This window comes from Xenorhabdus sp. XBWT, assembly GCF_059072735.1.
Window position 1 is genome coordinate 3,863,993 of record NZ_CM180990.1, and the last position, 57,671, is coordinate 3,921,663.

The 57,671-nt window shown below is 42.9% G+C and carries 51 protein-coding genes, 1 tRNA gene and 2 pseudogenes (2 of these 54 running past the window's edge); 30 read left to right on the top strand and 24 right to left on the bottom strand.

Features of this window, described 5'->3' with window-relative positions:
- The 9 genes from fecI to AC5JQI_RS16910 form a co-directional block, all read left to right on the top strand.
- A protein-coding gene (gene fecI, locus AC5JQI_RS16870; RefSeq protein ID WP_493913003.1) for a ferric citrate uptake sigma factor FecI crosses the window boundary here: on the top strand, positions 1 to 486 show its 3' portion. The gene continues 36 nt to the left of window position 1, outside the view; 486 of the gene's 522 nt are visible here — the last part of the coding sequence; the start codon falls outside the window, past its left edge; it ends in the stop codon at positions 484 to 486.
- Positions 483 to 1,436, top strand: a complete 954-nt coding sequence (gene fecR, locus AC5JQI_RS16875; protein ID WP_493913004.1) for a ferric citrate uptake sigma factor regulator FecR — start codon at positions 483 to 485, stop codon at positions 1,434 to 1,436. The genes fecI and fecR overlap by 4 nt, the downstream gene beginning before the upstream one ends.
- 97 nt (positions 1,437 to 1,533) lie before the next feature.
- Complete coding sequence (gene fecA, locus AC5JQI_RS16880; protein WP_493913005.1) at positions 1,534 to 3,861, top strand: TonB-dependent Fe(3+) dicitrate receptor FecA; 2,328 nt, start codon at positions 1,534 to 1,536, stop codon at positions 3,859 to 3,861.
- A 125-nt stretch (positions 3,862 to 3,986) separates the two neighbouring features.
- Positions 3,987 to 4,889, top strand: coding sequence for a Fe(3+) dicitrate ABC transporter substrate-binding protein FecB (locus tag AC5JQI_RS16885; RefSeq protein WP_493914721.1), 903 nt, complete (start codon positions 3,987 to 3,989; stop codon positions 4,887 to 4,889).
- Positions 4,886 to 5,884: an iron-dicitrate ABC transporter permease FecC gene (gene fecC, locus AC5JQI_RS16890; RefSeq protein ID WP_493913006.1), complete on the top strand. Its 999-nt coding sequence runs from the start codon at positions 4,886 to 4,888 to the stop codon at positions 5,882 to 5,884. Before AC5JQI_RS16885 ends, fecC begins: the two co-directional genes overlap by 4 nt.
- Positions 5,881 to 6,837: a Fe(3+) dicitrate ABC transporter permease subunit FecD gene (gene fecD / locus AC5JQI_RS16895; RefSeq protein ID WP_493913007.1), complete on the top strand. Its 957-nt coding sequence runs from the start codon at positions 5,881 to 5,883 to the stop codon at positions 6,835 to 6,837. The genes fecC and fecD overlap by 4 nt, the downstream gene beginning before the upstream one ends.
- Entirely contained in the window at positions 6,838 to 7,608 is a 771-nt protein-coding gene (gene fecE / locus AC5JQI_RS16900; RefSeq protein ID WP_493913008.1) for a Fe(3+) dicitrate ABC transporter ATP-binding protein FecE, read from the top strand.
- Between the two features lie 143 nt (positions 7,609 to 7,751).
- Positions 7,752 to 8,006 carry a type II toxin-antitoxin system Phd/YefM family antitoxin gene (locus AC5JQI_RS16905; RefSeq protein ID WP_237387405.1) on the top strand — a complete coding sequence of 85 codons (255 nt, stop codon included), beginning with the start codon at positions 7,752 to 7,754 and terminating at the stop codon, positions 8,004 to 8,006.
- Complete coding sequence (locus AC5JQI_RS16910; protein WP_013185277.1) at positions 8,003 to 8,257, top strand: Txe/YoeB family addiction module toxin; 255 nt, start codon at positions 8,003 to 8,005, stop codon at positions 8,255 to 8,257. The genes AC5JQI_RS16905 and AC5JQI_RS16910 overlap by 4 nt, the downstream gene beginning before the upstream one ends.
- A 117-nt stretch (positions 8,258 to 8,374) precedes the next feature.
- On the opposite strand, the gene AC5JQI_RS16915 is transcribed toward AC5JQI_RS16910, so the two are convergent.
- The 5 genes from AC5JQI_RS16915 to potD all read right to left on the bottom strand — a co-directional run bounded on the left by AC5JQI_RS16915 (position 8,375) and on the right by potD (position 14,593).
- Positions 8,375 to 9,652, bottom strand: a complete 1,278-nt coding sequence (locus AC5JQI_RS16915) for a F390 synthetase-related protein (protein WP_493913009.1) — start codon at positions 9,650 to 9,652, stop codon at positions 8,375 to 8,377.
- Positions 9,649 to 10,455: an MBL fold metallo-hydrolase gene (locus AC5JQI_RS16920; protein WP_237387403.1), complete on the bottom strand. Its 807-nt coding sequence runs from the start codon at positions 10,453 to 10,455 to the stop codon at positions 9,649 to 9,651. The genes AC5JQI_RS16915 and AC5JQI_RS16920 overlap by 4 nt, the downstream gene beginning before the upstream one ends.
- Positions 10,448 to 11,467: an NAD-dependent epimerase/dehydratase family protein gene (locus AC5JQI_RS16925; RefSeq protein WP_493913010.1), complete on the bottom strand. Its 1,020-nt coding sequence runs from the start codon at positions 11,465 to 11,467 to the stop codon at positions 10,448 to 10,450. The genes AC5JQI_RS16920 and AC5JQI_RS16925 overlap by 8 nt, the downstream gene beginning before the upstream one ends.
- Positions 11,464 to 12,462, bottom strand: coding sequence for a 3-oxoacyl-[acyl-carrier-protein] synthase III C-terminal domain-containing protein (locus AC5JQI_RS16930; RefSeq protein WP_493913011.1), 999 nt, complete (start codon positions 12,460 to 12,462; stop codon positions 11,464 to 11,466). The genes AC5JQI_RS16925 and AC5JQI_RS16930 overlap by 4 nt, the downstream gene beginning before the upstream one ends.
- Before the next feature lie 1,078 nt (positions 12,463 to 13,540).
- Positions 13,541 to 14,593 (bottom strand): spermidine/putrescine ABC transporter substrate-binding protein PotD, encoded by a 1,053-nt coding sequence (potD, locus tag AC5JQI_RS16935; protein WP_493914722.1) that lies wholly within the window; start codon positions 14,591 to 14,593, stop codon positions 13,541 to 13,543.
- 207 nt (positions 14,594 to 14,800) lie between these two features.
- Between potD and AC5JQI_RS16940 the strand changes: the two genes are divergently transcribed.
- Entirely contained in the window at positions 14,801 to 14,959 is a 159-nt protein-coding gene (locus AC5JQI_RS16940; RefSeq protein WP_493913012.1) for a hypothetical protein, read from the top strand.
- A gap of 108 nt (positions 14,960 to 15,067) precedes the next feature.
- On the opposite strand, the gene potC is transcribed toward AC5JQI_RS16940, so the two are convergent.
- The 3 genes from potC to potA are packed head-to-tail and all read right to left on the bottom strand — an operon-like array spanning position 15,068 to position 17,803.
- Positions 15,068 to 15,847: a spermidine/putrescine ABC transporter permease PotC gene (potC, locus tag AC5JQI_RS16945; RefSeq protein WP_092553962.1), complete on the bottom strand. Its 780-nt coding sequence runs from the start codon at positions 15,845 to 15,847 to the stop codon at positions 15,068 to 15,070.
- Complete coding sequence (potB, locus tag AC5JQI_RS16950) at positions 15,844 to 16,704, bottom strand: spermidine/putrescine ABC transporter permease PotB (protein WP_493913013.1); 861 nt, start codon at positions 16,702 to 16,704, stop codon at positions 15,844 to 15,846. Before potB ends, potC begins: the two co-directional genes overlap by 4 nt.
- Positions 16,688 to 17,803 (bottom strand): spermidine/putrescine ABC transporter ATP-binding protein PotA, encoded by a 1,116-nt coding sequence (gene potA, locus AC5JQI_RS16955; protein ID WP_323854323.1) that lies wholly within the window; start codon positions 17,801 to 17,803, stop codon positions 16,688 to 16,690. The genes potB and potA overlap by 17 nt, the downstream gene beginning before the upstream one ends.
- Positions 17,804 to 18,428: 625 nt before the next feature.
- Between potA and AC5JQI_RS16960 the strand changes: the two genes are divergently transcribed.
- The 4 genes from AC5JQI_RS16960 (at position 18,429) to AC5JQI_RS16975 (ending at position 20,358) form a co-directional block, all read left to right on the top strand.
- Positions 18,429 to 18,656, top strand: coding sequence for a type II toxin-antitoxin system Phd/YefM family antitoxin (locus AC5JQI_RS16960; protein ID WP_237388303.1), 228 nt, complete (start codon positions 18,429 to 18,431; stop codon positions 18,654 to 18,656).
- A gap of 23 nt (positions 18,657 to 18,679) precedes the next feature.
- On the top strand, positions 18,680 to 19,021 hold the full coding sequence (locus AC5JQI_RS16965; protein WP_493913014.1) for a type II toxin-antitoxin system RelE/ParE family toxin: 342 nt from the start codon (positions 18,680 to 18,682) through the stop codon (positions 19,019 to 19,021).
- A gap of 124 nt (positions 19,022 to 19,145) precedes the next feature.
- Positions 19,146 to 19,466 carry a heavy metal-binding domain-containing protein gene (locus AC5JQI_RS16970; protein ID WP_493913015.1) on the top strand — a complete coding sequence of 107 codons (321 nt, stop codon included), beginning with the start codon at positions 19,146 to 19,148 and terminating at the stop codon, positions 19,464 to 19,466.
- A gap of 184 nt (positions 19,467 to 19,650) precedes the next feature.
- Positions 19,651 to 20,358: a hypothetical protein gene (locus AC5JQI_RS16975; RefSeq protein ID WP_493913016.1), complete on the top strand. Its 708-nt coding sequence runs from the start codon at positions 19,651 to 19,653 to the stop codon at positions 20,356 to 20,358.
- On the opposite strand, the gene AC5JQI_RS16980 is transcribed toward AC5JQI_RS16975, so the two are convergent.
- The 6 genes from AC5JQI_RS16980 to AC5JQI_RS17005 all read right to left on the bottom strand — a co-directional run bounded on the left by AC5JQI_RS16980 (position 20,334) and on the right by AC5JQI_RS17005 (position 26,592).
- Positions 20,334 to 20,504: a hypothetical protein gene (locus AC5JQI_RS16980; protein WP_493913017.1), complete on the bottom strand. Its 171-nt coding sequence runs from the start codon at positions 20,502 to 20,504 to the stop codon at positions 20,334 to 20,336. The genes AC5JQI_RS16975 and AC5JQI_RS16980 overlap by 25 nt on opposite strands.
- Positions 20,505 to 20,527: 23 nt before the next feature.
- The gene (gene uxaC, locus AC5JQI_RS16985) at positions 20,528 to 21,952 is read right to left on the bottom strand and encodes a glucuronate isomerase (RefSeq protein ID WP_493913018.1); all 1,425 of its coding nucleotides are present in this window, start codon (positions 21,950 to 21,952) and stop codon (positions 20,528 to 20,530) included.
- On the bottom strand, positions 21,949 to 23,436 hold the full coding sequence (locus AC5JQI_RS16990) for a fructuronate reductase (RefSeq protein ID WP_493914723.1): 1,488 nt from the start codon (positions 23,434 to 23,436) through the stop codon (positions 21,949 to 21,951). The genes uxaC and AC5JQI_RS16990 overlap by 4 nt, the downstream gene beginning before the upstream one ends.
- 23 nt (positions 23,437 to 23,459) lie before the next feature.
- On the bottom strand, positions 23,460 to 24,650 hold the full coding sequence (gene uxuA / locus AC5JQI_RS16995) for a mannonate dehydratase (protein ID WP_493913019.1): 1,191 nt from the start codon (positions 24,648 to 24,650) through the stop codon (positions 23,460 to 23,462).
- Positions 24,651 to 24,750: 100 nt separating this feature from the next.
- On the bottom strand, positions 24,751 to 26,061 hold the full coding sequence (locus AC5JQI_RS17000; protein ID WP_493913020.1) for a TRAP transporter large permease: 1,311 nt from the start codon (positions 26,059 to 26,061) through the stop codon (positions 24,751 to 24,753).
- 27 nt (positions 26,062 to 26,088) lie between these two features.
- Complete coding sequence (locus tag AC5JQI_RS17005; RefSeq protein WP_237388227.1) at positions 26,089 to 26,592, bottom strand: TRAP transporter small permease; 504 nt, start codon at positions 26,590 to 26,592, stop codon at positions 26,089 to 26,091.
- Between the two features lie 247 nt (positions 26,593 to 26,839).
- Here AC5JQI_RS17005 and AC5JQI_RS17010 point away from each other — a divergent pair, with 247 nt between their 5' ends.
- The 8 genes and pseudogenes from AC5JQI_RS17010 (at position 26,840) to AC5JQI_RS17045 (ending at position 39,412) form a co-directional block, all read left to right on the top strand.
- Entirely contained in the window at positions 26,840 to 27,820 is a 981-nt protein-coding gene (locus AC5JQI_RS17010; protein ID WP_493913021.1) for a TRAP transporter substrate-binding protein, read from the top strand.
- Between the two features lie 106 nt (positions 27,821 to 27,926).
- The gene (locus AC5JQI_RS17015) at positions 27,927 to 28,685 is read left to right on the top strand and encodes an FCD domain-containing protein (protein WP_493913022.1); all 759 of its coding nucleotides are present in this window, start codon (positions 27,927 to 27,929) and stop codon (positions 28,683 to 28,685) included.
- Positions 28,686 to 28,853: 168 nt separating this feature from the next.
- Positions 28,854 to 29,204: pseudogene (locus tag AC5JQI_RS17020) on the top strand (restriction endonuclease); the annotation flags it as partial.
- Between the two features lie 84 nt (positions 29,205 to 29,288).
- Complete coding sequence (locus tag AC5JQI_RS17025; protein WP_493913023.1) at positions 29,289 to 30,908, top strand: type I restriction-modification system subunit M; 1,620 nt, start codon at positions 29,289 to 29,291, stop codon at positions 30,906 to 30,908.
- Positions 30,898 to 32,286, top strand: coding sequence for a restriction endonuclease subunit S (locus tag AC5JQI_RS17030; protein ID WP_493913024.1), 1,389 nt, complete (start codon positions 30,898 to 30,900; stop codon positions 32,284 to 32,286). Before AC5JQI_RS17025 ends, AC5JQI_RS17030 begins: the two co-directional genes overlap by 11 nt.
- Positions 32,287 to 32,410: 124 nt before the next feature.
- A complete protein-coding gene (locus tag AC5JQI_RS17035) occupies positions 32,411 to 35,677 on the top strand; it encodes a type I restriction endonuclease subunit R (RefSeq protein WP_493913025.1) in 3,267 nt (1,088 codons plus the stop codon).
- A gap of 225 nt (positions 35,678 to 35,902) precedes the next feature.
- A complete protein-coding gene (locus AC5JQI_RS17040) occupies positions 35,903 to 36,886 on the top strand; it encodes an AAA family ATPase (protein WP_493913026.1) in 984 nt (327 codons plus the stop codon).
- 15 nt (positions 36,887 to 36,901) lie between these two features.
- Positions 36,902 to 39,412, top strand: coding sequence for a S8 family peptidase (locus tag AC5JQI_RS17045; RefSeq protein WP_493913027.1), 2,511 nt, complete (start codon positions 36,902 to 36,904; stop codon positions 39,410 to 39,412).
- Positions 39,413 to 39,523: 111 nt separating this feature from the next.
- Here the strand turns inward: AC5JQI_RS17045 and cuyB are convergent, their stop codons facing one another.
- Positions 39,524 to 40,219, bottom strand: coding sequence for a cysteate racemase (gene cuyB / locus AC5JQI_RS17050; RefSeq protein WP_493913028.1), 696 nt, complete (start codon positions 40,217 to 40,219; stop codon positions 39,524 to 39,526).
- 128 nt (positions 40,220 to 40,347) lie between these two features.
- Here cuyB and AC5JQI_RS17055 point away from each other — a divergent pair, with 128 nt between their 5' ends.
- Complete coding sequence (locus tag AC5JQI_RS17055) at positions 40,348 to 41,241, top strand: LysR substrate-binding domain-containing protein (protein WP_493913029.1); 894 nt, start codon at positions 40,348 to 40,350, stop codon at positions 41,239 to 41,241.
- A gap of 60 nt (positions 41,242 to 41,301) precedes the next feature.
- On the opposite strand, the gene AC5JQI_RS17060 is transcribed toward AC5JQI_RS17055, so the two are convergent.
- The 4 genes and pseudogenes from AC5JQI_RS17060 to AC5JQI_RS17075 form a co-directional block, all read right to left on the bottom strand.
- Positions 41,302 to 42,579 carry a dicarboxylate/amino acid:cation symporter gene (locus AC5JQI_RS17060; RefSeq protein ID WP_493913030.1) on the bottom strand — a complete coding sequence of 426 codons (1,278 nt, stop codon included), beginning with the start codon at positions 42,577 to 42,579 and terminating at the stop codon, positions 41,302 to 41,304.
- A gap of 248 nt (positions 42,580 to 42,827) precedes the next feature.
- A complete protein-coding gene (locus tag AC5JQI_RS17065) occupies positions 42,828 to 43,127 on the bottom strand; it encodes a hypothetical protein (RefSeq protein WP_493913031.1) in 300 nt (99 codons plus the stop codon).
- Between the two features lie 220 nt (positions 43,128 to 43,347).
- Positions 43,348 to 43,523, bottom strand: a pseudogene (locus AC5JQI_RS17070) (IS630 family transposase); the annotation flags it as partial.
- 6 nt (positions 43,524 to 43,529) lie between these two features.
- On the bottom strand, positions 43,530 to 43,925 hold the full coding sequence (locus AC5JQI_RS17075) for a DUF6088 family protein (RefSeq protein WP_493913032.1): 396 nt from the start codon (positions 43,923 to 43,925) through the stop codon (positions 43,530 to 43,532).
- 323 nt (positions 43,926 to 44,248) lie between these two features.
- Between AC5JQI_RS17075 and AC5JQI_RS17080 the strand changes: the two genes are divergently transcribed.
- From AC5JQI_RS17080 to AC5JQI_RS17090, 3 genes are read left to right on the top strand one after another with little or no spacing between them, the layout of a single operon-like run.
- Positions 44,249 to 45,787, top strand: a complete 1,539-nt coding sequence (locus AC5JQI_RS17080; protein ID WP_493913033.1) for a recombinase family protein — start codon at positions 44,249 to 44,251, stop codon at positions 45,785 to 45,787.
- Positions 45,784 to 46,683: a ParB/RepB/Spo0J family partition protein gene (locus AC5JQI_RS17085; protein ID WP_493913034.1), complete on the top strand. Its 900-nt coding sequence runs from the start codon at positions 45,784 to 45,786 to the stop codon at positions 46,681 to 46,683. Before AC5JQI_RS17080 ends, AC5JQI_RS17085 begins: the two co-directional genes overlap by 4 nt.
- A 3-nt stretch (positions 46,684 to 46,686) precedes the next feature.
- Positions 46,687 to 47,565, top strand: coding sequence for a plasmid partitioning protein RepB C-terminal domain-containing protein (locus AC5JQI_RS17090; protein ID WP_493913035.1), 879 nt, complete (start codon positions 46,687 to 46,689; stop codon positions 47,563 to 47,565).
- 396 nt (positions 47,566 to 47,961) lie between these two features.
- Here the strand turns inward: AC5JQI_RS17090 and AC5JQI_RS17095 are convergent, their stop codons facing one another.
- Both AC5JQI_RS17095 and AC5JQI_RS17100 read right to left on the bottom strand, forming a co-directional pair.
- Positions 47,962 to 48,489 (bottom strand): GTPase, encoded by a 528-nt coding sequence (locus AC5JQI_RS17095; protein WP_493913036.1) that lies wholly within the window; start codon positions 48,487 to 48,489, stop codon positions 47,962 to 47,964.
- Between the two features lie 186 nt (positions 48,490 to 48,675).
- A tRNA-Leu gene (locus AC5JQI_RS17100) sits at positions 48,676 to 48,760 on the bottom strand.
- A 382-nt stretch (positions 48,761 to 49,142) separates the two neighbouring features.
- Between AC5JQI_RS17100 and ampH the strand changes: the two genes are divergently transcribed.
- Positions 49,143 to 50,360, top strand: a complete 1,218-nt coding sequence (gene ampH / locus AC5JQI_RS17105; RefSeq protein ID WP_493913037.1) for a D-alanyl-D-alanine-carboxypeptidase/endopeptidase AmpH — start codon at positions 49,143 to 49,145, stop codon at positions 50,358 to 50,360.
- A gap of 369 nt (positions 50,361 to 50,729) precedes the next feature.
- On the opposite strand, the gene AC5JQI_RS17110 is transcribed toward ampH, so the two are convergent.
- The 3 genes from AC5JQI_RS17110 to lptF form a co-directional block, all read right to left on the bottom strand.
- A complete protein-coding gene (locus AC5JQI_RS17110) occupies positions 50,730 to 50,900 on the bottom strand; it encodes a hypothetical protein (protein WP_493913038.1) in 171 nt (56 codons plus the stop codon).
- Between the two features lie 157 nt (positions 50,901 to 51,057).
- On the bottom strand, positions 51,058 to 52,137 hold the full coding sequence (gene lptG, locus AC5JQI_RS17115; RefSeq protein WP_493913039.1) for an LPS export ABC transporter permease LptG: 1,080 nt from the start codon (positions 52,135 to 52,137) through the stop codon (positions 51,058 to 51,060).
- Positions 52,137 to 53,237: an LPS export ABC transporter permease LptF gene (lptF, locus tag AC5JQI_RS17120; protein WP_493913040.1), complete on the bottom strand. Its 1,101-nt coding sequence runs from the start codon at positions 53,235 to 53,237 to the stop codon at positions 52,137 to 52,139. Before lptF ends, lptG begins: the two co-directional genes overlap by 1 nt.
- Before the next feature lie 280 nt (positions 53,238 to 53,517).
- On the opposite strand from lptF, the gene pepA reads away from it, so the two are divergent.
- From pepA to AC5JQI_RS17135, 3 genes are all read left to right on the top strand, one after another.
- Positions 53,518 to 55,026: a leucyl aminopeptidase gene (pepA, locus tag AC5JQI_RS17125; protein ID WP_237387685.1), complete on the top strand. Its 1,509-nt coding sequence runs from the start codon at positions 53,518 to 53,520 to the stop codon at positions 55,024 to 55,026.
- Between the two features lie 150 nt (positions 55,027 to 55,176).
- Positions 55,177 to 55,656 carry a DNA polymerase III subunit chi gene (locus AC5JQI_RS17130; RefSeq protein ID WP_493913041.1) on the top strand — a complete coding sequence of 160 codons (480 nt, stop codon included), beginning with the start codon at positions 55,177 to 55,179 and terminating at the stop codon, positions 55,654 to 55,656.
- A gap of 13 nt (positions 55,657 to 55,669) precedes the next feature.
- A protein-coding gene (locus AC5JQI_RS17135; RefSeq protein ID WP_493913042.1) for a valine--tRNA ligase crosses the window boundary here: on the top strand, positions 55,670 to 57,671 show its 5' portion. Its footprint extends 896 nt past the window's final position; only the first 2,002 of its 2,898 coding nucleotides appear in the window; its start codon is at positions 55,670 to 55,672; the stop codon falls past the right edge of the window.

Below are 57,671 nucleotides of genomic sequence, written 5' to 3' on the forward strand. Positions count from 1 at the left end.
CTTGAATCGCTTTATGGCGCGCACCATGGTTGGCTGAAAACATGGCTCACCCGCAAACTCCAGTCAGCTTTTGATGCTGATGATATTGTTCAGGATACTTTTCTGCGGGTAATGAGGAACGATTCGCTTGCGTCCATCCGCGATCCCCGCTCCTTTTTATGCACCATTGCCAAACGGGTAATAGTTGATCTCTTCCGCCGTAATGCACTCGAGAAAGCCTATCTTGAGATGCTGGCGCAACTGCCAGAAGCACACGCACCCTCCTCAGAAGTACGTGAAAGTCAGCTAGAAACCCTGCAACTGCTCGACAAAATGCTGGATGGCCTGAGCGGTAAAACCCGCGACGCGTTTCTGCTTTCCCAGCTGGAAGGGCTAACCTATAACGATATCGCATGTCGTCTGTCTGTTTCTGTCAGCTCGGTGAAAAAATACGTGGCCAGAGCAATGGAGCACTGTCTGTTATTTCGTCTGGAGCACGGGCTTTGAACAACATACTGACCGATTCCCGCCGTCAGGCGCTGCGTGCAGCCTCTCACTGGTATGCAGTTTTAAACTGCGGGCGGGTCAGCCCTCAGCAACAGGCGCGCTGGCAGCAATGGTATGAACAGGATCAGGATAACCAGTGGGCATGGCAACAGGTGGAAATTCTGAGCAACCAATTCAGCAGCGTGCCTGACGGTGTGGCCAGCCGCACGCTCCACGATATTCAATATACCCGCCGCCACATGATGAAAGGACTGTTGCTGATACTTGGCGTCGGTAGCGGCTGGCAGCTCTGGCGTTCAGAATCGGGTGAAGGGTTACGCGCCGATTATCGCACCGCAAAAGGGGCAATAAGCCAACAGTGGCTGGAGGATGGATCGCTTCTGTCGCTCAATACGCAAAGTGCGGTGGATGTGCGTTTCGATGCCCACCAGCGCGCCATTAAACTTTGGTACGGCGAAATTGCCATTACGACTGCCAGAGATCCACAACAGCGCCCGTTTCGCGTTTTCACCCGTCAGGGGCAGCTTACCGCACTGGGCACCGAATTCACCGTTCGTCAGCAGGATGACAACACTCTGCTCGCGGTACAGCAGAATGCGGTAAAAGTTGTGCTGACCAGCGATCCAACGCAAAAACGCATTGTCCGGCAGGGTGAAAAACTGCATTTCAATGCGGTAAAGTTTGGCGAGATTGCATCGCTGGATGATGAAGCCAACGCTTGGACTCAGGGCATACTCAGCTTTAGCAATAAACCGCTTGGTGAAGTAATTACCACGCTAGCACGCTATCGTAACGGCATACTGCGCTGTGATCCGGCTGTTGCCGGACTTCGCCTGAGCGGAACCTTTCCATTGAAAAATACCGATACGGTGCTGAATGTGATCGCCAGAACTCTACCCATTAAAATTCAGTCAGTTACCCGATACTGGGTCAACATCATTCCAGCGTAAGTAAAAAAATAAAAATAATCTTCATTTCGGTTGTCCCTTTTTCCCGCTCATTCGACTTCATACATGGATACAACAAAAAAATGATGATGGAGACGGTATGACCCCTTTATGCGTTTTTCATAAAACAACACCTTTGATTACGGCTATTCGCCTGAGCCTGCTACCGCTGGTTGGCCTGGCCTCTCTGTCTGCATTCGCCGCACAGTATGACATCGCAGCCGGCGATCTGGACAAAGCACTCAATCAGTACGCAGCACGCAGCGGGATCACGTTGTCGGTGGACGCCAGCCTGACGCGCGGTAAACAGAGCAACGGGCTGCACGGCGACTACGACGTGGAAACGGGCCTGAAGGCGCTGCTCGCTGGTAGCAAATTACAGCTCAAGTCGCTTGGGAATAATAGCTGGACGCTGGAAACTGCTCCGATCTCCCAAGAGGATAAGCTCGTCGTGGTGGGCGACTGGCTGGGTAACGCACGTGAAAACGATGTGTACGAACATGCCGGCGCACGTGATGTGATCAACCGTGAAGATTTCTCCAAAACGGGTGCCACCACCATGCGTGACGTGTTAAATCGTATTCCGGGTGTCAGCGCGCCGGAAAACAATGGTACCGGCAGTCACGATCTGGCGATGAGCTTCGGTATTCGTGGACTCAATCCACGCCTTGCCAGCCGCTCAACTGTATTAATGGATGGTATTCCGGTTCCGTTTGCGCCTTATGGTCAGCCGCAGCTCTCGCTTGCCCCCTTATCTCTGGGCAACATGAACGCAGTAGACGTAGTGCGTGGGGGTGGCGCGGTGCGTTACGGGCCGCAAAGTGTGGGAGGGGTGGTTAACTTTGTCACACGCGCTATCCCGCAGGGCTTTGGTATTGAAGCCGGCGTCGAAGGCCAGTTGAGTCAGGTTTCTTCACAAGACAATCCGAAAGAGACGCACAACCTGATGGTGGGCGGGACGATGGATAACGGTTTTGGCTCAGCGTTGCTTTACTCTGGCTCCCGTGGCAGCGACTGGCGCAAGCACAGCGCCACCCGCATTGATGATGTTATGCTGAAAAGCAAATATGCGCCCAACGACGTGCATACCTTTAATAGTCTGCTTCAATACTACGATGGCGAAGCCGATATGCCTGGCGGTCTGTCACGCGCGGATTACGATGCCGATCGCTGGCAATCCACCCGCCCGTATGACCACTTCTGGGGCCGTCGTCAACTTGCAAGCCTCGGCTATCAATATCAGCCGGACAATCAGCACAAATTCAATATTCAGGGCTTCTACACCCGCACGTTGCGCAGCGGCTATCTGGAGCAGGGAAAACGTATCACCCTTTCCCCACGCTACTACTGGGTGCGTGGTATTGAGCCTCGCTACAGCCAGAGCTTTATGATGGGTCCATCCGCGCATGAAGTGGGAATAGGTTATCGCTATGTTAATGAATCAACTCATGAAATGCGCTACTACACTGCAACAGCCAGCGGTCAGTTGCCCTCAACGTCCAGCCCGTACGACCGCGACACGCGTTCAGTTACCGAGGCTCACGCTTGGTATATTGATGATAAAATCGATATCGGCAACTGGACTATTACACCCGGTATGCGTTTCGAACATATCGAGTCATACCAGAACAACAACCTGAAGCATAAGCATGGGGAAGTGAGTTATAACGCGCCGCTCCCTGCGCTGAATGTGCTCTATCACGTGACTGGCAACTGGAATATTTATGCCAACACAGAAGGCTCCTTTGGCACCGTCCAGTACAGCCAAATTGGCAAGGCTGTGAAAAGCGGCAGTGTGGAACCAGAAAAAGCGCGAACCTGGGAAGTCGGCACCCGATACGACGACGGCGCTCTGACTGCGGAAATGGGGCTGTTCCTGATTAACTTCAATAATCAGTACAGCTCCAATCAGACCAACGACACAGTGACCGCACGCGGTAAAACCCGTCACACCGGGCTGGAAACGCAGATGCGGTACGATCTTGGCGATCTGACGCCAACGCTGGAAAACCTCTCCGCCTATGCAAGCTATGCGTATGTAAATGCGGAGATCCGCGAAAGTGGCGACACTTACGGAAATCAGGTGCCGTTCTCACCAAAACACAAAGGTACTTTTGGGGTGGACTACAAACCGGGCAACTGGACGTTCAACCTGAACAGTGATTTCCAGTCCAGCCAGTTTGCGGATAACACCAATACCATTACAGAGAGCGCCGATGGCAGCACTGGCCGTATTCCTGACTATATGCTGTGGGGTGCGCGCGTGTCGTATGACTTCGGGCCGGAGATGGCCAACCTGAATCTGGCGTTCGGTGTGAAGAACATCTTCGACCGTGAGTACTATACCCGCTCTTATGACGACAACAACAAAGGTATCTATGCCGGACAACCCCGCACGCTGTATATGCAGGGTTCCGTGAAGTTTTAATTGTTAATGCCCGGCGCTTTTGCAGCGCCGGGTAAGCGCAACGTCATCTGGTCTACAGGATCTGTGTGTATTGAAAACTTTATGTATTGAAAACTTTGTGTATTTGAAAACATTGTGGAGTGAATATTTTGCCTTTTATTCGCATTTTTTTCGCAAGTCTGTTTGTGTTCGCAAGCCAGTCCTTTGCCGCTACTGTTCAGGATGAGCATGGCACTTTTACACTCAATAAAACACCGCAACGCATCGTGGTGCTGGAACTGTCGTTCGCCGATGCGCTGGCGGCGGTGGACATCAGTCCGGTGGGGATCGCTGACGACAACGACCCGAATCGCATTCTGGCGGATGTGCGCACCCATTTGAAATCCTGGCAATCTGTCGGAACGCGCGCGCAGCCTAGCCTTGAAGCCATCAGCTCCCTGAAACCTGATCTGATTATCGCCGACAGCAGCCGTCACGCAGGTATCTATACCACATTGCAGGAAATTGCCCCGGTTCTGTTGCTCAAATCACGCAATGAAACATACAAAGAAAACCTGCAATCGGCAGCAATTATTGGCGAAGTAGTAGGAAAAATCGCAGAAATGCAGGCGAGACTCAAACTGCACAGCGAGCGGATGGCAAAGTGGGCGAGCCTGCTGCCTGAAGGTACAAGTGTGGCATTCGGCACGTCACGTGAACAACAGTTCAATCTGCACACCAGCAGAACATATACCGGCGAAGTGCTGACAACGCTCGGACTGAAGGTTCCCGCGCCCGCAGGCCAGACATCGATGCCGTCGATAAACCTTGAGCAACTGTTGTCGATCAACCCGTCATGGCTACTGGTGGCGCATTATCGTCAGGAGAGCATTGTGAAACGCTGGCAGCAGGACACGCTGTGGCAGATTCTTACGGCCGCGCAAAAACAACAGGTCGCGGCGGTCAACAGCAATGCCTGGGCGCGGATGCGTGGGATTTTCGCGGCGGAGCGCATTGCCATCGATACAGTAAAAATATTTCACCATCAGATGCATCCTGATACGAAATGAAGCGTATTCAACACCCGGCGCTGTTGTGGGGGATCCCTGCTGCGGCGCTTATCGCTATTTTCTGGCTGAGTCTGTTTTGCCACTCAGCCCTCCCTATTTCTGCATTTGATGCGCTGCACGCGCTGGTGCCGGGACACACGCCAACATTACCCGAAGCACTGGTGCAAAACCTGCGTCTGCCGAGAACCCTGATCGCCCTTTCCATTGGTGCAAGTCTGGCACTATCGGGGGCGTTGCTGCAAACCCTCACCCATAACCCGTTGTCCTCGCCTTCTTTGCTTGGCATCAATAGCGGTGCGGCGCTGGCTATGTCGCTGACCAGCGCACTCAGCCCATCACCGATCGAGGGTTTTTCCATCGCATTTATTGCCGCCTGTGGTGGTGGCGTAAGCTGGCTGCTGGTGATGGCGGCGGGTGGCGGTTTCCGGCAAGAACAGGATCGCAACAAGCTGATCCTCGCCGGTATCGCGCTTTCAGCGCTCTGCATGGCGCTGACCCGCATCACTCTGCTGCTGGCAGAAGATCATGCGTATGGCATTCTTTACTGGCTGGCGGGCGGTGTCTCACATGCACGCTGGCAGGAGTTCTGGCAACTTTTCCCGATAGTTGTGCTGACAACGCCCATCGTACTGCTGCTGGCCAACCAGCTTAATCTGCTTAACGTCAGCGACAGCACCGCCCACACACTTGGCGTAAACCTGCCGCGTCTGCGACTAGGGATTAATGCGCTGGTGCTTTTGCTGGTGGGTGCCTGCGTCAGCGTTGCTGGTCCCATAGCATTTATTGGTCTGTTGATACCGCATCTGGCACGGTTCTGGATTGGCTACAACCAGCGCAACGTACTGCCTATGAGTATGCTGTTGGGAGCGACGCTGATGCTACTGGCCGATATGCTCGCCCGTGCTCTGGCCTTCCCCGGTGAGCTGCCTGCGGGCGCAGTGCTGGCACTGCTCGGTGCACCCTGCTTTGTCTGGCTGGTGAGGAAACGCGGATGAAAATCGTGTTTCTAATCTGTATTACCCTGATGCTGGTGTTCTGCTCCCTATTGTCGCTCAGGATGGGGGCTATCCCACTGCCGTGGCACGCGCTCCTGACGGACTGGCGCAGCGGCAGTGAACACTATTACGTACTGATGCTGTATCGCCTGCCACGGCTTTTGCTGGCGCTGTTTGTCGGCTCAGCGCTCGCTGTTTCCGGCGTACTGGTGCAGGGCATCGTACGCAATCCACTGGCTTCGCCGGATATTCTCGGCGTAAACCACGCCGCCAGTCTGGCGACGGTCGGCGCGCTGCTTCTGCTGCCTTCGCTGTCGGTTATCTGGCTGCCGTTGCTGGCATTTGTCGGCGGTATGGCAGCGCTGGCGCTGCTACGTGCGTTGGTGAATACCACGTTTCCCATGCGTTTTGCGTTGACGGGTGTAGCACTTTCCGCCTGCTGGGCAAGTATAACCGATTACCTGATGCTTTCTCGTCCGCAGGATGTAAACAACGCTCTGTTGTGGCTGACGGGCAGTTTATGGGGGCGGGGGTGGACTTTTGTTGCGGTGGCAGTACCACTGCTGGCTGTCTTAATTCCGCTGAGCCTGGGTTTTTGTCGCGACCTCGATCTGCTGGCGCTAGGCGATGCGCGAGCCGGAACGCTCGGCGTTGCGGTTCCGCGCGTGCAGCTTTGGGGGCTGGTGCTGGCGGTAGCACTCGCGGCGACCGGCGTCGCCGTATGTGGCCCTATCAGTTTTATTAGTCTGGTGGTTCCTCATATGGTGCGAAAAATCACGGGCGGACGTCACCACTGGCTACTGCCCGTTTCCGCGCTGACAGGTGCGTTTCTGCTGGTCGCCGCGGATTTACTGGCACGAACAATTCATCCACCTCTGGAACTGCCGGCAGGTGTGCTGACCGCAATCATCGGCGCACCGTGGTTTGTATGGCTGCTTGTGAGAATGCGTTAAATGAAATTACATATAGATAATCTGACCATTGGGTATGGCAACCGCCCTGTTCTGGATGCACTGTCACTCGTCCTGCCGCCTGGAAAAATCACCGCACTTTTAGGCCCTAACGGTTGTGGTAAATCGACGCTATTGAAATGTATTTCTCGGCAGTTAGCGACGAAATCCGGCACCATCCTGCTAAAAAATCAACCTATTACAACGTTTTCATCCCGCCAACTTTCACGCTGCATTGCTTTATTGCCTCAGCATCATCTGACACCGGAAGGCATTACCGTTAGGGAGCTGGTCTCTTATGGCCGTAGCCCGTGGCTGTCACTATGGGGACGTCTCTCTGTAGAGGATAAGATGCGAGTGGAAGTTGCGATGGAAAAAACCCATATAGTACATATGGCACAACGGCAGTTAACCGATCTCTCTGGCGGCCAGCGCCAGCGGGCGTTTCTGGCGATGGTACTGGCGCAGGATACACCTGTGGTGTTATTGGATGAGCCTACCACTTATCTTGATATCAACCATCAGGTTGAGCTGATGAGACTTATGGGCGAACTAAAAACGCAGGGGAAAACGGTTGTGGCAGTTTTGCATGATCTTAATCAGGCCAGTCGCTGGTGTGATCATTTGGTGGTGCTGGCAGACGGCAAAGTGATGGCACAGGGAACACCGGAAGTGGTCATACAGCCAGAATTACTCAGAACCGTGTTTAGCGTAGAAGCTGAGATTCACCCAGAGCCGGTGTCGGGCAGGCCAATGTGCGTGGTGGTTGGTTGATCTTCTGGATAATTTTTTGTTTCCTCAGATCTTATAAAATCTGGGGAAACAATCTGATTATGGCTTTAGCCATAAAACAGACTTGAGTACTTAACATTGTACAAGTACAATGTTAAGTACTCAAGTCTTGTGAGGTAATGACCATGAATGTTATGAGCTATTCAGCATTTCGAACTCATTTAGCTAAAACTCTGGATAAAGTGAATGATGACCACCAACCCGTGATGATCACTCGTCAGAATGGTAAGCCAGCAGTTGTACTCAGTTTGGAGGATTTTCGGGCTTATGAAGAAACGGCTTATTTGATGGCAAGCCCTAAAAATGCAGCACGCTTAAACCTAGCTATTACTGAAGTAGAACGTAGTAAAATCCTTGAAAAAGGCTTACTGGAAGAATGATTCTATCTTGGGCAGAAACGGCGTGGGAAGATTATCTTTATTGGCAACAAACCGATAAAAAAACCCTAAAACGCATTAATACTCTTATTAAGGATATTGCCCGACAGTCTTTTGATGGGCTAGGTGATCCTGAACCCTTAAAACATAACTGGTCAGGATACTGGTCCAGGCGGATTGATCGTGAGCATCGCCTAGTTTATAAGGTTACAGACACCGCAATAATTATTGTTCAATGTCGCTATCACTACTAATTTTATTAGGTAAATTTTCCTGCTCGACTTTTCAAAATAAAAACGCGCAATCGGCACCTCTGGTATGATTGCGCTATTGCAAACAATATATTCCAAACTTATTTAAATACTCCCAAACTATGCCTTTTTCCTGATAATCCGACGGCGTTTATTAAACAGATCCGGCGATATCGTCTGTGATACACACTGCCATTCGATTTTATCGACATCGACACCTTGTTTAACAAAATAATCAGTCAATGCAAACTGGCATTGTTGCAGGATCGCAATATCACAATCGCCTTCCAGACGCAGCGATAAATCCGCCTGAGTCAGCCTATAATCGCTCGTCAGCGGCAAGGTATTGGCAATAATCCGTGAACAAGGATCAGCAAAAATACTGACGTTTTCTCCATTATGCGCAGGCAAAACCAACTGATCATCACTGCGTCCTTCAATGCGCTCTATCGCCAGTGCCGGATTACCACAAGTGCAGGGCGTTCTCTTTATCACCAAAATATCATCAAGCTGATAACGCACAATAGGCTGGGTTTCCCGCGTAAAATCCGTGATGATGGGATTAAAACGCGATTCATCGATCCATTTTGGCTCAATATGGAGAAATTCCTCATTAAGATGCAGCGTTCCATGCGGGCAAGTACACGCCAAAAAACCTTCCGTCGCCTGATAGATTTCACCGACTTCCTTAAATACACTCTGCAACAATTGGCGATCTTGCGGTTCCAGTACTTCTGCTACTGAAATCACTTTAGCCGGTGACAATGACACTTCACCTTGCTGGATCTTCAGTGCCAACCCGCGCAACACTTGGGCAGGGGCAACAACGATAGTCGGCTGGTATTCCACCAGCGCTTGTACCTGCTGATTAAAATCTGCGAACAAATCAAAAAATCGGAAAGATATCCAACGGTTCTGAACGCTATCGTAAAGATTGTTTCCCGCCCGCAAAAAAAGTGCGATTCGTTCACCGTGAAATAAGCCGTTCGGCAGCATTTTGGCAAGCATGGTTCCTGCCCAGATACTCCGCTCTTTAGGGCTGATAACGAAGATACCCCGCTGCCCTGATGTGCCTGACGACATACCAACGCTGAACTTGCCAACCGTTGGTTTGAAATCCCGTGATTGTTCACTCAATCGTGCGCATTCCAAGAGTTCGTCGCGCTTAAGCCCCGCTGTATTCATCTGATCGAAGTTTTCCATCATGATGGCTTTGTTCATCAATGGATATTCTGCCAACGGCAAATCACCGTAAGGGGCAAAATAAGGGCTTTTGGTCAGGGTATTGTGCCGAAATGCCGCCAGTTCTTTTGATTGATGCTGTTCGAGTTGCTGACGATGGGTGAATTTCCACTGTTTCTTGGCGCGCCAATAGCACCAGAGCGTTTTGAATATCATTCCAAATCTCCCTCATGACATAGCTGGATGGGAATTTGCTTTTGGTCAATCTGATGTAACTTATTCAATGTTTCGTAATAAGCGCGGCTGTCATCCATAATGATATTGGCTAATTTTGCCGGCCCACGCAGCTCACGATAGTTAGTTGGTGACCATGCAGCGTCACCTGCCAGCAATATCCAACCCTGCTCGGTCAATACGCACAGGCCAATATGCCCCGCTGCATGACCGGGTAACGGCACAATAACTATCTGTTTCTGGCTCTCTGGCACGGCATAACCGTCACCCAATACTGCCAACTCTTCCGGCAGAGAACAGATTTCAAACCCTTCATAGAAACTGACTCTGGATTCAAAATCTTCCGGAATTAATCCCCGCACAAACGCCCGCGTCAATGCAGAAATACCGCGTAAATGACGCGTTTGCTGCCAGCCTTCCCCAGAACATATAAATTTGGACTGAGGAAAATCCCGCAATCCGGCAATATGATCACCGTGAAAATGAGAAATGATGATGCCATCAATATCATGTGGTTGGATGCCATCTTCTTTTAGCTGCATCACCAATGAATCTTTGGTATCAAAGTAGACAGGCGTGACAGTTCGGTACAGCCGGATGATGCCTGTGCGAGTATGATCGTAAAAATGGCTGGCATACCCTGTATCAAGCAACCATCGTTTGTCATTGCATTCCAGCAACCATGCACGGGCAGGGAAATTGCAGACACGAAAACTGGCACCTTTCAGTGCCACGCAGCCGGGATGGGTGCAATATCCCACTTCAAATATACGCATCTTAACCATGTGAACCCGCCTGCTCATCTATCTGCTTTAACCAACTTGCAGTAAAATGAATCCCTTCTTCCATGGTATAAACGGGCGTATAACCCAGTTCATCCCTTGCCTTTGAGTTATCCAGTGTCATGGAGTAATAAGCGGCTCCAATGCCGTAGCGAGTCAATAACGGCTCTTTTCGGGTGATAGCAGCAACCGCTTCCAACACCGCCGCAACCCCATACAGGAGTGGGTAAGGTAATGATTTTATCCGATAACCGAACTGCATCTCGTCAAATAGCAATCCTAAAGTCTTCGCCAATGGCTGTGGCTGCTGATTAGTAATGTTATATATTGCCCCATTCTGTAAATCTTCACGATAAGTTGCCAATGACATAGCATGGACGACATTCATGACATAGGTGAGATCCAGTACATTTTTTCCACCCGCAGGTAAAGCCATTACCCCTTTGCTGGTTTTAACCTGTGCCAGCAAACGCGGTAATAATACCCTGTCATGTGGGCCAAACAGCCCACGGGGACGCAGAATAATATAAGTTGTTTCAGGGTAGCGCGGAATAATCTGGAGTATGCACTCTTCAGCCAAGAATTTCGTTCGGGCATAATCATTGGCAAAGCGTTGGCTACGCTGATCTTCGGTAATATTTTGTTGGTGTGAAAAATCAAAATAGACGGCGGGTGTAGATATATGCACAAACCGTTTGATACCACATTTTCCCGCCGCTTGTGCCAACATGTATGTCGCAGTCAGATTGATACGTTCAAATTCATCAGGATTACCCCACGGCGATGATTTGGCGGCACAATGCCAGACCGCATCACAATCTGACATCAGTTCAACGGCTTCATCCACTGTTAACGTCGCCAGTTCAGCACAGCGGAATTCTGCTCCCAGTTGGGACAAGACTTCTCCTGCCCGCTTATCACGCCCGGTTGCCACGACCGTTTCCCCGTGCGCTAACAAGTAATCCACGGCATTACGCCCTAAGCCACTTGTTGCTCCAGTTACAAGAATTTTCATGGTTTCAGAATCATCTCACTTAATGAAAGCCCCGCCGCCGTACCAAGCAACATCACATAATCTCGTCCGTAATAACGATCTGTAATAATTGCTTCATGAAGTGCACTTGGGATTGAGGCAGCAACCTGATTGCCGCGATAACGGTAGATATTCACAAACCTTTCATCCTTGATATTCAGCCGTTTGCGGATATGTTCTAACCCCAGATGGCTGGCTTGGTGAGGGATCACTGTATCAATCTCAGACATAGTCAGATCGGCGCTGGCAAGTACACGCTCAGTAAAACCTTCAATTAATGAAGCCGTCAATTTAAACAAAGCCTTACCCTGCATCTGGAACAAGAAGTCACTATCTTCCATTCCCGTACGGAGATTCCTGCGAGTTCCGCCGGCACGAATCTCACATAACTCCACTCCTTCCGGGTAAGTTTCATGTTTATAGGTAACAATCCCGCTTTGCCCATCCCCTCTTTCAACAATCATACAAGCCGCACCATCACCAAAAATCAGTGAGGATTCTTGATGTGACCAATCAATGCCACGGGAAGCCATTTCAGAAGAAACAATGGCGATGCGTCGATACTGCCTGAGCGCCAGCAACCCAGCAGCAACATTCAGGGCTGAGACAAAACTGACACAGCTTGAATTAATATCAAAACAGGCAGTTCCCGCGTTTAATTGGCTCTCTTTTAAAATATGTGCTGCTGAATAAGGCAGAGCCTGAATAGGAATAGCAGAAGCCGAAATCAGAAGATCAATAGAATCCGGCGAAATTTGATGATTTTTTAAAGTACCATGCAATGCTTCAGCGGCTAATTTAGCCGGAGAAGCCTCATAGTCAGAATGATAACGATATTCAATACCCGAACGTTTTTGTACAAACCCATTCGGTTTATTAAATTTCAGATCTAAATCGGATGAATATATTTTATATTCAGGCAAAGCAGTACCAGAGGCAATGATCTTTAATGGGATCAATTCATTTGAGTTTTTCATTTTTATCACTTCCGAATGTTAAATTTTTGTTCAAATGTATTTTCAGAATATGAAGTGAGTTCTGAGTGTAAGGTACGAACAAATTAGTATTTATCAGATAGTCCATTAAACAGGAAGTAAATATTTATGATACATCATATTACTAAAATGAAATACCTGACACAGTTATATGAAAAATAATAATTTTTACCAACTCACCATTTCAATGTTATAAAATTTTTTTAATGAAAAAAGAGCATCATGAGATTTAATCATCGAACTTGTTGAATTTGTGTGAAATAAAAATTAATATTAATTGACAACTTAACTAACTTTACTTAATCATAAAAAATAATTTATTTTAGTTTTAATTTCATCAATGAACAATTAGAACACCTTATAATAGTAAAATATAGATTAATAATTAATCTGGCATTCCCAATTTTTTCTCAAATAAAATTCAAATCTCCATTAATAAAATCATATATATTAAGGATAAAAAAACTGATATTATTTATCTAAATAATCTGAATTTACTTTTAATAATATTTATACACTTCGTCTTCCAAAATGCCTCTTTGTTGGCTGCGCTCGCTCACCCCGGTCACATAGTTATCTATGCTCCCGGGGATTTGCTCTCTTGCCGTCGCGATGCAACTTGAAATCCATTGTGTATATGCCGTCGTCTTTCAAGTTGTAGTTTGGAAACAGAACAGAAATTCAGAATCTAATTGAATAAGTTCTAAGCTCAGGCTTGCAGGATTATTGTAGACTACTATTTATCAGGCAATTGAGGGAATAGAAAGAGAATCTTGATTAAAGAGAAAAAATCAAATAATAACTACATTAATCTAAGAGTCTTTTTAAAAAAAATTCCATATCTCACTTTATTAATGATAAATATTCTTCTGATATTGGCATATAAGTAATATTTCAAAATTGTAGATCACTTCCCTGCTCCTCACACAACGGCAAGAGAGAGTTCCCAGAAGCATAGCTAACAGGAATTGTTCACCAATCAATTGAATTTATTTTTAAATGATGTCCGTAAATTAAAAAGGGGAGCCAAAGCTCCCCCATGATTCAGCTGAATTCAGGATCACTGACCTGCTTTCAATTTTTGGTAGTACTCTTCATACAGGATATTTGAATTGCCAACATCACTCTGCCATTCACCTTTCTCGATAATAACATTATCCGGATACAGCGATTTGTCTTCTGTCATTGCCTTAGGCAGAAGTTTTTTTGCTGCCAGATTCGGCGTCGGATAGCCGATTTTCTCTGCCACTTGTGCCGCGATTCCTGGGCGCAACAGGAAGTTAATCAGCTTCATCGCGCCATCAACATTCTTGGCATTAGCAGGAATAGCCAGGCTATCCATCCAGAAAATTCCGCCTTCTTTCGGCCAGATAATCTCAACAGGGGTTCCCGACTGGCGTGCGACATATGCGGAACCCGGCCACATCATGCCCACATCCACTTCACCCTCCATAAATGGATTGGCTGGATTATCAGAATTAAACGCCAGTACGTTTGGCATCAGTTTTCTCAGCTCCTGATAAGCCGCTTCAATCTCTTTCGGGTTGGTGGTATTGCCTGAATAACCCAGTTTCAACAACGCCATCTGGAAGACTTCACGGGCATCGTCAGTCAACACTAAACTGCCTTTATACTGCGGTTTCCAAAAATCAGCCCACGATGCAATGGATTTAGGATCAACATTATCACTGTTAACGCCAATCGCCGTTGCTCCCCAAATATAAGGGATAGAGTAATCATTATTCGGGTCAAAAGACTTATGAAGCAAGTTCGGATCAAGATTATGGAAATTGCTCAGTTTGCTCGTATCGATTTTTTGCAGCATCCCTTCTTTACTCATCTTTGAGATAAAGTAAGTGGATGGAACCACTAAATCATAAGCGCCGTCTTTATAGGTTTTCAGCTTGGTATACATGCTCTCGTTGGATTCGTAGGTGGAATAAATCACCTTAATCCCAGTTTCTTTAGTGAACTGGTTGAGCAAACCAGGCGGAACATATTCAGTCCAGTTGTAGAAATACAGCGTCTTGCCGTCATCTGCGGCAGCGGCATTCACTGAACCAATGCTTAATGCCATCATCCCAGCGGCTAACAGACAGAACCACTTTTTCATGTTGTTTTTCATGCAGTGTTTCCCCTCGCAGTTGGTGAGTTAGTATCATATAGGCTCGCGTGAACCTATCCCCGAAAAAGCGGCTATTATAAGAGCCGCATTTTGTAGGGTAAAGCCACTTGTTATGATATAAGTTGACGAGTTGTACAATTAATTTCTTTTGATTACAAAATTACATAAAACGCACAAACAGAGGAAAGTAATTTCATGAATGAACTCACTATCACACACAACCTTAAAAAACCAACTGTGGCTATTACCAGTGAAGAAAAATCTGAAACATTACAGAAAGAGAAGCTGAATACTGAATTTTCTGAGATTATCGCCCTATTCGATATATCAAACAGGGAGCTGGCAGATAAATAATGAAGCTCATTTCCCCCAATGGCGTGATTATTGAAATAGTTTATCTATGAAGAAAGTTGCTACAAATAAGAAAAGCGTAACCACAAACTGACCACGCTTAAATTAATATTAAGACTTACCCGTGCGATCCCGCATCACAAATTGGCTAATCAGTACCAAAACCAACGACATAAGCAGTAAAATTGCTGCTAACGCGTTCACTTCCGGCGAAACCCCGACTTTTACCATTGAATAGATTTTCAGTGGCAGGATTTCATAACTCGGCCCCGTCACAAATGAGGAAACAACCACATCATCCATCGACAGGGTAAAGCTCAGCAGCCAACTCGCCATCACCGCCGGCATTGCCAACGGCAGGATGATTTTGCGCAGGATAGTTAATTCACCTGCCCCCAAATCACGCGCCGCTTCCAGCATTTTGACGTCAAAATCTTTCAGGCGGGAGTAAACCGTCACGACCACAAACGGCAAGCAAAAAGTGATATGCGAGAACAGCAGAGACCAGAAGCCAAGTGAAATGCCGAGCAGCATAAACAGCACCAGCAATGAAATCGCCATTACGATATCCGGCGACATCATCACGACAAATAACATTCCGCCAACGAACTTTTTACCCCGGAACGAGTAACGATACAAAGCAACCGCAGTCAGAGAACCTATCAGCGTGGCAAACGTAGCGGACGTTACCGCCATCGTCAAAGAGTGCCCCGCAGCTTGCAGCAAGCTGTCATTGGAGAACAACAGGCTGTACCACTCAGTGGTAAATCCCTGCCAGTTAATGCCAAAACGAGACTGGTTAAACGAGCTTATTAGCAGAATAATAATCGGGATATACAGGTAAGCATAAACGATGGTCATGAAGCCACCGCGCAACAGGCGTCCGATCATTCCAGTTCCACCTTCTTATTCAGCAGCTTCGCCGCACGATAATAGACGAACAACATCAGTCCCATTACAAGTGTCAGGCAGATACTGGTCGCAGCGCCAAACGGCCAGTCACGGATGTTGAGGAATTGGCTCTTAATCACGTTACCAATCAGCAGATTCTTCGCTCCGCCCATCAGGTCAGCTACGTAGAACAGCCCCATCGCAGGCAGCAATACCAACAAACAACCCGCGATAATGCCCGGCATCGTCAGTGGAATGATAATGCGGATAAAGGTTTGTAACTTACCCGCACCTAAATCGCGGGCCGCTTCCAGACAAGGTTTATCCAGCTTCTCAATACTGGAATAGAGCGGCATGACCATAAATGGCAGCAGGATATAAACCAATCCCAACACGACAGCTTCGGGGGTATACATGATACGCAGAGGTTTATCAATAATCCCCGCCCACAGCAGAAAATCATTCATATAACCGCGGGTACTGAGGAACATCTTCAAGCCATAAATACGGATTAACGAGTTCGTCCAGAACGGTACGATTAATAGAAATAGCATCAGAGGACGCAGTTTTTTCGGCATACGAGCCAGAAAAAAAGCGAAAGGATAGCCAATCACCAGACAGCACAACGTCGCCACAATCGCCATATTCAGTGAGTGTAGTAATACTTCGGCATACAGCGGATCGAACAACCGTGTGTAGTTATCCAGCGAAAATACCATCTGCACCAGACTGGCATCATCACGGGTCAGGAAGCTGGTTCCGATAATCATCAGATTCGGCAGAAAGACAAACAGCATCAACCACGATACTATGCCCGTAATGACGATATTCTGGAACAGTTTACGCGTCTTCTTCATCGACCAGCACAACCTCCCAGCTTTCAACCCAAGTAACAGCGATCTTCTGGTTCAGGGAATGGTCAACATCAGGATCATCTTCATTGAAGAATTCGCTGACCATAACCATTTTGCCATTTTCCATTTCAACAACAGAATCCAGCGTCATACCCTTGTAGTTACGTTCACGCACATAACCAATCAGGCCTGTGACTTGCTCACCGTTATTGATCTCTTCCACCCGCAAGTCTTCCGGGCGCAGCAACACTTTCAGCATTTGCCCTACAGTGACTGGCAGCGTAGTGAAGATATCACATTCGTGACCTTCAACATTGGCGCGTATCCGCTGCTCATCAATGCGATGTAATACTCTGGCATCAAAGATATTGATTTCGCCGATAAAGCGGGCGACGAACAGATTTTTCGGCTCTTCATAAATCTCGCGCGGAGAACCATCCTGCTCGATACGCCCGTTACGCATAACCACGATGCGGTCTGACATTACCAGGGCCTCTTCCTGATCATGGGTAACAAAGATAAAAGTGATACCAAGCTTGCGCTGAAGCGCTTTCAGCTCATTTTGCATCTGCTTGCGCAATTTGTAATCGAGTGCGGACAGCGATTCATCCAGCAACAATACCTTAGGCTTATTCACAACCGCACGGGCAATCGCCACACGCTGCTGTTGACCACCGGAAAGCTGCGCGGGTTTACGCTGGGCAAACTCTCCAAGCTGCACCATGCGCAATGCGTCTTCAACACGCGGAGCAATCTCTTTTTCCGGTGTTTTCTGCATTCGAAGCCCAAAAGCGACATTTTCAAATACGGTCATGTGAGGGAATAGGGCATAACTTTGGAAGACCGTATTAACGTGACGGTGTTCAGCAGGAATATTTGTAATATCCAGCCCTTCCAGTAAAATTTTGCCGCTGTCCGCATCTTCTAGCCCGGCAATCAGACGGAGTACTGTGGTTTTGCCACAACCGGATGGTCCAAGAATGGTCAGGAACTCGCCATCATTGATTGTCAAATCGAGCTGTGAAATAACTTGTTTACCGTCGAAGCCTTTGCTCAAGGCTTTCAATTCCACAAGTGGAGTCAGAGAGGTGTTCTCAGTCATTTATGCTATCATCTATCCCTTGGAATAATGCAGATAGAACCGCCACGGGAAAAGACTGTGTTAGCTGGCAGGAGGAATCATTTCTCCGCTAAAGCTCAAAGCCAGTGGCGCCGGTTGAAATTACGAAGCGCGCATAATAAACGCAGTCCGTCCAAATTGAAAGCCGAATCAATGACAATGTGTCATTTTTTATTATCATTTCATGAATAGTAACATTGAAGCACCATTTTGAACCTCGTTTCCCCTGTTGGAAATAACTTCCTGATGATTATTTTTCAGTCAAAAAAATATTCTTTTTTTTCAATACATTCCATCAGGCACAAAAAAGCGCTCATAACCATTCTCTCTCGCTCTCCCAAGTTTCCAAGAAATACAAACATGACTATCACTTTGATGGCATTCAAGTCCCTTGTTTCCTTTCAACAATGACGATCCTGATAGCTGCGGGAGCAACTCCATAATCACCCATTAGGTATATACCCAAAGAATTCAAACTACTTCCCCCTCACCACACTGAGAACGAAAAACAGACATTGAAAGTGGGTTCTATATAGTCTAAATTAAGACCTATTAACGTCTATTGATAGCCCCTAAAAACAGAAAATATTTTCATCAGGAGTTTTAAATGAAAATTGAAACTATTTCTTATGTAAAAAAGCATGCTGCAATGCTTGAACTATCAGAACCCATCTTAGTTACCCAAAATGGTTTACCTGCTTATGTTATTGAATCATATGAAGAACGGCAAAAAAGAGATGGCGCAATTGCATTATTGAAACTGCTGGCTATTTCTCAAAAAGATAAAGATGCAGGAAAACTGTATTCACGTGAGCAATTATTGGAAGATTTGTAAATCAATAAGTGTTTGGGGAATAAATGTCTGATATCTTAATTAATTATACGGAAACGTTTAAATTTTCCTTAAGAGAAATAGCTTCATATTTGCGAACAAAAGAACTTGAACCATTACCTATCATTCAAAAGGCATTGGATGAATTTGAGAAAAAAATCAACTTTTCGCCAACCTGCTGCCAAATATCACCTGAATTGGCTAAATTAGGTGTGACAAATTATCGTGAATGCAATACTCAAAATGGCCACAGGGTGATTTATTCTATTGATTCTGATAGGAGCACGGATATCGTTATCGCTCATGTCATTATTCATCAAAAACAAGATATACAGGCATTACTTTTTAATCGAATTATTACTTATTAAGCTGAAGCCCTTACCCAAATCGCCAGTAATGACCTGCAATATCAACGTATAGCCATCTCAGGTGGCAAATAAATCCACCTGAGTACCAAGAACAAAGTAATGAAATATCAAATGGAGATCGATAATGAAGAATGCAACAACACCCACACTGGAAGGGCATACCATCACAGATTATCTGGGTGTCGTCACCGGGGAAACGATTCTTGGGGTAAATATTGTGAAGGATTTTTTTGCTGGGATCAGAGATATTGTTGGTGGGCGTTCTGGCTCTTATGAAAAAGAATTGAAAAATGCACGGGAAATTGCCTTTGCAGAAATGAATGCACAAGCTCAAGCTTTAGGTGCCAATGCGGTTGTCGGCATTGATATTGACTATGAAACCATCGGCAAAAATGGCGGTATGCTGATGGTTGCCGTATCAGGGACAGCGGTTAAGATTGTATAAAAAGCAATAGTTCTGGGTTTATAGGTTAGGCCATCGATTGGATGGCTTAATTTATATTAATGTGATTTAAGACACAGAATAACAAAATTTTCTTTTATATTCTACCATTCTATAATATCTACCATACTACTCCATACCAATTAGGTAATAAGTAAGATCTTCATTACTGATGGAGGACATATTTATGTTATTCAGATCAAAATCTTTCAGTATTAATAGTTCGGATAATTTAAATTCGTTAAATCGGTTTAGATCCAGTCCTAATCTAACTTCCCTTTCTTTTGATGCTAAAGCATCATTAACTTCCGAGAAAGTTTCTTTATCAAGAGCATGTGAAATCTCAAATTTCTTAAAACTTGAAATAGAAAATAACAAATGGAAACTTAAACTGGATAAAAAAGAAAGAAGGGATATGGAATTAAGAAATTGGAATAACAGATGCATATATTCTTGTGGCGTTTTTCAATCTATATTGGAAAGAATCAGTAGCGTATTAAATGAAGATATTAGCCAACAAGAGAAATATCATTGTTTTGCAGCAAATTTCAGGGGGTTTCCTGTAGGGGTGCTGGTACTGACCATTACAGAAAAGAAATTACTCAATGCACCAAAACTTTTACCTGACATTCCTCTGATCTCAGATATTTCCACACATCCCGGTATTAGGGGATGTGGAATTTCACTCATCGAGTGTGCAGTAAATGTATCTTATCAATTAGGAAAAAACGGTGTGGTTCAACTAACCCCAATTGATGAAAGCGAAGATTCTTATTCATATATAGGATTTACCAAAATAAAAACTCACAGGCTAGTTTTCATGGTATTAAAACCAGCCGAAAGCCCTAAATGGCGACTAATAAAAGGACGCTATCGTTTTTTGTGGAGTGAATAGATATCCAGCGTATCCTTCCCTGCTCTGGCAAGATATACCGCACTGTTCAGTACATCACCGCCGTAACTTTGCGTCATTGAACTAAATGGCTCGCCATTCAACTCGATCATACATTCACCGAGCAAAGCAATTTTTTTGGCCCGCATTGTTTAATCCTTATCTGACTGACTTATCCAATTGGCTTATTTAACAGGAAATAGCGTTCAGCATTATTGAAGCAAATATTCTGGATCATCTGCCCCAACATTTTTTCATCGTATGGGATTTCACCCTTTTTGGCCCAACTTCCCAGCATATTACAGAGGATACGACGAAAATATTCATGGCGGGTATACGATAAGAAACTGCGTGAATCGGTCAGCATACCGACAAACTGACTTAATAGCCCCAATTGGGAAAGCTGCTCCAACTGACGTTGCATTCCATCTTTTTGATCGTTAAACCACCAGCCCGAACCAAATTGAATTTTTCCAGCGATTCCCCCTCCCTGGAAGTTGCCAATCATCGTACCAATCACTTCGTTATCACGAGGATTTAAGCAATAAAGGATAGTTTTGGGTAATTCATCAGTCATATCCATTTCATCCAGCAGGCGGGACAATGGATAAGCAATAGGATTATCGCCAATGGAATCAAAACCGCTGTCCGCCCCTAACAGATTAAACATGCGCGTATTGTTATTGCGTAATGCCCCGATATGCAGTTGCATCACCCAACCTCGCTTCGCATATTGCTTGCCTAACCAAACCAGTACAGCCGTCGTGAATTGCGCAATCTCTAATTCGTTGAGCAGTTGCCCTTGCCGGCGTTTTTGCAAAATATTATCCAAAGATAATGTGCTGGGGATCGCCGCATAACGCAGGTTTTCAATACCATGATCCGATGCCACACAACCGTGATATCCAAAATGTTCCAGACGACACTCCAATGCCGCCAATAAATCGGCAAAACACACAATAGCCACATCAGCGGCCTCTTCCAGCCGTTTGAGGTAATGGCAAAAACCCGCTGATTCAATTTTAAAGACCTTATCCGGACGCCAGCTTGGCAATACTTTGATGGTGAAGTCTTTATCTGCTGCGATTTGTCGGTGATATTCCAGAGAATCGATGGGGTCATCAGTGGTTCCCACCATGCGCACCTGCATTTTCTGCATAATGCCACGGGCAGAAAATTCAGGCTGAGCAAGTTTTTCATTCACTTCATGCCAAATAGCTTCTGCGGTGTCAGGGCCGAATAATTTTCCGGTAATGCCAAATGGACGGCGCAATTCCAGATGCGTCCAATGATAAAGCGGATTGCCAATCGCCATAGGAACTGTCTTTGACCATGCGAGATATTTTTCATAATCGCTGGTTTCAGGGCCAGTGATCAATGCCTCCCCGACTCCTGCCGAGCGCATGGCACGCCACTTGTAATGGTCACCTTCCAGCCAAATTTGGCCGAGATTGTCAAAACGGCGGTTTTGCGCAATCTCTTTTGGATTTAAATGACAGTGATAATCATAAATCGGCATCATGGCGGCGTAATCGTGATAAAGACGGCAGGCAATATCATTACTCAACAAAAAATCTTCATGCATAAAGGCTTTCATTGTTTTTCACCTTGGGAGCACAGGATTGCGACAGTTTGACGAGCACCAACATCCAGTAATCGTTGGTATGCCTTGACCACATTGCCGACAAAGTCACGGTTTTTAATCAGCTTTTCACCAAAGATTGATTCAATTGCCAATAACTCTTCAACCACAGCAACAGCAAGCCCATGTTTAGCATAAATGGCGGCAAAGACCGCTTTTAATGGATCACGCACATCAATGGGCTGGCCTTGTTCATCTACACCACTGACATAACGCATCCATGCTGCAATGCCTAATGCCAAGTATCGATAATCACTTCCTTTTTCGATATGCCACTGAATAGAATCGAGCAAGCGTTGCGGTAATTTCTGACTCCCATCCATCGCAATCTGCCATGTTTGATGTTTTAAAGAGGGATTGGCAAACCGTTCGAGCAACTTTTCCGCATAAGTGACTAAATCGGTATTCTCCGGCATCAACAACGTTGGCACTTGTTCATTCAGCATCAGTGTGTGAACCGCGCGGCGATAGTCCACGTTTGCTATGGTATCGGAAATATGCGCATAACCGCCCAAATAGCCCAAGTAGGCAAGAAATGAATGAGAGCCGTTTAACATACGCAATTTCATTATTTCAAATGGTGTTACATCTTCCTCAAATTGCGCACCAACCCGATGCCAATCTGGGCGCCCGTTTGCAAAGTTGTCTTCAATCACCCACTGACGGAAAGATTCACAGGCAATGGCACAAGGATCTTCCCACCCTGACAACCGGGCAATTTCAGTTAAAGTTTCCGGTGTCACTGCCGGCACAATGCAGTCAACCATTGTAGAAGGAAATGTCACTCGTTGTTCTATCCACTGTGCCAGCTTCCCATCTTGCAAACGCGCCAAATCCAACACTGCCTGATGGGCAACATGACCATTTTCCCGAACGTTATCGCACGACAAAATGGTTACCGGCGATAACTGGCGTTCAAAACGCAATTTTAATGCAGCGGTAATATAACCAATGGCAGAACGAGGTGATGACGGATTAGCTAAATCCTCAATAATCAGTGGATTGTTCAAATCCAGATGCCCTGTCGCAGCATTAATGCAATAGCCTTTTTCCGTCACGGTCAAGGAGATAATGGCAACTTCAGGACTGGCCATTTTTTCGATGATGGCCTGAACACCATCAATTAATGGGTGCATGGCCTCTTTTATCGAACCGATGATTTTTAATGTCGTTACATCCTGACTTTTCTCTGCGACGGTATAGCACATTGATTGTTTTTTTAGATTTTCAATCAGCAAAGCACTTTGTTGCGACATCAGATTAACTTCACAAAATCCCCAATCACTGTCCGTTTGCTCCAGTAAATGGTGGGTATAAAGCGCCTGATGTGCGCGGTGAAACACACCACAACCTAAATGAACGATGCGTGTGGTAAGCCGCTCGGCTGTCCAATCGGGAAACGGAACGGATATCGCAGCGTTAGCAAGATTTTTTCCCATCATGTTCCACCTTATATTTAGGTTCAGACGTTATCCCGATAAAACGCACGGTGAATGCCCAGTTCCAGACCACGGATCTCAGCCAGTCCTTTAAGGCGGCCAATCGCTGAATAACCCGGATTTACTTTCTTGTTCAGGTCATCCAGTATTTGATGCCCGTGATCGGGACGCATTGGAATTAGATACTCTTCGCCCGCTTCCCGCCGACGATGCTCTTCTTCTGCTATCGCTTTAATGACTTCATACATATCCACATCACCCGCAAGATGAGCCGCCTCATGGAATGTTCGTGGATTTTCTTCACGCAGGGTCGAGCGCAAATGCAGGAAATAGATCCGTGAACCAAATAATTTGATCATCTTCACTAAATCATTATCTGCGCGCACCCCGTAAGAGCCGGTACACATCGTGTAACCATTGGCATGACTGTCTACGGTTTCAGCTATCCAGCGCATATCATCCAACGTCGAAACAATGCGTGGCAGACCGAATATCTCGCGGGGCGGATCATCAGGATGAACCGCCATTTTGATACCGGTTTCTTCTGCAACCGGAATAATTTTTCTCAGGAAATAGGCAAAGTGCTCATGCAATTTAGCCTTATCAATATCTGAATAACGTCCCAGGTGTTGGCGAAATTCTTCTAAGGTATAACCTTCTTCCGCGCCGGGAAGACCCGCTATGATCGTATTTATAAGTTTTTGTTTTTCTTCTTCTGTCATTGCAGCAAAACGTATCTTCGCCTGTGCAATCTCTTCATCTGTATAATCTTTTTCTGCTCCTTTACGTTGTAGAATATGAATGTCAAAAACAGCGAACTCTATTTGATCAAAACGCAGTGCTTTTGAACCATCAGGCAATGGATATTCCAAGTCCGTGCGTGTCCAATCCAGAACAGGCATGAAGTTATAACACACCGTTTTGATTCCACAGGCAGCGAGATTACGCAAAGTCTGCTGATAATTTGTTATCCATTGATCATATGCTCCCGTATGTGTTTTGATATCTTCATGGATGGGCACACTCTCCACCACCGACCATTCCAGTTGATTGGCTTCAATCAGCGCGTTACGCTCTTCAATCTCAGCGACAGGCCAGATTTCGCCGTTGGGAATATGATGCAACGCCGTCACTACCCCTGTTGCTCCCGCCTGACGGATATCAGCCAACGAAACGGGATCTATCGGGCCATACCAACGCCAAGTTTGTTTCATGATTGACCTCTTCTTTCCTTCATAAACATTCTTTCATAAACAGTTTTCGCTTTTACACCCTTCACCTTTCATTCGGTTAACCAATAAAAAGGGAGATACGTTAAGCAGGGGTATAGTTCAAAATCAATTCAGGTAGCCATAAACTCAACTGAGGCAAATAAGTGACCAGTGCCAGCGCCGCGATCAACGCAATATACATCGGGATCAGAGGCTTCAAGACCTTATCAATACTGACATCACCCACTGAACAACCGACAAACAATGCACTGCCGACGGGGGGTGTACAAATCCCAATCGCCAAATTAAATGTCATGATGATGCCGAAATGAACCGGATCGATTCCCATATCCAGCGCGACGGGTAAAAAAATCGGCGTGAAAATCAGGACAGCGGGTGTCATGTCCATAAATATCCCGACAATCAGGAGAATGATATTAATCACCAACAAGATCGTCAGTGGATTATCAGAAACGGCCATTAACATATCCGCTATCAGATACGGCAGATCCGCGTTTGCCATCGCCCAAGACATGCCCATTGAAGCACCAATTAATAGCAGAACAATCGAGGTAGTGACGGCTGAATCAAGGATGATTTTCGGTAATTGCCTGAAACTCACTTCGCGATAGATGATCACCGCCAGAACAAAACTATAGAGAACCGCAATGGCAGACGCTTCCGTCGCCGTAAAAATTCCGCCAATAATCCCCCCCATAATGACCGCAATCAGCATTAATGACGGTATAGCTTTCCACGCAACATTAAAAAATTCGTTCCACGTGGGTTGGGCAGCAACAGGATAAGATCTCCGCTTTGCAATAATGGCGGATACAATCATAAGTGAAATTCCCATGATAATACCGGGGATATATCCCGACAAAAACAGGGCAGCAATGGATGTGCCACCAGAAACCAACGAATAGACAATCAACGTATTGCTGGGAGGGATCAATAAACCAGAAGGGCAAGAAGCAATATTCACCGCAGCAGATAACGCAGGATCATAACCCTCTTTTTTCTCCATCGGCGCCATTGTGCCGCCTACCGCAGCCGCTGATGCCACTGCCGAGCCGGAAATAGCCCCGAACAGCATATTAGCCATAATATTGACGTGCATTAATGAGCCGGGTAAACGGCCGCCAATGACTTTTGCCAGATTAATCAAACGTGCAGCAATCCCGCCTTGGTTCATGATATTCCCTGCAAGAATAAAGAACGGGATCGCCAATAAAGAGAAGTTATCAACTCCCGCCACCATACGCTGCGAAACAACAGCAATAGCAGATTCCAACGGTAACGTGAGCATAATTGCAACTAACGAGGACAGACCTATCGCAAATGAAACGGGCACACTGAGCGCCAGCAGTACCGCAAATATGCCAAAGAGCGCGGAAATCACATACCAATCCATCCTATAACCTCACATCGCCACAATTTATTATTTACCGGCAACCCATTGTGGTTGACCTGAAACGTGTTGAATAATTGAGATAACATCAACCAGCGCATAGAAAATCATAAATGCACCACTGACGGGCAGACATAAATAGATGTAACCCATCTGCCAACCTAAAGAGGGCGTGATTTGACCACTTGCCAGCGTTGATGAGGCAAGAACACAACCACCGTAAATAAGCACAATGGCCGCAAATGCAATGATGGCCACCTGAATAATCAGGCCGACAACACTCTTCTTTATTCCGGTTAATTTCAGCATCAGCAGATCGATAGCAAGATGACGATGCTGACCCGTTGTATAAGCAGCACCAATCATGGCAACCCACATAAAGAGATAACGCGCCAGTTCATCTGTCACAGTGCTGGGTGCGCTTAAAACATAACGGGAAATCACTTGCCATAACACGCAGAAAACCAGAAAAACCGACAGGCAGATAGTAAAAAAGGCCAAACTTTTATTAACAATCACTACAAGATTCTTCATACGCCTTGCCCTTACATTTTTGGTTAACCAATAAAACCAATGTCCATATCGGCCTTTAAAGCATAGAAGAACTGATAAATGAAAAGAAGCGAATCAGATCACAGTTTAAATTGGTAAACCAATGATTCGCTAAATTTGCGATCATGGTCAACCAATTTGTTTTTATATTTTGCTTAACCCATTGGTGATGGCTACTGTTTACACGTAGAAAATAACAAAAACCTGATCCTTACCTCTGGGGAATAAAATGAAAAACAGCAAACACGTTTTGTATACAGTGATTGGCGCGCTGTTTGCGCTGAGTGCATCACAGGCTTTTGCCGCAACAACGCTTAAACTCAGCCATAATCAAAACCGCGACCATGCAGTTCATAAGGCCATGACCCAATTCGCTGATGAAGTGAAAGAAAAAACCGATGGCGAAATACGCATCCGTATCTATCCAGATGCTCAACTGGGCAATCAGCGTGAATCAATGGAATTGATGCAAAACGGAGCTTTGGATATCGTTAAATCCAATGCCGCAGAATTAGAAGCGTTTTCTCCGGCCTATTCCGTCTTTAACCTGCCCTATTTGTTCCGCGATAAAGCCCACTACCAAAAAATTCTCAGCAACGAGATCGGTAAAGAAATCCTCGGTTCAAGCCAGAATAGCGGCTTTATTGGCCTGACCTACTATGATGCGGGGTCACGCGGTTTCTATGCAAAAAAACCGATCTATACACCTGACGATCTAAAAGATCTGAAAATTCGTGTACAACCCAGTCCATCAGCAATTTCAATGGTAAAAGCACTGGGAGGCAACCCGACCCCCTTAGCTTATGGTGAACTCTATACCGCATTACAACAGGGTGTTATTGATGCAGCGGAAAATAATATTCCCTCTTTTACCTTAAGCCGTCATAGTGAAGTCACGAAATTCTTCTCACTTGATGAACACACGATGATCCCCGACGTGTTGCTAATCTCGACGAAATCATTAAATAAACTGACGGATGAACAGCAAGCAATCGTGAAAAAAGCCGCGCTAAATTCCTCAAAATACATGACTCAACTTTGGGAAACATCAGAGAATGAAGAACGCGCCAAAGCAGAAAAACAAAATGTTAAGTTTATTACCGTGGACAAAATGACTTTCCAAGAAGCAGTTAAACCGATGTATGACGACATTGCTAAAACCAACCCTGAACTCTCTGAAATGGTAGATCATATCCGTACAATTGAGTAAATACCTCCATTTATCTATGAGTGGTTATATTTCTAAGGGCAATACCTTAAAATGAGATCATTTTTAGTCGTTCACCTTACGCACACTAAACCTACAGCGACATTTAATGATGAACATTGAAGACCTCAAACGGCCTTATCAGGAAGTGGGCCACTCATTACGCCAAATCATTGCGACTGATCACTATAAGATCGGTGATCGCCTCCCTCCAGAGCGTGAAATCGCAGATATGCTTGGCGTCTCCCGCGCCCTGATTCGTGAAGCGATCATCATGCTGGAATTAGAGAACCTGATTGAAGTCCGCAAAGGTTATGGCCGGAATTCGGGGATTTACATCATCAACCTGCCAAAAGCCGCTGAGACTTACGTGGAGAATGCGGCAGGGCCTTTTGAGTTATTACAAGCACGCCAATTACTGGAAAGCAATATTGCTGAATTCGCGGCAACCCAAGTTACACCAATCGATATTGCCAATATGCGTCAGGTACTGGAAAAAGAAAAAAATGATCTGGAATCAGGTGAAGATGAATCCGGCGACAGAGAATTTCATCTGGCCATCGCACAAGCAACGCATAACAGCATGCTGGTTGAACTGCTAAAGCAGTCTTGGACATGGCGCGAAAATAACCCGATGTGGATGAAATTACACAGCCGGATCACGAATACCGACTACCGCCGGGAATGGCTGAATGATCATCAGGCGATTTTGGCTGCTATGGTCAAAAAAGACCCTGTGGCTGCGAAACAAGCCATGTGGCAGCATCTGGAAAACGTGAAACAGCGATTGCTGGAGTTATCAGATGTCGATGATCCTGACTTTGATGGGTATTTGTTTGAGTCTTATCCGGTTGGGATTGGAAGGTGAGATTTTCTGGGGTTATTTGGGTGACTGAGATTCGGTGATTTACTCAATCACTAAGATAATACAATTCTTCACGATGCAAGGAATAATACAGACTTCTGGTCAGAAATCTTACTGTCATAAGGCATTACTCATACAATTTCAGTCATAGTAATGGTATTAAATCCTTGTGATGATTTACAGCGTGTCGGCGGAACGGGCGATGGTGGTATTGATGGCATTATTTCATTGGATAAACTCGGCTTAGAAAAAGTCTATGTCCAAGCAAAACGCTGGCAGTCAACCGTAGGCCGACCTGAATTACAAGCTTTTTACGGTGCTCTTGCAGGCCATAAAGCCAAACGCGGGGTTTTCATCACTACATCAGGGTTTACCACACAAGCCGTCAAGTTCGCCCAATCTGTTGAAGGGCTTGTACTGGTTGATGGTAATCGCTTGGTACATCTGATGATGAATAATGAAGTTGGCGTCAGTTCGCGTATGCTTAAAGTTCCCAAATTAGATACTGACTACTTTGATTAGTCACATTCAGAAAGTACTAAGGACGACGTTGAAGATATTTTGTTAGTATACTTGCCATCACAGTAATACGAATTTGAGATCAACATGGCTAAAGAAGTATCTAAAAAAAACAAAGCAAAAAAAGGATTTGAAGACACCTTATGGGATACCGCTAACCAACTTAGAGGCAGTGTCGAATCCTCTGAATATAAACATGTCGTGCTGAGCCTTGTTTTTTTAAAGTTTATTAGCGACAAATTTGAGCAACGCCGTCAGAAAATGTTAAATGAAGGCCAACAAGCCTTTGTCGATATGGAAGTCTTTTACCAGCAAGATAATATTTTTTATCTGCCTGAAGAAGCGCGCTGGTCATTCATCCAAGAGCGCACCAAGCAAGATAATATCGCGGTACTTATCGATACGGCGCTCTCTACAATAGAGAAACGTAACCCGGCTTTAAAAGGCGCGTTACCCGATAATTACTTCAGCCGTCAAAATCTGGAGCCTAAAAAACTGGCATCGTTGATCGACTCCATTAATAACATCGAAACCATTGCTCATGAAACCGGTGTTAAAGAACTTTCCAAAGAAGATTTAATCGGCAGAGTTTATGAATATTTCCTCGGTAAATTTGCCGCGACTGAAGGTAAAGGCGGCGGTGAATTCTATACTCCAAAATGCATAGTAACCTTGCTAACTGAAATGCTAGAACCTTTCCAAGGTAAGGTCTATGACCCATGCTGTGGTTCTGGTGGGATGTTTGTACAATCAGTCAAATTTGTAGAAAGCCATCAGGGTAAAAGCCGTGATATTGCCATTTATGGGCAAGAACTTACTGCTACTACATACAAACTAGCGAAAATGAACCTCGCTATTCGTGGGTTATCAGGCAATCTGGGAGAAAGACCCGCAGATACTTTCTTTAACGATCAACACCCAGATTTAAAAGCCGACTATATTCTTTCTAATCCGCCCTTTAACTTAAAAGAGTGGCGTCAAGAAACAGAACTGACTGACGATCGACGTTTTGCTGGCTACCGTACTCCTCCAACCGGAAATGCTAACTACGGCTGGATATTACATATGCTCTCCAAGCTAAGTGCTACCGGTACTGCGGGTTTTGTGCTGGCTAATGGTTCCATGAGTTCCAATACCAGTGGTGAAGGAGAAATTCGCGCACAAATGATCGAAAACGATCTGCTTGAGTGCATGATTGCTCTTCCCAACCAACTTTTCTATACAACCCAGATCCCCGCTTGCCTATGGTTTTTCACCAAAAATAAAAACGTGGATGCTGCTAAAGGCTATCGTAATCGCCAAGGTGAAACGCTGTTTATTGATGCCCGTAATTTGGGTTCAATGATTAGCCGCACCAATAAAGAACTGACAGCAGAAGATATCTCTACGATTGCCGATACTTACCACGCTTGGCGTAGTACGCCAAAAGAGCTGGCAGAGCGTATTAAACGTGGTGACAGTAAGCTGGAAAAATATGAAGATATTGCTGGGTTCTGCAAGGTAGCAACCATTGAAGAAATCAAAGCTAACGATTATGTAATGACTCCGGGGCGCTATGTGGGTGCAGTGGAGCAGGAAGATGATGGTATTGCTTTTGAAGCCAAGATGCGTCAGTTATCACAGGCACTATTCAAGCAGATGACGCAGGCAGAAGAATTGGACAAGGCAATTCGCCAGAATCTGGAGGTATTAGGTTATGGTGAATAAATGGCCTACAATTCGCCTAGGAGACTTTTGCCTCAAAATTGGTAGTGGTGCTACTCCCAAAGGTGGGAGTAATGTCTACGATACTACTGGCACAACGTATTTGATAAGAAGTCAAAATATATATAATGATGGTTTCAACTCTAATGGCCTTGTCTATATCAACGATGAAGCTGCAATCAAACTTAAAAATGTTATGGTTCAAAAAAACGATATTTTACTGAATATCACCGGAGATTCAGTTGCGCGTGTTTGCCTAGCACCAGAACATTTTTTACCAGCCCGAGTAAACCAACACGTCGCAATTATTCGTCCAGACCCTAAACATTTTGATCCCCGTTTTATTCGGTATTTCCTGTCCAGTCCCTATGTACATCAGTTTTTATTAACTCTTTCAAGCGCCGGAGCAACGAGAAATGCTTTAACTAAAGGAATGATAGAAAATCTTGAAGTACCAAAGCCTCCATTAGATATACAAAATGCTATAGCAAATAATTTAGAATGTTTTGATAGTAAGATATTAATTAGCCAACAAATAAACCAAACCCTAGAACAAATATCACAAACTCTATTCAAATCTTGGTTTGTCGATTTCGATCCAGTGATTGACAACGCCTTGGAAGCAGGAAATTCAATTCCTGACAGCCTTCAGAAACGGGCTGAACTACGCCAGAAGGTACGTAACAGTTCAGAATTAAAACCGCTTTCGAATGAAATTCGTGCTCTATTTCCAGCAGAATTTGAAGAAACAGAATTAGGATGGGTACCGAAAGGATGGATTATTGACAATATACAAAATATTGCATTCTTGAATCCCAACTCATGGTCCAGTAAAAATTCTCCTAAAAACATTGAATATGTCGATCTTTCTAATGCAAAAGATGGTTCAATTTTATCAACTGGATTCTATCTCTTTGACGATGCACCAAGCAGAGCAAGAAGAATATTAAATAAACATGATATTATTTTTGGATTAGTGAGACCTGCAAATAGATCTTTTGCTTACGTACATAAAGAAGGTTTAACAGGTAGTACAGGATTTGCCGTCATCAGAGCGAAAAAAAACTACTATAAGAATTATATATACAGTTGCCTAACAGATAGAAAAAATATTGAAGAATTTACAAGAATCGCTGACGGTGGTGCATATCCGGCAATAAGACCTGATGATATTTCTAGCTTGAAAATTATTCTTCCCTCAGAGTTAATTCTTAAGCATTTCGATGAACTAGTTAGCAATTTCAGAGAAAAAATGATTGTTAACCTATCCAGCAATCATTATTTAACCCAACTCCGTGACACCCTACTCCCAAAACTAATCTCCGGCGAGCTATCACTAAAAGATCTTCCAGAACCCATAATGGAAGCAGATACAGTCTAACTTTTAGCCCCTTTCACAAGGGGGTTTTCTTTTATTTTTAAGAGATTGAGTAACAGGTCAAAGTAAAAATAAGAAAAACTATTGTATGATTAGCTGCTTCAATAGTTAGGAGCGGAAATAAGTAATGAGCCTGAAATTTAGCGAAGAAAAGTTAGAAAATGCCATTATCGAATTGTTAGGAGAACAAGGTTATCCCCATATACCAGGTGAAAGCCTTACCAGAACCGATCAAGAACAGGTGATCATTGTCGACGATCTCCGCAATTATCTGACCACCCGTTATCAAGCAGATAGCCTGACTGACAATGAAATCGAACGGATTATTCGCCAGCTCACCACTCTTTCCGCCAGCGATCTCTACGAAAGTAATAAAACATTTTGTTTCTGGTTATCTAACGGCTTTCTATTTAAACGAGATGACCGAGCAGAAAAAGATCTCTATATCGAGCTTATTGATACCCGTCACCTACCTGCAGCACTACAACAGTTATTTAGTCACGATGAAATACTACAACAACAAGCAGCGGAACCCACTGCTTTCTATTATTCTACCCACTCGGTTAATCGATTTAAGGTAGTAAACCAATTCGAAATAATCGGCAAAGATAGCCAATCCCGAATTCCAGATACTATTCTCTATATTAATGGGCTGCCATTAGTTGTATTTGAATTTAAAAGTGCCATTCGCGAGCAAAAAGCCAACTTAGACGATGCCTGGAGACAACTCTGTGTCCGCTATCGCCGTGATATTCCACAATTGTTCGTTTACAACGCAATGTGCATTATTAGTGATGGTGTTAATAACCGGATGGGTAACCTATTTGCTCCTTATGAATATTTTTATTCCTGGCGCAAAATTACCGGAGATGAAAGTCGTGAGCAGGATGGCATTCGTTCGTTGTATACCATGATTGGAGGACTATTTCACCCAATACGCTTGCTGGATGTCATCAAAAACTTTATCTGTTTCCCGGATAATGCAAATAGAGAAATTAAAATCTGCTGTCGCTATCCACAATATTACGCTGCCCGCAAACTCTATTACAGTATTAAACAAGCACGTAAGCCGCAAGGTAACGGAAAAGGCGGTACCTATTTTGGTGCCACCGGGTGTGGAAAAAGTTACACCATGCAGTTTTTAACTCGCCTATTAATGAAGAGCGTAGATTTTGCCAGTCCTACAATTGTATTAATCACTGATCGTACTGATCTAGATGAACAATTATCCCGACAATTTTGTAACGCAACAAAATATATCGGAGATGACACGATTATCTCCGTTAAAAATCGCGAAGACTTACGTGAAAAACTCGCTGGGTGTAACAGTGGCGGCGTATTTCTGACAACAATTCATAAATTCACCGAAGACACAGAATTACTTTCAGAACGTAACAATATTATCTGTATCTCTGACGAAGCACACAGAAGCCAAATCAACCTCGACCAGAAAGTACTCATTGATAACAAAACAGGGCGTGTTCGCAAAACCTATGGTTTTGCCAAATACCTTCGCGACTCATTACCATCAGCAACTTATGTGGGTTTTACCGGCACCCCTATTGATGCCACATTAGATGTATTTGGTGAAATTATCGATAGTTATACCATGGCCGAATCGGTGAAAGATGGTATTACAGTTCCCATCGTTTACGAAGGACGCGCAGCAAAAATCATTCTGGATAACAGCAAACTAGAAGAAATTGAAAAATACTACGAAGAGTGTGCTGCTGCTGGCACTAACGACTATCAAATAGATGAAAGTAAAAAAGCGTCAGCTCATATGAACGCTATTTTGGGAGATCCGGATCGTCTGCGGGCATTAGCCGATGATTTTGCAAAACATTACGACAAGCGTGTAGCAGAAGGTTCAACAATAAAAGGCAAAGCTATGTTTGTCTGTGCTAGCCGTAATATTGCCTGGGAATTTTACAAACAACTTAAAGCGATACGCCCCGTCTGGTTTGAAGTACAACAAACTTCAGATGATACCGAGCTAACCGAAGCTGAAAAAGAAAAACTACTGCCATCTGAAATGGTGAAGATGATCATGACGCGTGATAAAGATGATGAAGAAACGCTTTATGATTTACTTGGTAGTAAGGAACATCGTAAGGAACTGGATACACAGTTCAAAAATCCGAACTCAAACTTCAAAATTGCCATTGTTGTAGATATGTGGGTAACGGGATTTGATGTACCCGAATTGGATACTATTTATATCGACAAACCTCTGCAAAAACACAATCTCATTCAGACTATCTCACGAGTAAACCGTAGTCTTCAAGGAAAAGGCAAAGGCTTGGTAGTCGACTATATTGGTATCAAACGACAAATGAATCAAGCATTAGCCATGTATTCAAAGGTTGACTCGACCAACTTTGAAGATGTCGCTCTATCTATTACTACAGTGAAGGATCATATTGATTTACTGAAAAATATTTTCCATAAGTTTGATAGCCAAGATTATTTTAGTGGTGAAGCACGAGCACAGTTAACATGCCTAAATCGTGCTGCTGAATTTGTGCTGCAAACCAAAAAGCTAGAACATCGCTTTATGGGATTAGTTAAACGTCTAAAAGCCGCTTATGACATATGTTGTGGCAGCGAGTTATTAACTCAAGAAGAACGCGATCATATTCACTTCTTCTTAGCTGTCCGTTCCATCGTCTTTAAACTGACTAAAGGTGATGCTCCGGATGTGACTCAAATGAATACCAAAGTACGCAAAATGATTGCTGACGCACTAAAATCCAACGGCGTTGAAGAACTATACACACTAGGTGAAGACAAAGCTGAATCCATAGACATTTTTGATGATGACTACATGGACCGTGTTAACAAAATCAAGTTACCCAATACAAAAATACAGTTACTGCAAAAATTATTAGGAAAAGCCATTAGCGAATTTAAAAAGGTCAACCAACTACAGGGAGTCAATTTTTCCCGCCGTTTTCAAGCGATCCTTGATCGTTATAACGAACGCAGAGAAGATGACATCTTAAATGGTGAAGAATTTGAAACTTTCAGCCAAGAAATGGCAGATATCATCTACGATATTAAAACCGAAATGGGCACTTACGTCGAAATGGGAATTGATATTGAAGAAAAAGCTTTTTATGACATTTTGTTCCATATGCGTGAAAAATATCAATTCACCTATGACGATGACAAAATGCTCATTTTGGCTAAAGATATGAAACTAGTCATTGATAATACAGCTCAATATCCAGATTGGAGTAAACGCGACGACATTAAAGCAAAACTCAAGGTGGATTTGATTCTTCTGCTGCACAAGCATGGCTTTCCTCCAATAGCGAATGATGAAGTCTATTACGGTGTGCTGGCACAAGCAGAAAATTTTAAAATGAATCGAATGAATCAGACTATCTAAAGTGGCCTGCTTACCAGAAGAATAAAATGCTACATGCTATGCTGTAAGGTGAAGTGAAAAGTGCTATTAGTGCGGCTACGAATCCTTACACATAGCATATCCTTTGTTATGCCATAGATTCATATACAACCGAATCTCTCATGGATGTTTCATCAGCACTCTGTCAGAATGCAGGATAGTTTTTTTGTCGTTATTCTATTTTTTACACGATACGAGAAGAAGGTCATGGCAAGTTCGGAGCAGCTTAAAGCATTATTGCAATCTCATCTGGAAAAAGATGATGACAGATTTATGTCTGTCGCATTGCAAGTTGCTGCTCATGAAGCTCGCCGCGGGCATGGCAAACTTGCTCAAGAGTTAAGGGATATTGTTGAAGCTGCTAAGAAGAAATCTAGCCTCAATAAAAATGCTCCAATATCAATAGCTAAAGGCATACAAGACACCAGCGGTCTACTATTTACCTCCCATCCTAAAAATAAACTTGTCGATCTTATTGCCAAAGATGAACTAAAAAACAGACTTGAACGTTTGATTCGTGAACAAAAATTCATGGCAAAACTGAAAAGTCATGGTTTATCTCCACGAAGAAAAGTGCTTTTAGTTGGCCCTCCGGGAACAGGGAAAACATTTACAGCATCAATTCTAGCTGGAGAGCTTGATTATCCCTTATTTCAAGTCAGATTAGACGCTCTGATTACAAAATTTATGGGCGAGTCATCTGCAAAGTTAAGGCAAGTTTTTGACGCTATTAATAATGTCCGAGGCGTTTATTTTTTTGATGAATTTGATGCTCTTGGCTCGCAAAGAAACGCTGGAAATGACGTTGGTGAAGCGAGAAGGATCCTTAATAGTTTCCTTCAAATGATTGAACAAGATGAATCCAACAGCCTAATTGTTTGTGCTACAAACCATATTGAGATACTTGATCACGCTCTTTTCAGGCGATTTGATGATGTCATTCGATACGAGCTTCCCGAAGATGATGAAATAATTATTCTGTTTAAAAATAGATTAACTCCATTCGTCGCGAAGAATTTCTCCTGGAAGAAGTTACCTGATAAAGCAAAAGGACTGAGTAGCGCAGAAATTACAAGAGCTGCTGAAGAAGCAATAAAAGACATGCTTATTCATGGGCATAATAAAATTAGTATGCCTTTACTGGACTTAGCAATAACTGATAGAAAAAATATGCGTAATGAATTATTTTAATAGCAAAGGGATAATATGTCTCCTGTAATAAAAGAAAAAAAGCATATATTTATTGGTAAAAATGGAAAAGTAAAAAAGTATACTGCTTATCCAGCTCGTTTCTCACCTCCAGGTATACCAATACGTAATCAATATGAGCATGGCCACCAACTTTATCATCAAATTACTCAAATAAAATCAGGAGAAGGACTACTACTTAACGAAGCAGAAGAGTACGAACTCGATTCTGTTTTAGGAATACAAGTTACTTTTGAAAGTTACTCAGGAATAGAATTTGACTTCGAAAAACTTGCAGACGTCAGAAGCGGCATTGAGATTCTTAATGTAATCCCAATTGATAATAAATATATAGCAACAATATTAGTTCCTATTGGGAAATTTTCTGTTCTAGAAAAGAAAATAGAACAATACCTCGCCCCTCTAAAGGATGAGAATCACAAACCTAAAAATAGCAAATTAATAAATGCAATAGAAACTATACGAAAAGCAGTTATTGAATATTTATGGAGCGATAGCCCAGAATTATATCCTAAATCACCTGATAAAATACAATGGCTTGAAATTTGGTTACCCGTTGGTACTGACAGACAAGCAATAGTCAGTGATTTTAAAAAACTATGTTCAGCTCAAAATATTAGAGTATCCCAAAGCACATTAGAATTTCCTGAAAGAACTATTCTCTTAGTAGAAGCTTCATTAAGGCAATTAAGTCAGTCAGCTTTGTTATTAAGTAAAATAGCTGAAATAAAAAAATCAAAAACTACCGCTGATTTTTTTGAACAACTTTCCATGTCAGATCAATTTGAATGGTGTAATGACCTATTGAGTAGAACATCCTTTATATCTGGTGACGACTGTCCATATATATCTATTATGGATACAGGCATAAATTCCGGCCATCCATTACTCCAACAAGTATGTAACGAAGATGACCTATTTGTCATTGATCCAAACTGGGACGCTGATGATAATGATGGGCATGGAACTTCAATGGCTGGTATTGCCACATTTGGTGACCTGTCCTTAATATTAGACTCGCAATATTCTGTACAAACCAAACATAGAATCGAATCCATAAAACTATTAAGATACTCAGGAGATAATGAAGGAAAACACCTGGGACAAATTACTGCTGACGGTATATCTCTTTCCGAAATCACCAATTTTGATAGAAAGAGAATTTATACACTTGCTCTATCTGCAAAAGATTCCATGGATAGAGGAAAACCTTCAGCATGGTCTTCCGAACTGGATTCTTTATCGGTGGATTATCTTGGAGAAAATTTATACCGTAGGCTTTTTGTTGTATGTGCGGGCAATACTGGAAGCGATTTGACAGCTTTAAAGGAATATCCCCAATATAATGAATTACAGGATATTCATGATCCCGGCCAAGCTTGGAACGTGCTAACAATTGGAGCATACACAAATAAAGTTGACATTCGAGATGAAGGGGCAGAATCATATACCCCGTTAGCTCCAAATGGCGGATTAAGCCCTTATAGTACAACCTCCGTCACTTGGATATCTTCAATGCCAATAAAACCTGAAGTTGTATTTGAAGGTGGAAATATGGGTATTGATTCGTTTTCAGCTGCTTCAATGTCTAGTCTACAGTTATTAACAACTCATCATGATATTCCAACTCGATTGTTTTCTACATTTAATGCTACCAGTGCGGCAACAGCATTAGCCGCAAAATTTGCCGCTGAAATTTATTCTGAATATCCTAATTTCTGGCCTGAAACAGTACGTGCTTTAATTGTACACTCCGCTCAATGGACTGACTCAATGAAAGCACAATTCAATTATCCCAATAAAACAGAACGCCAAAAAGCACAGCATTTAGTTCGAGTTGCGGGGTATGGTGTCCCTGATATTAAGAAAGCGCTATGGAGTATGAATAATTCGTTGGCAATGATTATCGAAGATGAATTACAACCATTTCAACCAGTGAAAGGAAAGGAACCCGCAACCAAAGATATGCACGCTCATGAATTGCCGTGGCCAAAAGAAACCCTCCTTGAATTAGGTGATGTTCAGGTAAAAATGACCGTCACACTTTCTTATTTTATTGAACCTAATCCCTCAAGCCGGAATATTTCCAATAAATATCGTTATCCAAGCCATCAACTCAGATTTGATGTGAAACGACCAACTGAATCACCACCACAGTTTTTCCAACGACTCAATCGAGAAGCAGCTAACGAAGCAAAAAATGTTTCCAAGCCCCCTAAAGATTCAAATTGGCTATTAGGAGACTTTCGTAACAAAGGCTCTATCCACAAAGATATATGGACTGGCAGTGCAGCTGATTTAGCTGAGCGTGGAATATTAGCTGTCTATCCAACTACAGGATGGTGGAGGACACGTAAAAAATTAGAAAAATATAATAAAATGGCTCGTTATTCTTTAATAATTTCTATTGAAACCACCTCCACAGATATTGATTTATACACCCCAATACAAAATGAATTGATTAATAGAAATATTTTAACGACTGAAGCCAATATTACCAACGAATAAATAATGTAAATTTAATCAGGTAGTTATAGATATGTTTAACTACCTATTTTAAGTCTATTATATATAATCATATAACATTCATAAAATTAAAAACCACCAAACCATTTTATTTTAAAGTTTATTATCAAGATAAGACCAAGCCACTGCCATTTTGACCAGTTCGTCCGTAGCATCAATATACTCATCTTGATAACCATGGCCACTAAGAATCAGTGGTATCTCTGTACATCCCATAATAAACCGTTCAACCCCAACATTTTTAAGCTGAGTAATAACAGACTCTATTAACTGATAAGCCCTTTTTCCATCTCCACTTTTATAAGCCAGAATACTTTCCATAACTCGATGTTGTTGCACATCGTCAGGTATCAAAAATCTCACATTTTCTTTTTCCAGCCTATCCTGATAAAGCCTCGCCTTTATCGTTCCCGTGGTAGCGAGAATAGCAACGTTATTAATACCTTCCTTCACAATCTTATTACACACAACCTTAATCATATTCGGAAAATAGATTTTAGTTGAAGCTGTTAAATCATCATGCCAATAATGCGCAGTATTACATGGCATAATAATACATTGCGCTCCCGCTGCTTCTAATATTCGCAATACAGCCAGCATTTTATTTAATGGCGACTCCCCACCAGAAAGTATATTTGCTGTCCTGTCAGGAATATCTGGAAATGAAACAGAAATCACCGGAATATGTTCCTGATCGCAATTTGCCGGTGTGTTTTTAATTATTTTTTCCATTGCATCTATTGTTGCTGCTGGACCCATCCCACCCAATATTCCAATTATTTTTTTCATATGCCACCCCATAAAATAATGGTTATGATGGCACAGTGATTGCGATTCGTAATTGCAATATTTCTATGCGCCATGCTGTATTTGCATAAGCTTTTTTATGTAAACCAATCAATAATAAGGTAGGAGTTATGCTTAATAATATTGAGCTAAAATGGTTATATGATGCGGTAATGTTGGAGGAGTTACGAAGTTTTACACTTGCAGCAGAACGGAGAAATATATCCCAATCTTCTTTTAGTCGGCGAATTCAGGCCCTTGAGAATGCCGTTGGTTTTGAAATATTTAATCGTGACTCTAATCCATTACAACTTTCGTTACAAGGTCGAGGTTTCATTGTCTATGCCAGAAATCTTTTAGGTGATATAGAGTATCAAATTGGAAAAATAAAAGGCGGTGAAATATCTAAACATCGTATTAATATTACTGCGGCTCACTCTCTTTCTATTTCACTTTTGCCTGAATTAATTTCTGGATTTTCAGAGAAACCGGATAAAATTTTTAATATTGAATCAATCAATGTTGATGAGGCTGTCAAGAATCTCAAAAAAGGAAAAAGTGATTTTATTCTGTCTTTCTTTAATGAAGAACTGATGACCTCTCCTTTCCTTCATCATAATGTTCTGGATGCACAATTATATCTCGTCTCTGGCTGTAAGCCTGATGGAAAACCGTTATATCGTCTAGAAAATGCGCCATTGCCGTTGATGAAATACACTGACGAAAGCTATATGGGCCGCCAAGTAAATCAGTTACTGGAAAAAGATTTCAGGGATAGATTCAACTATTTTTGTCTTTCATCCATGAGTGAATTGCTGAAACGTATGGTTCTGAATGGTCACGGTGTCGGTTGGCTGCCGGATTATTCGATCCGTGAGGAACTCAGGGAAAAGAGACTGTGTTTGCTGGAGCCAAAACAGTCTTCTATAAAAATGAGCGTATTCATTTATCGGACTCACTCTCGCCTTAACCCTTCTTCTGAGCGCTTTTGGCAATATATGAAAAAACGGTGGGCAGTAATCTGATCACCAGCCTGACATCAAATTAACTTGCTGTAATCACTGAGCTGAATACAGCAAGTATACTCAAGCCTCTTGTGCTATTTTACTTGACTGCTCTTTCTGCTCAGTACCACTCTGCTTTTCCTCCAATTTGGCAATCACGGCAGTGGAAATGCTGTTGCCGACTACATTCGTTGCGGTACGCCCCATATCAAGGAACTGATCAATGGCGAGGATAAGTAAAATTCCCGCTTCGGGAAGACTGAACATCGGCAATGTCGCTGCAACTACCACCACCGAAGCACGCGCAACACCAGCCATACCTTTGCTTGTGATCATCAGTGTCAACATAATCAGGATTTGCTCTGTAACACTCAGGTCAATGTTGTAAGCCTGTGCAATGAAAAGTATCGCAAAGGATTGGTACATCATTGATCCATCAAGGTTAAATGAGTAGCCCAAGGGTAAAACAAAGCTGGAGATTTTTTTCGGTACACCGAGGCGATCCAGTGCGTTCATGGTCTTTGGATAGGCTGACTCACTGCTCGCGGTTGCAAAAGCTAATGCTACGGGTTCGCGGATTAATTTCATCAGTGAAAAAATCCGCTTACCGAGGAAAAAGAATCCGACGCCAGACAGGACAGCCCAAAGTAAAAATAGGCCGATATAGAAGAGTCCAATCAGTTTGCCATAGTCATAAAGCAGGCCCAGGCCTTGCACGGTAACGGCGGAGGCGATGGCGGCAAACACGGCAATCGGCGCAAATGACATCACATAGTCGGTGATACGGAACATAATGCGGGCCAAGTCTTCAATCAAGGTCACGAAGAGGCTTCTTTTTTTGCTGTTATGACAGATATAGGAAAGTGCTGCGCCGAAGAATATAGAAAAAATCAGGATCTGCAAAATTTCATTATTCGCCATTGCTGAAGCGAAACTACTTGGGAAGATATGGCTGATAAAACTTTTCAGTGAGAATCCGCTGGTGTTCAGGCCGGTATTTACCTCTTCCTGCGGGACAACAACATTAAGCCCGACACCAGGCTGGAACACATTAGCTATCAGCATTCCAATGCCAAGTGAGACTAAGCCCGCGATGATGAACCATACCATTGCTTTGATGGTAATTCGCCCGACAGAGGATGAACCACTGATTGATATAAGCCCGGAGACAATAGTGGCGAATACCAGTGGCGCGATGATCATTTTTATCAGACGCAGGAACACATCGGTAATGATGTTGATATAGGAAGCGACTTCCTTTGTCTGGCTGACATCAAGATAATGATTCAACCCCCAACCGGTAATAATACCAAGCAGGATGGCGATGATGATTTGCTGCATGAGTCTTTGCCTGTTCATGGTGATCTCTTATTTTTCTGTTTCCTGATTTTTATTTTTTCAAATATTTACATTTTTCTAACCTTTGATGAAATGCAAATGAAAGATGCAATATGCAGAAAATGCATCATCACTTTGGGAACAATGCTTAATATTCAGAATGGTGCAATAGGTATAGGGAAATAATAATAAACGTAACGTGTTTTGCTAATTGAATAACTTTATGATTGAAATAAGTGATCGCTTAGGCGATCACTTATTTAATTTGATTAACCTTTAACATTGCTGACAATATCTCCATCTCCTCCATCTGCCCCATTACCTCCTCTCCCACCATTTCCGCCGTTAGCGCCATTGCCTCCCTTTCCTCCAGCTTGCCCCGGAAGTACTCCATCTCCGCCTTTACCTCCATTTTTACAATTGCTGTTAGGTATTCCGTCTTTACCATTCTGGCCCGGCTTTCCATCTAATTTTTTACAATCAATCACTTTTTCATTCGATTTAGCATATAGTGATACGCAAGGCATAGTTAATATAACAGCCGCTATGATAACTATTCTGAGTTTCATTTTTATCTCCTAAATGTAAGCTTAACTTTCCAATTTAATTGATTTTACTAAATTGCATAGTTAAGGGATAATTAATTATTCGGATAAGAGTAAATTACCATCTTAAAACATTATTTTCCGTATTGTTTAAATATTACTTTAATAAAACATCACTAAAGAATTATTACTTGAATTTAAAAATTCAAAAACAATAAAAACAGTTTCTATTTTAGAACTATTTTTTGACCTTTTTACTTTTATGAATACAATAATTATCTATACCCTTCGTCTCTTTGTACTTTGAGACAGACTGCCAGATAGTTTTTCCATTTTTTCTGTGGTAACTATCCGCTTTTACAGGCTTTTAAAACACCAATTCGCGCCGATTTTCGGGTTTGAATCAATATCCACCTCATCGTTAGGTTATCCATTTAATGTACTTTTTCCTACTGTTAGTACCCTCTTAAAACGAGATGAAGTTTTAATTTGTACAGTAGCAGGAACTTGTGTTGAATTACCACAGCTATAATCAGTTGTTGCACCATCAAAACGATAGCTTACATTTAGACACTCCAATGCTTCGACGATAACAGCAGAAGAACCTCCTGGTGAGGCAGGTATAATTTCACCCGTGATGGAGTTTTTTAGCGCTTTAGTATAAACACCATAACCTACTTTAAGTAGCTGACCTTCTCTAACCAACTCACGCAGTGCCCTACCAACCTGATCATAACCAGCGATATCTTTAAAATCGTCACGGGTAAACACATATCTCTTAGAGCGTTTCAATCGCGATTGAATAAAAGCCTTGATAGTCATAGTTATTTACTCCTAAAATGTGTTTGATAAACGTAGCAAAAACACGACAATCTTAATAGCAAATATACGACAATTCACTTACTATAAAATAACTCTATTTGATAATATTTCATTAAAAAATAATTTATATTTTCTACTCAATTTAAATATCGATAAAAATAATTAAAACAAACTTATTAACAAATTTGTGCTGACTAGCCGCTACTCCTATCAGTTCTAACTATCATCGACAGTCAGAAAAACTTTCAAATTCCACAAAAAATATTGAATTAGTCTATATTTCAATCAAAATGACTTCTGCTCATAGCGGGATATGATAGTGAATGAATGACGTAAACAATAAAATGGTTAAAGTTGCTCAATATCTTCGAATGTCAACTGAGCACCAAAAATATTCTATCGAAAACCAATCGGCTTATATTCAACGATATGCTGAACAGCACAATATGGTCATTATCCGTACCTATGATGACTCAGGAAAGAGTGGAGTAACACTATCTGGCCGTAATGCTTTCAAAAGACTAATTGCAGATGTCACCAACCATAATATCGAGCTGACTGCAATATTAGTTTATGATGTAAGCCGTTTTGGACGCTTTCCTGATCCTGATGAGGCGGCTCATTATAGTTACATTTTAAAAACACATAATGTTAAGATAATTTATTGTGCGGAATCCTTGTCCGATGATCATCCTGAAATAAACATATTGGCTTTGCCTATTCTCAGATATGGAGCTGCATCTTACAGTAAAAACTTATCAGAAAAAGTTTTTACTGGTCAGGCCAATCTTATAAAACGAGGCTATCATCAAGGAGGAATGGCTGGATATGGGTTGAGAAGGCAATTAATAAATGAAAGACACGAACCCAAACTAATCCTTGAATATGGGCAGAGAAAAAGCATCCAAACAGACAGAGTTATATTAACTCCTGGTCCCAAAAATGAAATAGAGATTGTAATTTATATTTATGATCAATTCATTTTACAAAATATTCCAGAGTATCTTATCGCAGTACAGCTAAATAAAAGAGGAATACCTGCCGAAAATAATAGTGTATGGACCAGAGGAAAAGTCCATCAGATACTGACAAACGAAAAATATATAGGTAATAACATTTATAATAAAACTTCTTTTAAGCTTAAACAAAAACTCATTAAAAACCCAAGAAATGAGTGGATAAGATGCGATAATGCATTTGAAGCTATAATATCTAAAGAAAAATTCTTTCTGGCTCAACAAATAATTCAAAACAGGAGTAAACATTTAACAAATGAAGATCTACTGAATTATCTCAGAAAAAAACTAGCAGAAAAAGGAAGATTAAGTGGTTTTATAATAGATGAAGATGAGACCAGCCCTTCAAGTTCTGTATTCAAGTCCCGGTTTGGAGGTCTAATAAGAGCCTATACTTTAATTGGATATAAACCTGAACACGATTACTCATTTATCCAAGAAAATGCCATTTTAAGAGAAAAATTAAAAAACATAATAGATGATTTTATAGAATCGATAAAGTCAAAAAATTGCCTTATCAATAAACAAGAAAATTCATTATTAAATATCAACGACGAGCTTTCAATTTCATTAGTAACTTCACGTTGCATAAAAACAAAAACAGGGAAATTAAAATGGAAAGTGAGATTTGAAAACATATTAGATCCGGAAATAACGATTGTAATAAGAATGGATAGTAAAAATCAGAACCCCGTTGATTATTATATACTCCCAAAATTAGACATTATTTATGAAGAGTTTGTTATAAAGGAGAAAAATCCAATATTCCTTGAGCTTTATAGATATGACAATTTAAATATTTTCTTTGAAATATTAACTAGACGAGAAGTAATGGAGTATATATGAAAGAGATAAAAAACCAAAACGATAATCATATCGAAATGATAGACATTTCCTTAATAAAAATTTCTAATCCAAGACAACGCAATAAATTTATACATAAAGAAATTCAGGATAACATTGATATCAGTGGACTACGAAAGCCTATAATAGTAAGGAGAATTAAAGATAAAAAATATAAATACTCTTTGATATGTGGACAAGGAAGAATGGAAGCCATATATAATCTAAATAACACACATGTTCCAGCTATAATTAAAGATGTTAACGAGGAAGATGGTTACATCATGAGTCTTAGCGAGAATGTAGCCAGGAGAAAACCAAGAGCCACCGAGTTATACGAAAGAATTAGAGATATGAAAAATAACGGAATATGTGATAATGAAATTGCATCTATTATTGGTTATTCTTCAAGTTGGGTTAGAAGTGTTATTCTATTATTAGAGAAAGGGGAACAAAAATTATTATCAGCTGTCGAGCGAGGCCAAATACCTCTTTCTCTGGCTGTTAGGTTCGCAAGATCTGATGACAAACACAATCAAAACTTACTCATAGACGCATATAATAATGGATTGATAACTAACAAAAATGTATCAACAATAAAGAAAATTTTAGAAATAAGGAGTTCAGGAAATAAAGGTAGTGCAAGCCATGACTATTTATACCACCAAAATAACCAAAAGATCAGCACCGAAGAACTGCGATCTATATACCAAAAAAATGTTGAAGAACACAGATTACTCCAGACTAAATCTGAATACGTCATGGAGAATTTAATATTAGCCAAACAAATTCTTAGTGAATTACTTTTAGAACCATCGTTCAATGAAATATTGACCACTGAAAATTTAACCAGCATTCCTTCAATAATTATTGATACGGCTCAACCTCATAAGGATTAATCCATGATTAAAGTATGTTTTAATGACAATCTTATTGATATATCTATAGATAAAATGACAGCCAGTAAATCTTTACCTGAAAACGTAAAGATTAGCATAAAATACAATCAAATAAAATCATCCATAAACGAAATTGGTTTAATAGAACCCATTATTATTTATTTCGATAATGATGGAAAAAGTATAAAAATTTTAGATGGACACCTACGAGTTGAAGTAATGAAAGATTTAGGAATAGAAAAAGCCAGTTGTATTGTATCAACTATCAACGATTCTTATACACCCAATAAGCATGTAAATCATTTAACCGTAATAGAAGAACAAAAAATGCTGCAAAAGGCCATAAGCTCAGGGGTTTCTATAGAAAAATTAAGCATAGCATTAAATATATCACAGGAAGCACTTAAAAGTCGTTTTCGGATAACAAAAGGAATAACTCCTGAAGTAACTTCACTATTGTCGGATAAACATATACCAATAGCAAGCTTAGATGTCTTAAAGAAAATGCAACCATTAAGACAAATTGAATCGGCAAATATAATGATAAGTGTTGATAACTTCTCAGTGAAATTTGCGTCATCTTTACTCCATGCCACTCCCGATGCACTACTGAAAAATTCTAATATAAAAAAAGAGAAATCAGACATACAAAGAAATCTTATAAGACTAGAAAAAGAGATGGCACTAGTTCAAACAGAAACTAAAAAACATGAAGAACACTATGGTGCAAACACACTTAAATTAGTTATTATAAAATCCCACATTACAAAGTTACTAAATAATCCTAAAATATTACATTGGCTCCTTGAGCATAAACCTGATTACTTAAATCTGCTAAAAAAAATTTCAGATTTAGATTCTCTAGCCAATCATACAGAATAAAAAAACTATCAAATATTTGTTTGAATCAGATACTGAAACGGGAAAAATCCGGATAGTTTGCTGTGCCTGCTACCTGTAATGAAAATTGACCGATGGATTTTATGCAATAAAAAACCTGTCATATCATTGAGTAAATTACAATAATATTCAACAAATAGCAGGGTTTTTATAATCATGAAAGGCCGAATATGACATTAATTTATGATATATCAAAGCAACACTTTATAGGCAAACTAAATTCTACTTTTGATTTCTATAAAAATAGAATGATTACCAAGTCAAACACAATGTAAATAGATTGATCGGAAAATCATCATCCATTACACGAAAGGCTTTATTGACCATATTCTCATTTATTATCTGTATGTAATGGAATAATGTGAATGGCGGAAAAAACTACCTAATAAGCCCCCATTTATCAGATTGTTCCTTAATCTCTTTAATAGAAGTCAGTTTGATCTTGGGTATGGTCAATTGTTCAAACAACGCAGCATAACGTTTCCTGCTTGTTGGTGTGACAACAGAAATATGATGAATCATTTTCCATTTAATGCTGTCCCTATTGCCCGCCAGACCACCATAGCGGTTGCGTTGAAAGAGGGTTCTATTTACATAACGTAGCAGACTTGATGGTGTTGAAACATCTAATAAGATTACTCCTGTTGCTCTGGATAGGCGTTGCGACAGGCATTTTCTATAGTTCCCATCTATAACCCAACTCTCCTCTTTTATTGCCATGTCGTGCAATACAACGAATTCATCTACGGAACGTTCCTGCCAGTTAGTATTCGGTAAATGAAAGAGCTGATCCAGATGAATCGCTTTCAGATTACATTTCCTTGAGATCGCATTCGCAAGCGTAGATTTACCGCTATTCGAAGGTCCTATAACGCAAATTCTATTTCCTAAATCCGAAAGTCTCATGACATCCTCCAGTAACAATAGCACCAACTCGTATTATCAATATGGGAGCACAGTATCTATACTTACAAACACCTTAATGTAGGTGATTTCATGATAGTTCTGATGACTAAAATTTTATGAAATGCTTTGAAAAACGTGAATTTCAGATATAAAAAAAGACGCTTTCTTTTAGCGTCTTAATTTTTATGGTGCCGAAGGCCGGACTCGAACCGGCACACCCGAAGGCGGTTGATTTTGAATCAACTGCGTCTACCGATTTCGCCACTTCGGCACTGAAGGGTTCGGAGAACGGGGGCCATTATACCTGTCAGAAGAGCATTCGCAACACTTATCCTTTCAATCTTGTTCAAGTGTCGAAAAAAGAATCGCTTTAGGCATTTTTTCATCAGGGGAGTTCAAAACACTACCATCCTAACGTCATGTCACACAAATTCCCTCTCCACAATTCTCTTCTGCTAATAGACAACCTATAAACTCCTTATATAATTCAAAATTATTCACTGCTATGAGGGAAATTATCATGAGTATTATCAGTTGGATCTTTACAGGCATTCTGTTGGGTGTCGTTATCGGGGCCATTATGGCGCTGCTTAAGAAAAAAAAATAACGGCTTTGTTCCCCACTTGAATGCTTCCTGATTGGTTAATCCAAAAATGAAAAAACGGCTATATAAACTGTGTGCAGTTTCCACCCTAATATGGGCTATTTCGGCTTGTGCTGATTCTGGCAATGCACACCAGAACAAGTTTCAGCAATCCAATGCGCAATCTGCAAAATGGGAAGTTTTTGAGGGTAATGACACTATCAGAAAAATAGCTACTACTCTGGTTGATCAATATTCACAATCCATTTTCGATGAAGGCCAGCCTTCGGGGATGGCTATGGTAGTGATCGATAATAATCAGGTTGTGCATCGCAGTTTTGGGGAAACTTATCCAGGGAGTGGTATTAAGCCGCGTCAGGATTCTGTGATTCGCATTGCTTCAATTACCAAATTGATGACTACTGAGGTTATGATCAAACTGGCACAGAAAAAACGTATCAGAATTACTGATCCGTTGCAGAAGTATGCGAATTACGGTGTTCATATTCCAGATTATGGATCAGGACAACCAATCCGGCTGTACCATCTGGCAAGCCATACCAGCGGGTTGCCACGGGAGCAACCTGGCGGAAAGTGGGGACGACCGGTGTTTATCTGGCCTACTCAATCAAACCGTTGGACTTGGCTGAAGACCGCAGGATTAGATGCCGTACCCGGCACAACAGCGTCGTATTCCAATCTGGCTTATGATTTATTGGCTGACGCTCTTTCCAAAGCTACCGGAAAATCTTATGTCCGCCTTCTGCAAGAGGAGATCACCCGGCCTTATCGCATGAAAGATACAACACTGATGCCCACGCAATCCCAATGTGCCCGTCTGATGGCTGGAATTAAACCCAGCCCTTGCGTCAATACTATTGCAGCAGCAGGCAGTGGCGGTATTTATTCCACCCCCTCAGATATGCAACGCTGGATGCAGCAATTTTTATCTTCTCAGAGTCAGCTGAGAAAGCAGACTGCCAGTCGTGAACAGGGTATTTACTTCAAGCGTGCTGATCTAAAGTCGATTAAAGGAATGGATGTTGCAGGTCCGGCGGATGGTATCGGGCTTGGTTGGGTATATATGGATGCCAAAGACGAGATTCCCGGTATTTACCAGAAAACTGGCGGCGGCGGCGGGTTCAATACCTATATGGCGATGATCCCTGAGAAGAATATCGGTGTATTTGTGGTAATGACGCGCAAAGAACAAAGTAAATTCAGTCGTGTGACGAGTGGAGTTAATGAATTAGTTGCGGCGTTAGCACGTAATCATAACCAAGTTTAGCGTAGTATACTTTTAACGCTAAAAAGATAGGCTAAGCTTTGCTTGGTGTGAAGCTCAGCCTTGTTGCAATATGATAGCTTCAGAAAAATCATGATTTTTAGTTTATGTTCCATCAAAACCATAACAGTTAATGATTTTATTTAAAAAGTAAAAACAGCTTCTATACAAATAACTGATTTAATAAAGATGTGAAGTAAAATTATTTATTATGAAGAGTAATAGAATGCTTATCGTTAAAGAGTAGCAGATTCAGAGGCGCTGAGTTAAATTAATACAAACAACACTAAATTAAAATCAGAGCATTGATAATATAATACTATGATTATTCATAACATTATTTTCAGGGGATTTGTCTTTCATCAGTAATCTTCATTCCATTATAGTACCAAACGGATTCATGAGGAATATCAGTATCCAAAGGCACAGCATAAAACCATCTTTGTAATAACTACTATGCCCACAGATATTCAGTCGTTTGATACCCTGATATTTATCTTCAAAGGTATAAAAATCCTCTGGATAATATTTTAATTCCCTCATTATTATTCCCCTTCTATTTAAATAAAAAAAGCAAACGTACCAAGTTCTAGAAGTGAGTGAGTTCCTGTATTACATTACGGAATAAAGATAAAAAAATCCAAAAAAAATCGCCCCACTATTTATTAAAAATAAGGGGCGAAATATAAATTTCAGTTATTTATTGTTTTTTATGCAGAAGTAAGTAAACACTCAGGCAAAAAAACAACAAACTTGGCAGCAACGCCCCCAATATCGGTGGCATGCTATAAACTAAGCTGAGTGGGCCGAATATTTCATTCAGGACGTAGAAAAAGAAGCCCGTACTGATACCCACAATTACTCTGTATCCCATTGGAACACTACGCAGCGGACCAAAAATGAAGGAGAGTGCCATCAGCATCATCACCGCAACCGATAATGGTGCAAAGACTTTCTTCCACATATTGAGCTGGTAACGCCCGGCATCCTGTTGACCCTGTTGCAGATATGTAATGTATTCATGCAGGCCACGAATGGAAAGTGCTTCAGGATCTAGGGAAACCACGCCCAGCTTTTCTGGTGTCAACCGGCTTTTCCAATCAGCAGAAATACGTTGTGAACCCGTAATCCGGCCATTTTGCCTTAAATCAGACTCTTCAACCTGAGATAACTTCCATTGCTGATTATCTTTGTCATATACCGCTGAGGCAGCATATTTCACGAACAACAGTTTTCTATTTTCATCAACGTGGTAGATGTTAACACCGTTCAGAGAATTATCTTTAGCCACGCTCTGAATATAGACAAAATCCTGTCCGTCTTTTGCCCATAAACCTTTGGTCGTGGACATCAGAGAACCGCCATACATTTTTTGGGATCGATAATTACGGGCGAGCTGTTCCCCTTGCGGAGCAACCCATTCACCAATAACCATCGTCAGCAAAACCAGCGGGATCGCCGTTTTCATGACAGAACCTGCTACTTGCAGGCGGGTAAAGCCTGAAGCCTGCATCACTACCAGCTCACTGCGTGTAGCCAGTGCCCCCAAACCCAGTAATGCACCAAGCAAGGCTGCCATCGGGAAGAAGATCTGGATATCTTTGGGAACACTCAGCAGGGTATAAATACCTGCGGAAAAAGCGGTATATTCACCCTGCCCGACTTTGCGCAGCTGATCGACAAATTTGATAATGCCGGAAAGTGATACCAACATGAACAAAGTCATCAGGATGGTTTGAATAATTGTCCGGCCAATGTATCTATCCAATACCCCAAACATTATGACGCCCCTTGATTCTTAAAGCGTGAACGCAGTTTGCGCATGGGTACGGTATCCCACAGATTCAGCATGACAGCCAAGGCCAGATATGTGCCGTTAACCAGCCACATCCAGAGCATAGGATCGAGTTTGCCTTTACTGCCATTGGAACGCAGGGAGCTTTGTAGCAGGAAGAAAATCAGATAGAGCAACATCGCTGGCAACATACTGAGTATACGCCCCTGACGCGGATTCACGGCACTTAACGGAACAACCATCAATGCCATAACCAGCACAGACAAAATCAATGTCAGGCGCCAGTGGAATTCTGCACGGGAGTCATTGTCAGTATCATGCCAAAGCTGTTCAAGCGATTTTTGCTCGACTTTGTTGTTATCGATATCTGCCCTCTGATGACCAATCACCGCCTGATAGTTGATAAATTCGGTGATGCGGAAATCGCGCATTAATGCCGTACCCTCGTAACGCGTTCCCTTATGGAGTACCGCAACCTGATTGCCGTTCGGAAGCTCTTCCATATGCCCACCATCCGCAAACACAACCGAAGGACGTTGATCATTCGACGGCCGAAGCTGGGCAAGGAATACATTCTCAAAAGTGCTGCCTTTCACGTTGCCGATATAGAGCACCATATTGCCATCGCGGGAAGGTTTGAACTGCCCTTCCATGATCGCCGCAAGACTTGGATTGGCTTTTGCGTCCGCCAATACCTGCGCTCGATATTTAGAAGACAGCGGGGTGAACCAGATAACGTTGGCAGCCGCCAGCATTGATGTGAGTAGAGCAAGGATAAGAGCGGATTTCACCAACACACCTTTGCTCAATCCGCAGGCATGCATGACGGTGATTTCACTTTCGGTATAGAGTTTGCTGAACGTCATTAATACCCCGAGAAATAAACTCAGGGGTAAAATAAGCTGTGCCATTTCGGGCACACCTAAACCTAACAACGATATAACCAAATTTGCGGGAATACTACCTTCCACCGCCGCACCCAATACCTCAACTAATTTCTGGCTGAAAAAGATCAGTAATAGGATGAAAAGTATTGCGATTTGGCTTTTCAGGGTTTCCCGTACTAGATATCTAATGATGATCACGCTTATTACGCCTGTGAAAACTTGTCTTTTTGCAGGAAAGTCGCTAACTTCGTCGTATATCTACCATTTATATGCGTCAGTTTGGCTTTCCCATCGCTAAAATGATACCAAAGCATTCCATATATTGGTTCCCAATTAGAACACACTTATTGTCAACTAAGTACCAAAAAATAATATGCTTAGCTTAACATAACAGTTAACTTTCTTTGGGATGAATTAATGCGGAACGTGATATTTTAGCTATTGTATCCGCCTTTGTCTTTAAGATTCAGGAGAACGCATGGAATTTAGTGTAAAGAGCGGTAGTCCGGAAAAACAGCGCAGTGCCTGTATTATTGTCGGCGTATTTGAACCCCGCCGTCTTTCCCCTATCGCAGAGCAGCTTGACAAAATAAGTAACGGCTATATCAGTGCCTTATTGCGCCGTGGTGAACTTGAAGGCAAGGTCGGTCAAACCTTGTTGCTGCATCATGTTCCTAATGTGCTGTCTGAACGTATTTTACTGGTCGGTTGCGGAAAAGAGCGTGAACTGGATGAACGTCAATACAAACAAATTATCCAGAAAACCATCAGTACCCTCAATGAAACAGGTTCAATGGAAGCAGTTTGCTTCTTGACTGAACTGCATGTGAAAGGGCGCAACAATTACTGGAAAGTCCGTCAGGCAGTCGAAACAGCCAAAGAATCACTGTATGTTTTCGATCAACTCAAGAGCAGCAAAAATGAGCTGCGTCGCCCGCTGCGTAAAATGGTATTCAATGTGCCGACACGCCGTGAATTGACTAGCGGCGAACGAGCGATTCAGCACGGCCTTGCCATTGCTTCCGGTATTAAGGCGACAAAAGATCTGGCCAACATGCCACCCAATATCTGTAATGCCGCCTATTTAGCATCACAGGCACGCCAGCTTGCTGACAATGCCGAGAATCTGGCAACCAAGGTCATTGGCGAAGAACAGATGAAAGAGCTGGGAATGAACTCTTATCTGGCAGTGGGTCAAGGTTCACAGAATGAATCCCTGATGGCAGTCATGGAGTATAAAGGCAGCAAAGATACCAATGCAAAACCTATCGTACTGGTGGGCAAGGGGCTGACTTTCGACTCCGGCGGTATCTCTATCAAGCCATCCGAAGGCATGGATGAGATGAAATATGATATGTGCGGCGCGGCTTCGGTTTACGGCGTTATGCGCGTTGTTGCCGAACTGCAACTGCCAATCAATGTCATCGGTGTTCTGGCTGGCTGCGAAAATATGCCGGGTGGACGGGCTTATCGTCCGGGCGATATTTTAACCACCATGTCCGGTCAGACCGTTGAAGTGACAAATACGGATGCGGAAGGCCGCTTGGTACTGTGTGACGCGTTGACTTATGTTGAGCGTTTTGAGCCGGAATTGGTTATTGATGTCGCAACCCTGACAGGTGCTTGTGTCATTGCACTGGGTGGTCATTACACGGGTTTGATGTCTAACCATAACCCACTGGCACACGAACTGCTGAATGCATCAGAACAAGCAGGGGATCGTGCATGGCGCCTGCCGCTCGGTGATGAATATACCGAACAGTTGGAATCCAATTTTGCGGATATGGTGAACTCGTGCGGACGTTCAGGCGGTGCCATTACCGCAGGTGCTTTCCTGGCCCGCTTTGCGACCAAATACAACTGGGCGCATCTGGATGTTGCCGGTACAGCATGGCGTTCAGGTAAGGCGAAAGGTGCAACAGGTCGTCCGGTTGCACTCCTGTCACAATTCCTGTTAAATCGTTCGGGTTTGAATTCTGATGATTAATGCTCCTGCTTCACATATTTTTCGATAATTTCAAGATATTCGATAAAAATGTGGCATCAAAGGTATTCAGGGAATAAACGGAATTAAGGGTATTGCAGACGCAGTACCCTTTTCCGTCACGGTTTCCCATAATCTTGTAACCAAGAAACTATGAAAAACGCCACCTTCTATTTGTTAGAAAAGCTACCACCGGAAAAGCGGTTACCGGAACAATCATCGTTTTCTGACGATTTACAACCGCATGAATGGCTGGCATGTCAGCTTGCCGCTGACCAATGGCGTGCAGGAAAACGGGTTCTGATTGCTTGTGAAAACCAGCAACAGGCCGAAAAACTGGACGAAGCATTATGGCAACGGGAGCCGAATCAATTTGTACCGCACAATCTTGCCGGAGAAGGCCCTCGTTACGGCGCTCCTGTAGAATTGTGCTGGCCACAAAAAAGAAGCAATGCTCCCCGCGATGTGCTGGTGACACTGCTCCCTCACTTTGCAGACTTTGCCACAGCTTTCCATGAAGTGATAGACTTCGTTCCTATTGATGAAAATCTGAAACAGTTAGCGCGCGAACGATATAAATCCTATCGTAGCGTCGGCTTTAATTTGACCATGGCAACCCCGCCAACCTATTAAATATCAAGACACAATGGAAAAGACACCCGCAAACCAAACGCAATCTGAGCCATCTCTCGATAAAACGTACAACCCGACAGAGATAGAGCAACCTCTTTATAACCACTGGGAAAAAAGCGGTTATTTCAAGCCTAATGGTGATAGCAGCCGTGAAAGTTTCTGCATCGTCATTCCACCGCCAAACGTCACCGGCAACCTGCACATGGGGCACGCATTCCAGCAGACTATCATGGATACCATGGTGCGTTACCAGCGCATGCAGGGTAAAAATACCCTGTGGCAATCAGGGACTGACCACGCGGGTATTGCGACACAAATGGTTGTTGAGCGCAAGATCGCAGCAGAAGAAGGCAAAACCCGTCACGATTATGGGCGTGAAGCCTTTATCGACAAGATATGGCAGTGGAAAGCGGAATCGGGTGGCAATATCTCCAACCAGATGCGCCGTCTGGGTAACTCCGTGGATTGGGAGCGTGAACGCTTCACCATGGATGAAGGCCTGTCCAAAGCCGTAAAAGAGGCTTTCGTTCGCCTGTATCAAGAAGATCTGATTTACCGTGGCAAACGCCTTGTAAACTGGGATCCTAAACTGCGCACTGCAATTTCTGATCTGGAAGTTGAAAACCGTGAAGTTAAAGGTTCCATGTGGCATCTGCGCTACCCGCTGGCTGACGGCGCGACAACCGCTGAGGGTAAGGATTACCTGATTGTTGCCACAACACGCCCGGAAACCATGCTGGGTGATACCGGTGTTGCCGTTAACCCGGAAGATCCACGCTACAAGGATCTGATTGGCAAAGAGATCTTGCTGCCTCTGGTAAACCGACGCATTCCTATTCTGGGCGATGAGCACGCAGACATGGAAAAAGGCACCGGCTGTGTGAAAATCACCCCGGCCCACGATTTCAATGACTATGAAGTCGGTAAACGCCACAGCCTGCCAATGATCAATATTCTGAGCTTTGATGGCGATATTCGTGAAGCGGCAGAAGTCTTCGACACCAACGGTGAAGTTTCTGACTTCTACTCCACTGAAATTCCTGCTGAATACCGTGGTATGGAACGTTTCGCTGCCCGTAAAGCGATTGTGGCAGAATTCGAAAAACAGGGTCTGCTGGTTGAGATCAAACCACATGACCTGACCGTACCTTACGGCGACCGTGGCGGCGTGGTTATCGAACCGATGCTGACCGATCAGTGGTACGTCCGCACCGCACCACTGGCAAAAGTAGCGATCGAAGCGGTTGAAAACGGTGATATCCAGTTTGTACCAAAGCAGTACGAAAACATGTATTACTCTTGGATGCGTGATATTCAGGATTGGTGTATCTCCCGCCAATTGTGGTGGGGCCACCGTATTCCGGCTTGGTATGACGCGCAAGGCAATGTCTATGTCGGCCGCGATGAAGAAGAAGTCCGCTGTGAAAACAACCTTGGTTCAGACATCGTTCTGACTCAGGACGAAGATGTGCTGGATACCTGGTTCTCCTCCGGTCTATGGACATTCTCCACGCTCGGCTGGCCTGAGCAGACTGAAGCCTTGAAAACCTTCCATCCGACCAATGTGCTGGTCAGTGGCTTCGATATTATCTTCTTCTGGATAGCCCGCATGATCATGATGACCATGCATTTCATCAAAGATGAAAACGGCAAGCCACAAGTACCATTCAAAACAGTCTACATGACAGGACTGATCCGCGATGACGAAGGTCAGAAAATGTCGAAATCCAAAGGGAACGTTATCGACCCGCTGGATATGATTGACGGTATCTCACTGGAAAATCTACTGGAAAAACGTACCGGAAACATGATGCAGCCACAACTGGCTGAGAAAATCTGCAAGCGCACTGAAAAGCAGTTCCCTGAAGGTATTGAAGCCCACGGTACTGACGCCCTGCGTTTCACACTGGCAGCGCTGGCATCCACCGGTCGTGATATCAACTGGGACATGAAGCGCCTGCAAGGTTATCGCAACTTCTGTAATAAACTGTGGAACGCCAGCCGTTTCGTGCTGA

Excerpts from the sequence above, each read along its gene's own strand:
- AC5JQI_RS16970 (WP_493913015.1), top strand. The coding sequence starts at position 19,146 with ATGAAGAATGCAACAACACCCACACTGGAAGGGCATACCATCACAGAT.
- AC5JQI_RS17130 (WP_493913041.1), top strand. The coding sequence starts at position 55,177 with ATGAAAAACGCCACCTTCTATTTGTTAGAAAAGCTACCACCGGAAAAG.
- AC5JQI_RS16910 (WP_013185277.1), top strand. The coding sequence starts at position 8,003 with ATGATTCTATCTTGGGCAGAAACGGCGTGGGAAGATTATCTTTATTGG.
- AC5JQI_RS17030 (WP_493913024.1), top strand. The coding sequence starts at position 30,898 with ATGGTGAATAAATGGCCTACAATTCGCCTAGGAGACTTTTGCCTCAAA.
- AC5JQI_RS16975 (WP_493913016.1), top strand. The coding sequence starts at position 19,651 with ATGTTATTCAGATCAAAATCTTTCAGTATTAATAGTTCGGATAATTTA.
- AC5JQI_RS17080 (WP_493913033.1), top strand. The coding sequence starts at position 44,249 with ATGAATGACGTAAACAATAAAATGGTTAAAGTTGCTCAATATCTTCGA.
- AC5JQI_RS17085 (WP_493913034.1), top strand. The coding sequence starts at position 45,784 with ATGAAAGAGATAAAAAACCAAAACGATAATCATATCGAAATGATAGAC.
- AC5JQI_RS17040 (WP_493913026.1), top strand. The coding sequence starts at position 35,903 with ATGGCAAGTTCGGAGCAGCTTAAAGCATTATTGCAATCTCATCTGGAA.
- AC5JQI_RS16940 (WP_493913012.1), top strand. The coding sequence starts at position 14,801 with ATGAATGAACTCACTATCACACACAACCTTAAAAAACCAACTGTGGCT.
- fecA (WP_493913005.1), top strand. The coding sequence starts at position 1,534 with ATGACCCCTTTATGCGTTTTTCATAAAACAACACCTTTGATTACGGCT.
- AC5JQI_RS17045 (WP_493913027.1), top strand. The coding sequence starts at position 36,902 with ATGTCTCCTGTAATAAAAGAAAAAAAGCATATATTTATTGGTAAAAAT.
- AC5JQI_RS17010 (WP_493913021.1), top strand. The coding sequence starts at position 26,840 with ATGAAAAACAGCAAACACGTTTTGTATACAGTGATTGGCGCGCTGTTT.
- fecD (WP_493913007.1), top strand. The coding sequence starts at position 5,881 with ATGAAAATCGTGTTTCTAATCTGTATTACCCTGATGCTGGTGTTCTGC.
- AC5JQI_RS17025 (WP_493913023.1), top strand. The coding sequence starts at position 29,289 with ATGGCTAAAGAAGTATCTAAAAAAAACAAAGCAAAAAAAGGATTTGAA.
- fecE (WP_493913008.1), top strand. The coding sequence starts at position 6,838 with ATGAAATTACATATAGATAATCTGACCATTGGGTATGGCAACCGCCCT.
- lptG (WP_493913039.1), bottom strand. The coding sequence starts at position 52,137 with ATGTTTGGGGTATTGGATAGATACATTGGCCGGACAATTATTCAAACC.
- AC5JQI_RS17015 (WP_493913022.1), top strand. The coding sequence starts at position 27,927 with ATGATGAACATTGAAGACCTCAAACGGCCTTATCAGGAAGTGGGCCAC.
- AC5JQI_RS16915 (WP_493913009.1), bottom strand. The coding sequence starts at position 9,652 with ATGATATTCAAAACGCTCTGGTGCTATTGGCGCGCCAAGAAACAGTGG.
- AC5JQI_RS17090 (WP_493913035.1), top strand. The coding sequence starts at position 46,687 with ATGATTAAAGTATGTTTTAATGACAATCTTATTGATATATCTATAGAT.
- uxuA (WP_493913019.1), bottom strand. The coding sequence starts at position 24,650 with ATGAAACAAACTTGGCGTTGGTATGGCCCGATAGATCCCGTTTCGTTG.
- pepA (WP_237387685.1), top strand. The coding sequence starts at position 53,518 with ATGGAATTTAGTGTAAAGAGCGGTAGTCCGGAAAAACAGCGCAGTGCC.
- potB (WP_493913013.1), bottom strand. The coding sequence starts at position 16,704 with ATGAAGAAGACGCGTAAACTGTTCCAGAATATCGTCATTACGGGCATA.
- potD (WP_493914722.1), bottom strand. The coding sequence starts at position 14,593 with ATGAAAAAGTGGTTCTGTCTGTTAGCCGCTGGGATGATGGCATTAAGC.
- uxaC (WP_493913018.1), bottom strand. The coding sequence starts at position 21,952 with ATGAAAGCCTTTATGCATGAAGATTTTTTGTTGAGTAATGATATTGCC.
- AC5JQI_RS16925 (WP_493913010.1), bottom strand. The coding sequence starts at position 11,467 with ATGAAAATTCTTGTAACTGGAGCAACAAGTGGCTTAGGGCGTAATGCC.
- AC5JQI_RS17005 (WP_237388227.1), bottom strand. The coding sequence starts at position 26,592 with ATGAAGAATCTTGTAGTGATTGTTAATAAAAGTTTGGCCTTTTTTACT.
- AC5JQI_RS16930 (WP_493913011.1), bottom strand. The coding sequence starts at position 12,462 with ATGAAAAACTCAAATGAATTGATCCCATTAAAGATCATTGCCTCTGGT.
- potC (WP_092553962.1), bottom strand. The coding sequence starts at position 15,847 with ATGATCGGACGCCTGTTGCGCGGTGGCTTCATGACCATCGTTTATGCT.
- AC5JQI_RS17065 (WP_493913031.1), bottom strand. The coding sequence starts at position 43,127 with ATGAAACTCAGAATAGTTATCATAGCGGCTGTTATATTAACTATGCCT.
- AC5JQI_RS16905 (WP_237387405.1), top strand. The coding sequence starts at position 7,752 with ATGAATGTTATGAGCTATTCAGCATTTCGAACTCATTTAGCTAAAACT.
- AC5JQI_RS17075 (WP_493913032.1), bottom strand. The coding sequence starts at position 43,925 with ATGACTATCAAGGCTTTTATTCAATCGCGATTGAAACGCTCTAAGAGA.
- AC5JQI_RS16980 (WP_493913017.1), bottom strand. The coding sequence starts at position 20,504 with ATGCGGGCCAAAAAAATTGCTTTGCTCGGTGAATGTATGATCGAGTTG.
- AC5JQI_RS16965 (WP_493913014.1), top strand. The coding sequence starts at position 18,680 with ATGTCTGATATCTTAATTAATTATACGGAAACGTTTAAATTTTCCTTA.
- potA (WP_323854323.1), bottom strand. The coding sequence starts at position 17,803 with ATGACTGAGAACACCTCTCTGACTCCACTTGTGGAATTGAAAGCCTTG.
- AC5JQI_RS17095 (WP_493913036.1), bottom strand. The coding sequence starts at position 48,489 with ATGAGACTTTCGGATTTAGGAAATAGAATTTGCGTTATAGGACCTTCG.
- AC5JQI_RS16920 (WP_237387403.1), bottom strand. The coding sequence starts at position 10,455 with ATGGTTAAGATGCGTATATTTGAAGTGGGATATTGCACCCATCCCGGC.
- ampH (WP_493913037.1), top strand. The coding sequence starts at position 49,143 with ATGAAAAAACGGCTATATAAACTGTGTGCAGTTTCCACCCTAATATGG.
- AC5JQI_RS16990 (WP_493914723.1), bottom strand. The coding sequence starts at position 23,436 with ATGGGAAAAAATCTTGCTAACGCTGCGATATCCGTTCCGTTTCCCGAT.
- AC5JQI_RS17000 (WP_493913020.1), bottom strand. The coding sequence starts at position 26,061 with ATGGATTGGTATGTGATTTCCGCGCTCTTTGGCATATTTGCGGTACTG.
- AC5JQI_RS17035 (WP_493913025.1), top strand. The coding sequence starts at position 32,411 with ATGAGCCTGAAATTTAGCGAAGAAAAGTTAGAAAATGCCATTATCGAA.
- AC5JQI_RS17055 (WP_493913029.1), top strand. The coding sequence starts at position 40,348 with ATGCTTAATAATATTGAGCTAAAATGGTTATATGATGCGGTAATGTTG.
- AC5JQI_RS16960 (WP_237388303.1), top strand. The coding sequence starts at position 18,429 with ATGAAAATTGAAACTATTTCTTATGTAAAAAAGCATGCTGCAATGCTT.
- fecC (WP_493913006.1), top strand. The coding sequence starts at position 4,886 with ATGAAGCGTATTCAACACCCGGCGCTGTTGTGGGGGATCCCTGCTGCG.
- AC5JQI_RS17110 (WP_493913038.1), bottom strand. The coding sequence starts at position 50,900 with ATGAGGGAATTAAAATATTATCCAGAGGATTTTTATACCTTTGAAGAT.
- cuyB (WP_493913028.1), bottom strand. The coding sequence starts at position 40,219 with ATGAAAAAAATAATTGGAATATTGGGTGGGATGGGTCCAGCAGCAACA.
- AC5JQI_RS17060 (WP_493913030.1), bottom strand. The coding sequence starts at position 42,579 with ATGAACAGGCAAAGACTCATGCAGCAAATCATCATCGCCATCCTGCTT.